At 66.7% G+C, this 54,810-nt stretch carries 56 protein-coding genes (2 of these 56 running past the window's edge); 15 read left to right on the top strand and 41 right to left on the bottom strand.

Features of this window, described 5'->3' with window-relative positions; all coding sequences use genetic code 11:
• From GO606_RS10820 to GO606_RS10805, 4 genes are all read left to right on the top strand, one after another.
• Positions 1-171, top strand: partial view of a hypothetical protein gene (locus GO606_RS10820; RefSeq protein WP_169120531.1) — the 3' portion only. It extends 48 nt beyond the left edge of the window; only the last 171 of its 219 coding nucleotides appear in the window; its start codon lies beyond the left edge, outside the window; its stop codon occupies positions 169-171.
• Positions 172-488: 317 nt separating this feature from the next.
• Positions 489-1,049 (top strand): recombinase family protein, encoded by a 561-nt coding sequence (locus GO606_RS10815; RefSeq protein WP_169120529.1) that lies wholly within the window; start codon positions 489-491, stop codon positions 1,047-1,049.
• 344 nt (positions 1,050-1,393) lie between these two features.
• On the top strand, positions 1,394-1,630 hold the full coding sequence (locus GO606_RS10810) for an AbrB/MazE/SpoVT family DNA-binding domain-containing protein (protein WP_169120527.1): 237 nt from the start codon (positions 1,394-1,396) through the stop codon (positions 1,628-1,630).
• Complete coding sequence (locus GO606_RS10805; RefSeq protein ID WP_169120525.1) at positions 1,624-1,950, top strand: type II toxin-antitoxin system PemK/MazF family toxin; 327 nt, start codon at positions 1,624-1,626, stop codon at positions 1,948-1,950. Before GO606_RS10810 ends, GO606_RS10805 begins: the two co-directional genes overlap by 7 nt.
• A gap of 286 nt (positions 1,951-2,236) precedes the next feature.
• Here GO606_RS10805 and GO606_RS10795 read toward each other — a convergent pair whose 3' ends face one another.
• A complete protein-coding gene (locus GO606_RS10795) occupies positions 2,237-2,467 on the bottom strand; it encodes a FitA-like ribbon-helix-helix domain-containing protein (RefSeq protein WP_169120523.1) in 231 nt (76 codons plus the stop codon).
• Between the two features lie 253 nt (positions 2,468-2,720).
• Here GO606_RS10795 and GO606_RS10790 point away from each other — a divergent pair, with 253 nt between their 5' ends.
• The gene (locus GO606_RS10790; RefSeq protein ID WP_169120950.1) at positions 2,721-3,107 is read left to right on the top strand and encodes a helix-turn-helix domain-containing protein; all 387 of its coding nucleotides are present in this window, start codon (positions 2,721-2,723) and stop codon (positions 3,105-3,107) included.
• Positions 3,029-3,670 carry an IS630 family transposase gene (locus GO606_RS10785; protein WP_169120952.1) on the top strand — a complete coding sequence of 214 codons (642 nt, stop codon included), beginning with the start codon at positions 3,029-3,031 and terminating at the stop codon, positions 3,668-3,670. The genes GO606_RS10790 and GO606_RS10785 overlap by 79 nt, the downstream gene beginning before the upstream one ends.
• Before the next feature lie 13 nt (positions 3,671-3,683).
• Here the strand turns inward: GO606_RS10785 and GO606_RS10780 are convergent, their stop codons facing one another.
• The 8 genes from GO606_RS10780 to GO606_RS10745 form a co-directional block, all read right to left on the bottom strand.
• Positions 3,684-4,283 carry an amidohydrolase family protein gene (locus tag GO606_RS10780; protein WP_169120466.1) on the bottom strand — a complete coding sequence of 200 codons (600 nt, stop codon included), beginning with the start codon at positions 4,281-4,283 and terminating at the stop codon, positions 3,684-3,686.
• Entirely contained in the window at positions 4,277-4,969 is a 693-nt protein-coding gene (locus tag GO606_RS10775; protein ID WP_169120468.1) for a hypothetical protein, read from the bottom strand. The genes GO606_RS10780 and GO606_RS10775 overlap by 7 nt, the downstream gene beginning before the upstream one ends.
• Positions 4,970-5,182: 213 nt before the next feature.
• On the bottom strand, positions 5,183-5,896 hold the full coding sequence (locus GO606_RS10770; RefSeq protein WP_169120470.1) for a hypothetical protein: 714 nt from the start codon (positions 5,894-5,896) through the stop codon (positions 5,183-5,185).
• A gap of 274 nt (positions 5,897-6,170) precedes the next feature.
• A complete protein-coding gene (locus tag GO606_RS10765) occupies positions 6,171-10,070 on the bottom strand; it encodes a DUF3683 domain-containing protein (RefSeq protein ID WP_169120472.1) in 3,900 nt (1,299 codons plus the stop codon).
• 200 nt (positions 10,071-10,270) lie between these two features.
• Positions 10,271-10,690, bottom strand: coding sequence for a YqaA family protein (locus GO606_RS10760; protein ID WP_169120474.1), 420 nt, complete (start codon positions 10,688-10,690; stop codon positions 10,271-10,273).
• Positions 10,691-10,746: 56 nt separating this feature from the next.
• Positions 10,747-11,616, bottom strand: coding sequence for an FHA domain-containing protein (locus GO606_RS10755; protein WP_169120476.1), 870 nt, complete (start codon positions 11,614-11,616; stop codon positions 10,747-10,749).
• Positions 11,617-11,727: 111 nt separating this feature from the next.
• Positions 11,728-12,666 (bottom strand): tRNA 2-thiocytidine(32) synthetase TtcA, encoded by a 939-nt coding sequence (gene ttcA, locus GO606_RS10750; protein ID WP_169119708.1) that lies wholly within the window; start codon positions 12,664-12,666, stop codon positions 11,728-11,730.
• Positions 12,667-12,735: 69 nt separating this feature from the next.
• Positions 12,736-13,482, bottom strand: coding sequence for a pteridine reductase (locus GO606_RS10745; RefSeq protein WP_169119709.1), 747 nt, complete (start codon positions 13,480-13,482; stop codon positions 12,736-12,738).
• Between the two features lie 86 nt (positions 13,483-13,568).
• Between GO606_RS10745 and GO606_RS10740 the strand changes: the two genes are divergently transcribed.
• Complete coding sequence (locus tag GO606_RS10740; RefSeq protein ID WP_169119710.1) at positions 13,569-14,729, top strand: class I SAM-dependent methyltransferase; 1,161 nt, start codon at positions 13,569-13,571, stop codon at positions 14,727-14,729.
• An 11-nt stretch (positions 14,730-14,740) separates the two neighbouring features.
• On the opposite strand, the gene GO606_RS10735 is transcribed toward GO606_RS10740, so the two are convergent.
• Positions 14,741-14,953: a hypothetical protein gene (locus GO606_RS10735; RefSeq protein WP_169119711.1), complete on the bottom strand. Its 213-nt coding sequence runs from the start codon at positions 14,951-14,953 to the stop codon at positions 14,741-14,743.
• Positions 14,954-15,156: 203 nt separating this feature from the next.
• Entirely contained in the window at positions 15,157-15,963 is an 807-nt protein-coding gene (locus GO606_RS10730) for an alpha/beta hydrolase (protein ID WP_169119712.1), read from the bottom strand.
• 196 nt (positions 15,964-16,159) lie between these two features.
• On the opposite strand from GO606_RS10730, the gene GO606_RS10725 reads away from it, so the two are divergent.
• Positions 16,160-16,357 carry a DUF2905 domain-containing protein gene (locus tag GO606_RS10725; protein ID WP_169119713.1) on the top strand — a complete coding sequence of 66 codons (198 nt, stop codon included), beginning with the start codon at positions 16,160-16,162 and terminating at the stop codon, positions 16,355-16,357.
• A 30-nt stretch (positions 16,358-16,387) separates the two neighbouring features.
• On the opposite strand, the gene GO606_RS10720 is transcribed toward GO606_RS10725, so the two are convergent.
• The 4 genes from GO606_RS10720 to GO606_RS10705 are packed head-to-tail and all read right to left on the bottom strand — an operon-like array spanning position 16,388 to position 21,252.
• Complete coding sequence (locus GO606_RS10720; protein WP_169119714.1) at positions 16,388-17,623, bottom strand: multifunctional CCA addition/repair protein; 1,236 nt, start codon at positions 17,621-17,623, stop codon at positions 16,388-16,390.
• Positions 17,623-18,279 (bottom strand): glutathione S-transferase family protein, encoded by a 657-nt coding sequence (locus GO606_RS10715; RefSeq protein WP_169119715.1) that lies wholly within the window; start codon positions 18,277-18,279, stop codon positions 17,623-17,625. Before GO606_RS10715 ends, GO606_RS10720 begins: the two co-directional genes overlap by 1 nt.
• A gap of 39 nt (positions 18,280-18,318) precedes the next feature.
• Entirely contained in the window at positions 18,319-19,284 is a 966-nt protein-coding gene (locus tag GO606_RS10710) for a complex I NDUFA9 subunit family protein (protein ID WP_169119716.1), read from the bottom strand.
• Between the two features lie 33 nt (positions 19,285-19,317).
• Positions 19,318-21,252 (bottom strand): lytic transglycosylase domain-containing protein, encoded by a 1,935-nt coding sequence (locus tag GO606_RS10705; protein WP_169119717.1) that lies wholly within the window; start codon positions 21,250-21,252, stop codon positions 19,318-19,320.
• A 40-nt stretch (positions 21,253-21,292) separates the two neighbouring features.
• Here GO606_RS10705 and GO606_RS10700 point away from each other — a divergent pair, with 40 nt between their 5' ends.
• Positions 21,293-21,904, top strand: a complete 612-nt coding sequence (locus tag GO606_RS10700; protein WP_246979482.1) for a 5-formyltetrahydrofolate cyclo-ligase — start codon at positions 21,293-21,295, stop codon at positions 21,902-21,904.
• A gap of 9 nt (positions 21,905-21,913) precedes the next feature.
• Here GO606_RS10700 and ilvA read toward each other — a convergent pair whose 3' ends face one another.
• The 18 genes from ilvA to GO606_RS10610 all read right to left on the bottom strand — a co-directional run bounded on the left by ilvA (position 21,914) and on the right by GO606_RS10610 (position 38,950).
• Positions 21,914-23,434, bottom strand: coding sequence for a threonine ammonia-lyase, biosynthetic (ilvA, locus tag GO606_RS10695; RefSeq protein ID WP_169119718.1), 1,521 nt, complete (start codon positions 23,432-23,434; stop codon positions 21,914-21,916).
• Between the two features lie 84 nt (positions 23,435-23,518).
• Positions 23,519-24,460, bottom strand: a complete 942-nt coding sequence (hprK, locus tag GO606_RS10690) for an HPr(Ser) kinase/phosphatase (protein WP_169119719.1) — start codon at positions 24,458-24,460, stop codon at positions 23,519-23,521.
• On the bottom strand, positions 24,429-24,914 hold the full coding sequence (gene ptsN, locus GO606_RS10685) for a PTS IIA-like nitrogen regulatory protein PtsN (RefSeq protein WP_169119729.1): 486 nt from the start codon (positions 24,912-24,914) through the stop codon (positions 24,429-24,431). Before ptsN ends, hprK begins: the two co-directional genes overlap by 32 nt.
• A gap of 131 nt (positions 24,915-25,045) precedes the next feature.
• On the bottom strand, positions 25,046-25,369 hold the full coding sequence (gene hpf / locus GO606_RS10680) for a ribosome hibernation-promoting factor, HPF/YfiA family (RefSeq protein ID WP_169119720.1): 324 nt from the start codon (positions 25,367-25,369) through the stop codon (positions 25,046-25,048).
• A 14-nt stretch (positions 25,370-25,383) separates the two neighbouring features.
• Entirely contained in the window at positions 25,384-26,817 is a 1,434-nt protein-coding gene (locus GO606_RS10675) for an RNA polymerase factor sigma-54 (RefSeq protein WP_169119721.1), read from the bottom strand.
• 21 nt (positions 26,818-26,838) lie between these two features.
• Positions 26,839-27,561: an LPS export ABC transporter ATP-binding protein gene (gene lptB, locus GO606_RS10670; protein WP_169119722.1), complete on the bottom strand. Its 723-nt coding sequence runs from the start codon at positions 27,559-27,561 to the stop codon at positions 26,839-26,841.
• Positions 27,548-27,997 (bottom strand): recombination regulator RecX, encoded by a 450-nt coding sequence (recX, locus tag GO606_RS10665; RefSeq protein ID WP_169119723.1) that lies wholly within the window; start codon positions 27,995-27,997, stop codon positions 27,548-27,550. Before recX ends, lptB begins: the two co-directional genes overlap by 14 nt.
• A 10-nt stretch (positions 27,998-28,007) precedes the next feature.
• Positions 28,008-29,048 carry a recombinase RecA gene (recA, locus tag GO606_RS10660; RefSeq protein ID WP_169119724.1) on the bottom strand — a complete coding sequence of 347 codons (1,041 nt, stop codon included), beginning with the start codon at positions 29,046-29,048 and terminating at the stop codon, positions 28,008-28,010.
• A gap of 62 nt (positions 29,049-29,110) precedes the next feature.
• The gene (locus GO606_RS10655; RefSeq protein WP_169119725.1) at positions 29,111-29,611 is read right to left on the bottom strand and encodes a nicotinamide-nucleotide amidohydrolase family protein; all 501 of its coding nucleotides are present in this window, start codon (positions 29,609-29,611) and stop codon (positions 29,111-29,113) included.
• Position 29,612: 1 nt separating this feature from the next.
• Positions 29,613-30,092 (bottom strand): phosphatidylglycerophosphatase A family protein, encoded by a 480-nt coding sequence (locus GO606_RS10650; RefSeq protein ID WP_169119730.1) that lies wholly within the window; start codon positions 30,090-30,092, stop codon positions 29,613-29,615.
• Between the two features lie 57 nt (positions 30,093-30,149).
• Entirely contained in the window at positions 30,150-31,109 is a 960-nt protein-coding gene (thiL, locus tag GO606_RS10645) for a thiamine-phosphate kinase (protein ID WP_169119726.1), read from the bottom strand.
• 130 nt (positions 31,110-31,239) lie between these two features.
• Complete coding sequence (locus GO606_RS10640) at positions 31,240-32,289, bottom strand: TAXI family TRAP transporter solute-binding subunit (RefSeq protein WP_169119727.1); 1,050 nt, start codon at positions 32,287-32,289, stop codon at positions 31,240-31,242.
• Positions 32,290-32,458: 169 nt separating this feature from the next.
• Complete coding sequence (locus GO606_RS10635; RefSeq protein WP_169120921.1) at positions 32,459-33,760, bottom strand: IS1182 family transposase; 1,302 nt, start codon at positions 33,758-33,760, stop codon at positions 32,459-32,461.
• An 87-nt stretch (positions 33,761-33,847) separates the two neighbouring features.
• On the bottom strand, positions 33,848-34,516 hold the full coding sequence (locus GO606_RS10630; RefSeq protein ID WP_169118612.1) for a zinc ribbon domain-containing protein: 669 nt from the start codon (positions 34,514-34,516) through the stop codon (positions 33,848-33,850).
• 88 nt (positions 34,517-34,604) lie between these two features.
• Positions 34,605-35,651, bottom strand: a complete 1,047-nt coding sequence (murB, locus tag GO606_RS10625; protein WP_169118613.1) for a UDP-N-acetylmuramate dehydrogenase — start codon at positions 35,649-35,651, stop codon at positions 34,605-34,607.
• A complete protein-coding gene (locus tag GO606_RS10620) occupies positions 35,641-36,123 on the bottom strand; it encodes a PACE efflux transporter (protein ID WP_169118614.1) in 483 nt (160 codons plus the stop codon). The genes murB and GO606_RS10620 overlap by 11 nt, the downstream gene beginning before the upstream one ends.
• A 68-nt stretch (positions 36,124-36,191) precedes the next feature.
• Positions 36,192-38,558, bottom strand: coding sequence for a DUF6600 domain-containing protein (locus GO606_RS10615; protein WP_169118615.1), 2,367 nt, complete (start codon positions 38,556-38,558; stop codon positions 36,192-36,194).
• Positions 38,559-38,623: 65 nt separating this feature from the next.
• Positions 38,624-38,950 (bottom strand): hypothetical protein, encoded by a 327-nt coding sequence (locus GO606_RS10610; protein WP_169118616.1) that lies wholly within the window; start codon positions 38,948-38,950, stop codon positions 38,624-38,626.
• On the opposite strand from GO606_RS10610, the gene GO606_RS10605 reads away from it, so the two are divergent.
• Complete coding sequence (locus tag GO606_RS10605) at positions 38,937-39,599, top strand: PEP-CTERM sorting domain-containing protein (protein WP_246979480.1); 663 nt, start codon at positions 38,937-38,939, stop codon at positions 39,597-39,599. The genes GO606_RS10610 and GO606_RS10605 overlap by 14 nt on opposite strands.
• Before the next feature lie 69 nt (positions 39,600-39,668).
• Here the strand turns inward: GO606_RS10605 and GO606_RS10600 are convergent, their stop codons facing one another.
• The 7 genes from GO606_RS10600 to GO606_RS10570 all read right to left on the bottom strand — a co-directional run bounded on the left by GO606_RS10600 (position 39,669) and on the right by GO606_RS10570 (position 49,504).
• Positions 39,669-42,749 carry a transglycosylase domain-containing protein gene (locus GO606_RS10600; RefSeq protein WP_169118618.1) on the bottom strand — a complete coding sequence of 1,027 codons (3,081 nt, stop codon included), beginning with the start codon at positions 42,747-42,749 and terminating at the stop codon, positions 39,669-39,671.
• 107 nt (positions 42,750-42,856) lie between these two features.
• On the bottom strand, positions 42,857-43,786 hold the full coding sequence (locus tag GO606_RS10595; RefSeq protein WP_169118619.1) for a branched-chain amino acid ABC transporter permease: 930 nt from the start codon (positions 43,784-43,786) through the stop codon (positions 42,857-42,859).
• A 63-nt stretch (positions 43,787-43,849) separates the two neighbouring features.
• Complete coding sequence (locus tag GO606_RS10590; RefSeq protein WP_169118620.1) at positions 43,850-44,734, bottom strand: branched-chain amino acid ABC transporter permease; 885 nt, start codon at positions 44,732-44,734, stop codon at positions 43,850-43,852.
• A 91-nt stretch (positions 44,735-44,825) separates the two neighbouring features.
• Complete coding sequence (locus GO606_RS10585; RefSeq protein WP_169118621.1) at positions 44,826-46,043, bottom strand: ABC transporter substrate-binding protein; 1,218 nt, start codon at positions 46,041-46,043, stop codon at positions 44,826-44,828.
• 28 nt (positions 46,044-46,071) lie between these two features.
• Positions 46,072-46,803, bottom strand: coding sequence for an ABC transporter ATP-binding protein (locus tag GO606_RS10580; RefSeq protein ID WP_169118622.1), 732 nt, complete (start codon positions 46,801-46,803; stop codon positions 46,072-46,074).
• Positions 46,796-47,551: an ABC transporter ATP-binding protein gene (locus tag GO606_RS10575; protein WP_169118623.1), complete on the bottom strand. Its 756-nt coding sequence runs from the start codon at positions 47,549-47,551 to the stop codon at positions 46,796-46,798. Before GO606_RS10575 ends, GO606_RS10580 begins: the two co-directional genes overlap by 8 nt.
• A gap of 312 nt (positions 47,552-47,863) precedes the next feature.
• Positions 47,864-49,504 carry an acyl-CoA synthetase gene (locus GO606_RS10570; RefSeq protein ID WP_169118624.1) on the bottom strand — a complete coding sequence of 547 codons (1,641 nt, stop codon included), beginning with the start codon at positions 49,502-49,504 and terminating at the stop codon, positions 47,864-47,866.
• A 211-nt stretch (positions 49,505-49,715) separates the two neighbouring features.
• Here GO606_RS10570 and GO606_RS10565 point away from each other — a divergent pair, with 211 nt between their 5' ends.
• The 5 genes from GO606_RS10565 to GO606_RS10545 all read left to right on the top strand — a co-directional run bounded on the left by GO606_RS10565 (position 49,716) and on the right by GO606_RS10545 (position 54,444).
• Complete coding sequence (locus GO606_RS10565; RefSeq protein ID WP_169118625.1) at positions 49,716-51,260, top strand: PAS domain-containing protein; 1,545 nt, start codon at positions 49,716-49,718, stop codon at positions 51,258-51,260.
• A 20-nt stretch (positions 51,261-51,280) separates the two neighbouring features.
• Positions 51,281-52,000, top strand: a complete 720-nt coding sequence (locus GO606_RS10560) for a response regulator transcription factor (protein ID WP_169118626.1) — start codon at positions 51,281-51,283, stop codon at positions 51,998-52,000.
• A 321-nt stretch (positions 52,001-52,321) separates the two neighbouring features.
• Entirely contained in the window at positions 52,322-52,522 is a 201-nt protein-coding gene (locus GO606_RS10555) for a hypothetical protein (RefSeq protein ID WP_053420442.1), read from the top strand.
• Between the two features lie 136 nt (positions 52,523-52,658).
• Complete coding sequence (locus tag GO606_RS10550) at positions 52,659-53,870, top strand: RtcB family protein (RefSeq protein ID WP_425532206.1); 1,212 nt, start codon at positions 52,659-52,661, stop codon at positions 53,868-53,870.
• A 229-nt stretch (positions 53,871-54,099) separates the two neighbouring features.
• Positions 54,100-54,444: a type II toxin-antitoxin system RelE/ParE family toxin gene (locus tag GO606_RS10545; RefSeq protein ID WP_169118627.1), complete on the top strand. Its 345-nt coding sequence runs from the start codon at positions 54,100-54,102 to the stop codon at positions 54,442-54,444.
• A gap of 27 nt (positions 54,445-54,471) precedes the next feature.
• Here the strand turns inward: GO606_RS10545 and tnpA are convergent, their stop codons facing one another.
• Positions 54,472-54,810: the 3' portion of an IS200/IS605 family transposase gene (tnpA, locus tag GO606_RS10540; protein WP_169118628.1), read on the bottom strand. Its footprint extends 75 nt past the window's final position; 339 of the gene's 414 nt are visible here — the last part of the coding sequence; the start codon falls outside the window, past its right edge; the stop codon is at positions 54,472-54,474.

Genomic DNA, 54,810 nt, shown 5'->3' with positions numbered 1-54,810 from the left:
TCGTTTCATTCTACGCGCGGCCTGGCCGATCAGAAGCGGGTCGCCGATGCGCTGGCGCTGCTCGTCGAGCTGGGGCACCTGGAGGCGTGGCAGGAACCGACTCGCGGGCGAGTCAAGACCCTGTACGTGTCGAACCCGAAGGCCTTGCCGCCGGAGCTGCCGACGCACTGAGCCGGAAAATTTTCCCCCATATACGCCGGGGACCGTACTGCCAAAACTGCCAAAAGGGCTTTTGGCAGTTTTGGCAGTGACCCTCCGGGCGGATAGGGGGAGAAATTCGTGGCCTGCCTTGTCCGTGCGTGCGGGGGATGGCCCTGGAAGAAGTGAGCCAAATCCTTCTCCGCTCAGGGTGCCTCTTGTGGCTCAAAAGGTAGGGCTTTTGAGCCATGACGAAAACAGCCCTGCGGGCATGGCTCAAAATTGTTGATTTGATATTTGAGCTAGGTTAATATCTGAGCCATACATTTTAAGCCAGAAGAGAACTCGCCATGTCCTCCATCGTTGCTTACTCCCGCGTCTCGACGGACGATCAAACCTGCGAGAACCAGCGTCGCACCATCGCGGCCCGGTACGCGGTGAGCAAGTGGTTCTCGGATGACGGCGTGTCCGGTTCGGTCGCTGCGTCCCAGCGTCTCGGAATGGCGGCCCTGCTCGCGTACGTGCGCGAGGGTGATGTAGTGGTGGTCGTCGCGATTGACCGCCTCGGGCGCAACACGATCGATGTGCTGAACACGGTGGAGGCGCTGAAGGCGAAGGGCGTGTCCGTCGTTTCCATGCGTGAAGGTTTCGACCTGGCAACTCCCGCCGGAAAGCTCATGCTTACGATGCTGGCTGCGGTCGCGGAGCTGGAGCGGGAGAACCTTAAAGCCCGGCAACTCGCGGGCCTTGAGCGTGCGCGGGCCGAAGGCAAGAACTTGGGCAGGACCAAGGCAATCGATGATGCGGCCGTGTTGGCTTGGCGTGCGGCGAACTCCGCCAGCATCAAGGCGACGGCGGAGCACTTCGGGATTTCAGCGGCCAGCGTGAAGCGGGCATGTGCGAAGGACTGACAGGGAAGGCGGCCGTAGGCTGCCCCTCAGGACGCGCCAGTCCTCCAAGCGGTTCGAGGCTGTGCACCCAAGCGTGCACCCAATCGGGCGATAGAAAGGCAAGCGCCCTGTATTTGCAAGGCATCCAAGGCGTCTTCGACATTCAGGTGCAATTGAATGAGGTTGCGGGTCGCAGCACGTCGCAATAATCGATAAAGCCCGCGCTGTTACGGGCTTTGTGATTTTGTGATTTCCGGTAGCAGCAGCGTTTCGTGTGAATTCCGGAAAAGGATATGTGTTTCTCGTCTTGCGGACTGGACTCGTCTCTGATGTAATAACAAGGTTATTACAAAAAGGAGGGCGCCATGCGCACGACAGTCAGAAAGATCGGCAATTCTCGCGGGGTACTCATCCCGTCGCTGCTACTCGCAGAGTGCAAAATCGGTGATGAAGTCGAGATGCGCCTGGAGGGCGCACGCATCATCATCGAACCGGTTCGAGTGTCGCGTGCCGGATGGTTCGATGGGTATCGCCCCGAGGCCGATACCGATGCGTGGAACGGATTGCCGGTTGAGGCGGATACCGGAGACTGGGAATGGTGAAGGCAGGCGCCAAGGTGCGCCGCGGCGAAGTTTACTGGGTTAACCTTGACCCCACTGTCGGGACCGAGATCCAGAAAACCCGCCCGGCGCTGGTGGTGTCGCCAGATGACATGAACGCGGCCCTGCCACGGGTGATTGTGGCGCCGATCACCAGCAAGGGGCAATCGCTTGGTTGCCGGCCTGAATTGGTGTTCGATGGCAAGCCGGCGCGTATCCTGCTCGATCAGATCCGGTGCGTTGACAAGGCTCGGCTGGCCGGGAAGCTGGGTGAGATCGATACCGCACAATGGCACGATATCCTGCTGCGGATGCTTGATTGAGGCGCCGGTGGCGTCGGCGTCGGATCGGTCACGGGCTCGGGCTTCGGCGGCGCGGGATTCGGATAAGGATCGGGGTTCGGCTCCGGGTACGGACCCGGGTGCGGTTTCGGGTCCGGGTCGGGCTGCGTTCCGGGCGCGGGCACGGTGGATGATCGCTGAACCGGAGCCCGCGCTGAATCTGTGAGGGGCGGGGTCGACATCGTGGACTCTCGTAGCAGTTGAAGAAGCCCGGTCTTGCCTGCAAAACCCGTTCCACGCGTACCGTATCCGGCAGCCAGCGAAGTCTTCATCGAAGATCGCGCGCGTGGCCGCCAACAGCGAGTTCGACACCCCCCAGCGGTTCGATCCTGGCACGAATGGCCTCCACCAGGGTTCTGCCGCGAACGGGCTCGACCGACAGCGCAGCGCGGAGGATGTCACGGGCTTCATCTTCCATCGACCGGCCGTGGATGGCCGCCTGCACCCGCAGCCGCGCCTTGAGCTGCTCGTCGATGTTTCGGATGGTCATGGTCGCCATGCTGGCCTCCATTGATCAATGAAGTCATTTTAAGCAATGACTGCAGACGCTACAACGTGACTTGGGGCGACGCAGGCCAGTACGTCGGACGGAAAATGACCGACCGAACAATTCTGCACAGACCCTGAGTTTCCTTCAGGAATCCATGCGGCGGGGGGATCTCGACCTTCACGCCGCCGAATTCGTCATTACCTTAGAGCGGTTTTGCTTTGCGTAGAAGGAACCAAAGTGCGGCCAGCGTGGTCGTCTGGCAATGGCACCTTACTCAATTGATTTGCGCCAGAAAGTGGTCGATGCGTACGAGCGCGGGGTGGGTTCACAGCGCCAAGTAGCCGAGCTTTTTGGCGTCAGTATCTCGTTTGTCGAGAAGCTTTTCATGCGGCTGCGAAGCACCGGAGCAGTGGCGCCAAAGCCGCACGCCGGCGGAAAGCGATCGCGTCTGGATGAAGCCGCGCGACAGCGTCTGGCGCAGTGGCTGCACACGCAGTCCGATCTGACGCTCAACGAGTTGGCGCAGCGCCTGAAGACCGAATTGGACATTCCTATCGGCTTGCCCCGACTGTGTCGGGTGCTCAAGCAGATGCAACTGTCGCGAAAAAAAAGACGCTCCATGCGACGGAACGTGACGCCGACTCGGTAATTGAAGCGCGCGCGGCTTATCGGGAGGAGGTGGCCCAACATCCCCCGTCACGATTGTGCTTCATCGATGAATCGGGCGTGAACATTGCGATGACTCGTCATTACGGCCGTGCCCTGCGCGGTGAGCGGGTGCCCGACGCGGTGCCGAAAAATCACGGTCGCAATGTCACCCTGCTGGGCGCTGTGTCCTGCCGAGGCATCGACGCTGTCATGACTGTCGAGGGCCCGACCGACGCTGCAGTGTTTCGAGCTTATGTCGACCAGGTGCTGCTGCCGACGCTCGCCCCCGGTGATATCGTCGTCATGGACAACCTGAGCGCGCACAAGGTCAAAGGCATTCGCGAAGCGATCGAGGGCGCCCAGGCCAACCTGCTTTATCTGCCGCCCTATTCCCCGGATTGGTCCCCCATCGAACCGTGCTGGTCGAAACTCAAGACTGCCTTGCGGGCCGCCAAGGCGCGGACGCGCGAAGCACTGGATGAGGCCCTCAAACGGGTCCTCAACACGGTGACCGCCGCCGATGCCCGCGGCTGGTTCGCACACTGCGGTTATGACTTACAGTGATCGGCAATCCGCTCTAATGCACATTACTCGTGGATGGATGCATCTCCTCTCCCTTTGCCGATCCGCGCAACCGATCCTCGACGAATCGGCCGCCCGAGATCACCAGTTCGGGGTACTCGAGGCGCTTGAGGGCGTGCAGCGGGTTGCCCCGCACGGCCACGAGGTCGGCGGGGGCGCCGGGGACGAGTTGCCCGAGAGGAGCCATTCCCAAATGTTCCCCGGCCTTGCCCGTGGCGGCTGACAGGACGGCCTCGGCGCTCAGCTTGCCGTGCGAAGCGTGCATCATGAGTTCCAGTTCGCGGGCGTTGATGCCCCAAGGCAGCTCGGTATGGGCCATGTCGGTGCCGTAGAGCAAAGTCCCGCCGCGTGCGACGAATTCGCGGGTGTTGGCGAGAATGCCGGGGCAGTGGGACTGCGTGTCGAGCGTGCCGACGATCCTCACGCCGGCATCGGCGGCCCGCGCGATCATGTCCTCGGGCAGGGCTTCGCAGGGCATGTGCGCCCATTCGTCGACCGCGGCGTCGAGCGCGAGACGGGCACCGGTGGCGTTGCTGAGGTGCGCCGAGACCTTGCGGCCACGCTCATGCGCCGCCCGGACGATTGCCTTCAGCACGTCGGGCGCGAGCAGCGGCCACGGAGGCGGAACACGGGCTTTGTGCTGGCTCCACGGGCGCCCGGGGAGCCACCGGGTTCGAGGGCGATCTTGATCACGGATGCGCCGGCATCGACAAGGTGGTTCACGACCTTGAGCGCCTGTTCGACGTCTGCGACTTCGACCGCGAGGGCGGCGTCGCCATGGCCGTGGTCCCCACCCCCGGCCCACACCGGCAGCGGATAGCCGTGCGGCGCCGTGAGGATCGGGCCGGCGGTGAGCTGCCGCAGGCTGCCGCTGCCGCCAACCGGCGCCCGCGCCGGGCCGGTGAGGTCGCGCACCGTCGTCGTGCCGTGGCGCAGCACCGTCGCGGGCGGGATGCCCTGGACGGCAACGTGCCCGTGCAGGTCGATGAAGCCGGGAAGCAGGGTCGCGCCGGCGAGTACATGACGGCGTGCGGCCGGCAACGTCGCCGCCGGCCTGACAGCTGTGATAACCGCGCCCCGCACGGCGACGCCATAGCCTTCGCGCATCATGTAGCCGTCGAAAACGCGGTCCGGGATCAGGACGTACTCATCGACGGCGGGCGTTGCGCCGCCGACTCCTTGCTCCGCATCGACGGGGGCGGGAAGTCCGCTGATCAGGGCCAGGGCGGCCAAGGCCCGTGCGGTCCGCGTGAGGACGGCGCGGAAGACTGGGGTGCGCATGATCTCGCCTCCGCAAGGGCGTGTGTTTCCATATATAGTCCATGGCGGCGCGCCGGCCCGTGCGGGAAAACCCGAAAACCAGGGGTCTTGCAATGCAGCATCATCCCTTTCCGGATTATTCGTCAGGGTCGCCGTATCGACGAGAGCGGCAGTGAGCCAGGGCGAAAATCGGCAGGCGGCGGGCAAGGGATGCGGGCGTGGCGGCTTTTCGCACTACGCTTGCTGCGGCGAATTCGAGGGGATTCCCGTCGTCGGGCAGGACGGCCGGCGGCGGTGCAGCGGGATTTTGCGGCCGAACAATCCGATCAGCGCCGGCAGCGTCAACAGCAGGGTGCCGGGTTCCGGCACCGACGCGACAACAGCGGTGATCGTGTAATCGAAGTCGGCGAAGAACGATGTCTGGTATCCGGTCCAGTTCAGCGTCTGACCGTCCCAGGTTCCGCTCGCTCCGCTTGTCTCGAAGGTCACCATTATGAAGCAGCCGGCGAAGGTGTCGGGAAAAGGAACGGAGCAGAACGGGTCTCCCACCAGGGTGGCGAAGGTGCCGTCGTCGTTCAGCAGGCCCAGCACCGTGCCGAACTTCAGGCCGCTCGCCACCGCGTCCGAAGCAATGCCGACCGGCGTGAGGCTCAGCAGGTAGCGGTACGGATCGAGGTCGCCGGAGCTCAGGTATTGCGGGATCACCTCGAGATCGACCTGGCCGCTGATCGCGTAGATTTCGTTGGCCGGCGGGCAGACGGTCTGCCCCGAGGCGTCGGGAAAACAGAAGGACATCTTCGCACTGTAGTGAACCTGGCTTTGCGCCGGATCGATCTGCAGCGTCACGGCGCCGGCAGGATGCGGGGCCGCGGCCAGCAGCAGCGACAGACTCGCCAGCACGCCGCTGATCGCGACGCGCATCTTCGACGGGAACCGGCTTGCCTTCATTTGTCATCTCTCGTGCACGTTATCGGCATATGTCGATTGCCATAAAGCAAGTTCGATTCCGCAGGCTGCAAGCGTTTGATTCGTCAGGGCATCGGCTTTTGGGCTGAGGCGTCCGGCGCGGCGAGTGTCAAGGGCGTCGACAGGCGGAGGAAAATACGCGGAAACACGGGGTCAAGTCGGCGGGAGTGGACGGCGGGCAGGCATGCGGAAGGCGCTGCGCTTTTGGCTACGCCGAAACTTCGTTTTCCGCCCTACCGTCCCGTCCCGCCGAGCCTTACAGCAGCACGCGCTCGATGCCGCCGCTGTTCGCGCGCTGCACGTAGTCCGGCATCCAGTTGTCGCCGAGCAGGTGCTTCGCCATCTCGACGACGATGTAGTCGGCTTCGACGCCGCCGCCGTCGTTGGCGTAGCGGGACAGGCCCTGCAGGCACGACGGGCACGACGTCAGGATCTTCACCGGGGCTGCGCCATCGCGCAGCGCCGCGGCGCCTTTCTCGATCTCTTCCTGCTTGCGGAAGCGCACCTGCGTCGAGATGTCCGGCCGCGCGACCGCGAGCGTGCCGGATTCGCCGCAGCAGCGGTCGTTGAGGTCGACGCGCGTGCCCATCAAGGCGTTTGCGACCTTGATGCCCGAATGCACTTTCATCGGCGTGTGGCACGGCTCGTGGTACATGTACTTCGTGCCGGTGACGCCGTCGAGCTTGACGCCTTTCTCCATCAGGTACTCGTGGATGTCGAGCAGCCGGCAGCCGGGGAAGATCTGCTCGAACTGGTATTTCTGCAGCTGGTCCATGCAGGTGCCGCAGGACACGATCACGGTCTTGATGTCGAGGTAGTTCAGCGTGTTCGCGACGCGGTGGAACAGCACGCGGTTGTCGGTCGTGATCTGCTGGCCCTTGTCGTCCTCGCCGGCCGAGGTCTGCGGGTAGCCGCAGCACAGATACCCCGGCGGCAGCACCGTCGTTGCGCCGACCTGGTACAGCATCGCCTGCGTCGCGAGGCCGACCTGGCTGAACAGGCGCTCGGAGCCGCAGCCGGGAAAATAGAACACCGCTTCCGAGTCGTCGCGCTTCAGGTGCGGGTCGCGGATCACCGGGATGACGTTGGCGTCCTCGATGTCGAGCAGCGCGCGGCTGGTGCGCTTGGGCAGCTTGCCGGGCATCGGCTTGTTGATGAAGTGGATCACCTGCGCGCGCAGCGGCGCCTTGCCGAGCGTCGCCGGCGGTTGCTTGACCTGTTGCTGGACGAGGCCGAGCGACTTGCCGACCTGGTGCGCGAGCCGCTGCGCCTTGTAGCCCCATTCGATCATGCCGGTGCGGATCAGCTTGATCGTCGCCGGGTCCTTCGCCGTCAGGAACGCCATCGCCGCGGCCTTGCCGGGGTTGAAGGACTTCTTGCCCTGCTTCCTCAAGAGGTTGCGCATCTTGATCGACACGTCGCCGAAGTCGATATCGACCGGACAGGGTTTCTCGCACTTGTGGCACACCGTGCAGTGGTCGGCGACGTCCTCGAACTCGGCCCAGTGCGCGAGCGACACGCCGCGCCGCGTCTGCTCCTCGTACAGCATCGCTTCGACGAGCAGCGACGTGCTGAGGATCTTGTTGCGCGGGCTGTACAGGAGGTTCGCGCGCGGCACGTGCGTCGAGCACACCGGCTTGCACTTGCCGCAGCGCAGGCAGTCCTTGATGTCGTGCGCGATGTCGCCGATCTCGGTCTGCTCCATGATCAGCGACTCGTGGCCCATCAGGTTGAAGCTCGGCGTGTAGGCGTTGTCGAGGTTGCCGGTGATCGTGCCCAGCCCACGCATCAGCTTGCCGCGGTTGAAGTGCCCTTGCGGGTCCACGCGGCGCTTGTACTCCCAGAAGTTCGCCATCTCGGCGTCGGTGAGATAGTCGAGCTTGGTGATGCCGATGCCGTGCTCGCCGGAGATCACGCCGTCGAGCGAGCGGGCGAGCGCCATGATGCGGTCGACGGCACGGTTCGCCGTCTGCAGCATCGCGTAGTGGTCGGAGTTGACCGGGATGTTGGTATGCACGTTGCCGTCGCCGGCGTGCATGTGCAGCGCGACGAACACGCGCCCGCGCAGCACTTCCTTGTGCACTTCCTCGATGCGCGCGACGATCGGGCGGAACACCGCGCCGTCGAAGATTTTGTCGAGCCGCGGCTTGAGCTCGGTCTTCCACGACGTGCGCACCGAATAGTCCTGCAGGCGGTGGAAGAGCTTGGGGTTCGCGGCGCGGTTGGTCAGCTCGCCGGCGTGGATGCCGAATTCGTCGAACTGCGCTTCGGCCTGCGCCAGCGGCAGGTCGAGGTTGTCGAGCAGCCACTGCCAGCGGCGCCGCACGCTCGCGATGTAGTCGACCGCGGCCTGGCGGCGGTCGCCGATCAGCTCGTCGCTCGCGAGGTTCGCGTCGCCCTGGTCGAGCGGCAGCTCGCCGGCGAGCAGGCCGGTCAGCGCGTCGCACAGTTCGAGCTTGTTGCGCGTGGACAGCTCGATGTTGATGCGCTCGATGCCGTCGCAGTAGTCGCCCATGCGCGGCAAGGGGATCACGACGTCCTCGTTGACCTTGAACGCGTTGGTGTGGCGCGAGATCGCCGCGGTGCGCGAGCGGTCGAGCCAGAAACGCTTCCTCTGCTCGGGGCTGGCCGCGATGAAGCCTTCGGCGCCGCGCACGTTGCACATGCGCACGACTTCCGACGCGGCGGTCATCACCGCCGCGTCGTCGTGGCCGACGATGTCGCCGATCAGCACCATCTTCGGCCGGCCGTGGCGCTTCGCCTTCGTCGTGTAGCCGACCGCGTTCACGTAGCGCTCGTCGAGGTGCTCGAGGCCGGCGAGCTGCACGCCGAGGCGCTCGCCATCCTTGCCGGGCTTGAACCAGTCGGTGATCTCGACGATCGCCGGCACCGCTTCGCGCACCTGGCCGAAGAACTCCAGGCACACCGTGCGCGTCACCGGCGGCATCTTGTGCAGCACCCAGCGCGCGGCGACGATCAGGCCGTCGGTGCCTTCCTTCTGTACGCCCGGCACGCCGCCGAGGAACTTGTCGGTGACGTCCTTGCCGAGGCCGACCTTGCGGCAGGATGCGCCGGGCAGCGTCAGGATCTCCTCGCCGGTCCGCTTTCTGCCGCTCGGGTCGAACCGGCGCAGGCGGAAGCGGACCGTCTCCTGCTCGTGGATCTTGCCGAAGTTGTGGTCGAGCCGCTCGACTTCGAGCCAGTCGCCGTCGGGCGTGACCATCTTCCACCACGCCAGGTTGTCGAGCGCAGTGCCCCACAGCACGGCCTTCTTGCCGCCGGCGTTCATCGCGATGTTGCCGCCGATGCACGACGCGCTGGCCGAAGTCGGGTCGACGGCGAACACGCGGCCGGCCGCCGCCGCCGCTTCGGCGACGCGCTCGGTGACGACGCCGGCGCCGGTGCGGATCGTCGCGTAGCGCGTGCCTTCGCTGCCATCGGCGCCTGGCAGGGCGAGTTCCTCGACCGGGCCGAGCGCGATCAGCTTTTCGGTGTTGATGACGGCCGAGCGCGCATCGAGCGGCACCGCGCCGCCGGTGTAGCCGGTGCCGCCGCCGCGCGGGATGATCGTCAGGCCGAGCTCGATGCAGCACTTCACGAGCGGCGCCATCTCTTCTTCGGTGTCCGGGTAGAGGACGACGAAGGGGTATTCGACGCGCCAGTCGGTCGCGTCGGTGACGTGCGAGACGCGTGCGTGGCCGTCGAAGCAGATGTTGTCGCGCGCGGTGTGGCGCGTCAGCGTCTTCAGCGTCTTCTTGCGCAGCACCTCGGTGTCGCTGAAGAACTGCGCGAAGCGGTCGACCGCGTCGTGCGCCGACTCGATCAGGCGCGCGACCTTGTCGCTGCGTTCCGGGTCCTGCGCCGCGCTTTCCTCGCGGCGCTTCTCGACTTCGCGCAGCCGGTGGTGCAGCGCCTCGATCAGCGCGCGGCGCCGCTCCGGGTTCCCCAGCAGGTCGTCCTGGAGGTAGGGATTGCGCTGCACGACCCAGATGTCGCCGAGCACTTCGTAGAGCATCCGCGCCGAGCGCCCGGTGACGCGCTCCTCGCGCAGCGCATCGAGCGCGTGCCAGGCGTCGGCGCCGAGCAGGCGGATGACGATCTCGCGGTCGGAGAACGACGTGTAGTTATAAGGAATCTCGCGCAGGCGTTGAGTCATCAGATGTTCCGATACCAGGACGGCGGGGAAGCCGCAAATTGTAGCTTACGGCGGTGCAATACGAACGCCGGTCAAGTCCCTGCGCTGCATAGGGGCTTGATTTTCAAGCAGCTTGTATCGTGGCGTCAATCGGGCTCGAGGGGTCCTGAAGACTTCGGGTGACAGTCCGCGGAGACGCCGGCGTCGTGCACGAGGCGGGTTCACAGGACGGCGAAGGCGACGAGCGCGTAGCGTAGCAGCTTGCCCGCCGCCATCCACAGCAGGCACGGCAGCCACGCGAGGCGCAGCCAGCCCGCCGCGGCGCACAGGGCGTCGCCGATCACCGGCGCCCACGACAGCAGCAGGATCGGCGCGCCGTGATGGCGCACCCAGGCGAGCCGGCCCGTGTCCGCCTTTCCGGGCAGCAGCCGGGCGAGCGCCCAGGTGCTCATGCCGCCGAGCGTGTTGCCGAGCGTCGCGAGCGTCAGCGCGGCGACGAGCTGCCCGGGCCGCAGCGTGAGCACGCCGGCGAGCACGAGCTCCGATCCGCCCGGCAGCAGCGTCGCGGAAAGAAAGCTCGATACGAACAGTGCCGCGAGGCCCGCTTCGGGGCCGGGGTCGAGCAGCGAAAGGAAGCTCATCGGCGGGTGCGGGAACGGACGTAAGAAGGTCGTGAGCGGTTGCCGGGCGCGGCCGCCTAGACGATCTCGAAAAACGCCAGGTCGCGCTCGATGTCGTTCGCCGAGAAGCCGCAGCCGATGCGGCCCGGGCCGATCAGCGCCAGTTCGCCGGCCTTGATGCACTGCTCGGCGCCGCCATTTTCGGCGACGTACGTGCCGTTGGTGCTCTGGTCGATCAGGACGAAACCTTCGCGCCGGCGCTCGATGCGCGCGTGCTGGCGCGAGGTGCGCCGGTCGATGATGACGATGTCGTTGCCGATCTCGCGCCCCAGCAGCACCACCGGGCGGTTCTCCTCGACGAACAGCACGTCCTGCTGGTGATGGATCCTCAGCCGTTGCGAGATTCGCTCCGCAGCCGGGATCGAAGTGATCGTGCCGGAATACCGCACGATCTCGAACACCGGCCAACCCAGGCCGTCGAGCGCCGGGTCCGGCAGCGGCGTGTTGCAGGCGAGATGGCGGACGCCATGCGACAGCTGCATCACGACCGCATTGCTGGCGAGGATGTGGCCGGGTTTCGCGGTATCGGCGAGGCGCATCGCGAGCGCCTCGTCCGCGCTGACCGGCTGGCACGGCGATGCCGCCGCGCCATAGTGCACTCCGACCCGGATCGTCATGCGCAGGCCGCGCAGCGGCGGCAGGCTTTCGACGCGCTCGAGCATTTCGCAGGCGGCGAGGATCGCGGCGTCGCAGCGTTCGAACGTCGCGCATGCGCGTGCCGCTTCGCGGCGCACCCGGGCTCCGGCGTTCGCCTCGACGGCCCGCTCGATGCGGTGCATGCAACGCTCGACCGCGTGGTTGACCTCGTGCGCGCCGAGAGCCTCGACAAGGTGCCGTCTTCCGGGCACTTCGGCAACGAGGACGCAGACGTTCTTCGGCTGGATCATGTGCGGGGGCATGGCGTGGGCGGCCAGTTCCCGGCGCCGGGCGGGCCGGGGCGGCGCGTGTCGCGGGGATGATGGTCAAGGTTCTGCGTGGGGCGGGCGGCGGATCGGCGCCTACTCCCCGTCCGTCGTGCGATCCGCGAGGTGCATGACCGCAGCGGGCGCGGACGGCACGTCGAGGCGGTCGAACGCGATGTCGCCTTCCGCGACGACCGTGTCGCGCGTCAGGTTGCGGAAGTCGAACAGCGAGGCGTCGGCAAGATGCGACGGCACGACCTGGCCGAGCGCGGTTGCGATCGATTCGATGCGCCCCGGATGCTCGCGCGCCCAGCCCTGCAGCATCGTCTTGATCTGCTTTCTCTGCGCGTTTTCCTGTGAGCCACAAAGGTTGCACGGAATGATCGGGAACTCCATCGTGCGCGCGAAGCGCGTGATGTCGGCCTCGGTGCAATATGCAAGCGGGCGGATCACGACGTGTTCGCCGTTGTCGCTGACGAGCTTGGGCGGCATCGCCTTGATCTTGCCGCCGAAGAACAGGTTCAGGAACAGCGTCTCGAGCATGTCGTCGCGGTGGTGGCCGAGCGCGATGCGCGTCGCGCCGAGTTCGCGTGCGACGCGGTAGATGATGCCGCGCCGCAGCCGCGAGCACAGCGAGCAGGTGGTCTTGCCTGCGGGGATCTTGTCCTTGACGATCGAGTAGGTGTCCTCGGTGACGATGCGGTATTCGACGCCGATCGACTCGAAATAGGCCGGCAGCACCTCGGCGGGGAAGCCGGGCTGCTTCTGGTCGAGGTTCATCGCGATGATGCGGAAGTCGACCGGGGCACGTTCGCGCAGCGCGAGCAGGCACGACAGCAGCGTGTACGAATCCTTGCCGCCGGACACGCAGACCATCACCGTGTCGCCGTCGCCAATCATGTTGAAGTCGGCGATCGCCTTGCCGACGCTGCGTTCGAGCTTTTTCTTCAGCCGCAGGAAAGTGTTCGAAAAGCGGCTGTCGGCCGCTTCGGCGGGGGCTGGAGTCGGCGTGGCGGCAGCGGAAAGGGGAGTCACGGTTGAGCGTCCTGCGGGGAAACGAACGAAATTATACCTTTGTGCACTGCGCAAGCGGTCCTGCCGCGTTCAGAGGTGCGCACTGCGACCCCCGTCGACGGCGATGATCTGCCCGGTGACATAAGGGGCGTCGAACAGCAGGAAGCGGACCGTGCGGGCGATGTCGGCCGGTGTTCCGATCCGTCCGAGCAGCGTGTGCCGGACGATCTCGTCGCGCTGTTCGGGCGCAAACTGGCCGTCTTCAGGCCACTCGATCGCGCCGGGCGACACGCCGTTCACTCTCACGTCGGGGGCGAGTTCCAGCGCCAGCGCCCGCGTCAGGCCGAGCAGGCCCGCTTTCGCGGCGCAATACAGCGGGTAGTTGCGCAGGGGGCGCTCGGCGTGGATATCGACGATGTTGATGATCGCGCCGCGCTGGCGCCGCAGCATCGGCGCAGCGGCCTGCGCGAGGAACAGCGGGCCTTTCAGGTTCGAACCGATCAGCTCGGTCCATGCTGCGGCGTCGATATGGCCGAGCGGGGTCGGGAAGAAGCTCGACGCGTTGTTCACGACCGCGTCGAGCCGGTCGTGCGTCGCGAGCAGCGCGTCGATCAAGGCCGCGGGAACGCCGTCGTCCTTGAGGTCGCCCTGGGCCAGCGACGCGGAGCCGGGGCGCAGCCGGTCGAGCTCGTCGGCCAGCGCACGGGCCTCGGCTGCCGAGTTGCGGTAATGCAGCACGACATGCGCGCCGGTGGCGTGCAAGGTGCGCGCGATTTCCGCGCCGACCCGCCGGGCGGCGCCGGTAACCAGGATGACTGGCGAGGCTGCGGTGCTCATCGTGCCGGATTCCTCGGTTCTGGCCACCCGCGCGTGGCCGCTGGAGACAGACGCTAGAATACGCGTTTTCCCGACTGTCGCCGCCCATGTCCCTGCCTCAACCTTCCGCCGATGCGATCGAACAAAGCGCGCGCCTGGTGCGCTCGATCACCGCCTCCATCGCCGCGGCCGGCGGCTGGATTTCCTTTTCGCGCTACATGGAACTGGCGCTGTATTCGCCGGGGCTCGGGTATTACAGCGGCGGGGCGAGGAAATTCGGCCCGGGCGGAGATTTCATCACGGCCCCGGAGCTGACGCCGCTGTTCGGCCAGGCGCTCGCGGCGCAGGTCGAGCAGGTGATGCGCGCCTCCGCCGCGCACGTGATCGAAGCGGGAGCCGGCACTGGACTGCTCGCCGCCGATCTGCTGCTCGAACTCGAGCGGCGGGAGTGCCTGCCCGAGACCTACGGCATCCTGGAACTGTCGGGCGAGCTGCGCGAGCGCCAGTTCGACCTGCTGGCCGAGAAAGCCCCGCGTCTGGCGAGTCGCGTGCGCTGGCTCGACGCGCTGCCGGAGCGCTTCTCCGGTGCGCTGGTCGCGAACGAAGTCCTCGACGTGATGCCGGTGCACCTTGTCGTGTCGCGGCCCGAAGGGCTGTTCGAGCGCGGTGTCGCCGTCGATGCGTCGGGCACGCTGCGCTGGGCGGACTCGCCGGCGAGCGGAGCGGTGGCCGACGCGGCGCGCGCGCTCGACCTGCCGTTGCCCGAAAGCGGCGAATACGTCACCGAGCTGAACCTCGCCGCGCGGGCGTGGGTCGGCGAATGGGCGCAGCGGCTCGAGCGCGGCGCGCTGCTGCTCGTCGATTACGGGTATCCGCGTGCCGAGTATTACCTGCCGTCGCGCTCGAACGGCACGCTGCTGTGCTATTACCGCCACCATGCGCACGCCGACCCTTTCCTCTGGCCGGGGTTGAACGACATCACCGCGTTCGTCGATTTCACGTCGGTGGCCGAGGCCGCGTTCGACGCCGGGCTCGACGTGCTCGGCTACACCAACCAGGCCGCGTTCCTGTTCAACTGCGGGCTGCTCGAATGCCTCGCGCGGCGCGGGCCGGAGACGTCGGCGGACTACATCCGCGCGGCGCGCGCCGCGCAGCGGCTGACGACGCCGCAGGAGATGGGGGAGCTCTTCAAGGTGCTTGCGCTGGGCAAAGGCATCCCCGGCCCCCTGCTCGGGTTCCAGCGCGGCGACAGGGTGCACGCGCTGTAATCCCGCGGCTCCTATTCCTGGTAGCGGTAAACCGCCCGCAGGAAGTCGTCGACGTCGAGCGGCGGTGCCGGCGGATCCCCGGCCACCTCGACGTGTTCGACGGGCTGCAACTGGAGTGCGGGTTCGGGTTGCGGCGGCAGCCAGTTGGCATTGAGCACTTCGTCGCCGTATTCATCGGGATTCCCGATCACATTGCCTGTGCACATTTCCATGATGATCACCATGATGGCTTCCGCGATGTTTCCCGGCTTTCCACTTCCCGGCGGCGGTCTTGCGGACCGGGAGATGCTGGAGGCACCGGGGCGCCGCGATGGTCTGCAGCCGCCCGCTCCGGGTTCGACCCCGGTGGTTACACGGCTGACGGGGTTCCGGAGCGACCCCGCATTTTCATCTTGGCGCCAAATGATTACAGTTTCCAGCACTAAACTCAGACAAGTTGTACCGCGAGCCAGTCAAGGAGCATTTCCGCAACACTTCGCCAGTCGCGCTCGAGCATGACTCCATGCCCCATGCCGGGGATGATCGTCGCATCCAGGCCGTAGAGCGCCGCGGTCATCGCGACCTGCGCCGGCGGGATGAGGTGATCGTGTTCCGCGCCGACGATCAGCATCGGCGGACGATGCATGCGTGTGGGTTGCGGCAGGTTGAAGAGCGTCATGTCCCACACCGCGCGGTGGGATTCGGGCTGGCACAGATGGTAGTAGCGCATCAGCGCATCGTCATCGACCGGCTGGTGGAACAGGGCTTCGCGCAGGCTTTCCGGATCGGGCTGGCTGCCGGCGAGCATCTGGTTCAGGTTGCCCAGGAGGTGCGGCTTGTTGAACATCAGGCCCAGCGCGGAGCCCATCAGCCCTTGCGGCGGGACCGAGCACAGCAGCGCGGCGGCGGGAACGTCGGCCTGTTCGAGATACTTCTGTATCACCATTCCGCCCATCGAGTGCCCGATCAGCGCCGGCGTCCGCGGCAATGCGGCGACGATTTCGGTGACGTCGCGTACGTAGTCGTCGATCGAGAACGAATCGAGCCCCCCGCGCCTGCGGCTGGCGCCATGTCCGGACAGCGACAGTGCATGGCAGTCGAAGCCGGCGGCGGCGAAATAGGGCAGGAAATGTTCATCCCAGCACCATGCGCCGGTGTAGGCGCCGTGGATGAACAGCAGCGGGACCGGCGAAACCGCCTTGCCCGCAGGGACGCGCGAGATCACCTCGAGTTCGCCGAAATGCCGCGCGCTCATTGCGGCACCGCCATGCCGCGCTGCACTGCCGGCCGCGCCGCGCGTGCCTCTGGGGTGATCGAGATCTTGCGGCCGTTGGGTGTGGTCCAGGTGTAAAGCGTGATCATCGGACAAGCTCCGTCGATGGCGGCGCGAGGGCCGCGTTGCGAGACGCACCCCTCGCGGGGTCTAATGCGGGTTTGAGGCGGAGACCGGAATGCTCAAGTGGCTGGTCGTGGTCGCGCTGATCGTCCTCTTGACCGGCCTGCTCAGGCCGGACGTCATGCGCCGCCTGCGCTTCGGCCATCTGCCGGGCGATCTTCATTTTCGCCTGTGGGGCCGTGCCATTCATCTGCCATTTACCAGCACGATACTGCTGAGTGTTCTCGGGTGGGTGCTGCTGCGGGCATTGTGAGTCGCTCCCTGCGAACCGGCGGCCAGCGGGTCACTCTTCCTCTTCCTCTTCCTCTTCCGCGTGCCGAGCCTTGACGGCCGCAACCCGGGCCTCGTGCACGCGTTGCGGGATGCTTGCCTTGTCGGTGCAGCTGCGGGCAATCGTCCCCGCGTCGATCGACCGGACCGCGGTGAGCGCGGCGTGCCAGATCGCGGCCTGCGCATAAGGGCGCTCGGCCATGCCGGGGCGACCGTGGAAATCGCACGCCGCGGCTTCGAGCAACAGGCCGAAACGCTCCGGGCGGCGCAGCGCGTCAGTGCGTTCGAGCAGCTTCACGATCGTCTCCGGGCGCAATGCCCGTGCCTGATGCAGGATGCCGTGCTCGCGCGCCAGCAGCACGGCGAGGTCGCGGCAATCGAGCGGCACCTTCAGGCGCTCCGACACGGCCCGGGCGCGATCGGCGCTCTTCGCCTCGTGGCCGTAGTGGTGCGGCAATAGGTGCACGGGCGTGTCGGCCTTGCCCAGGTCGTGCAGCAGGCAGGCCCAGCGGACGGCGAGCGGCTGCGCGGTGGCCGCGGCGTGGTCGACGACCGCCATCACGTGGATGCCGGTGTCGACTTCCGGGTGGTGCTGCGGCGGTTGCGGCACCCCGAACAGGTGATCGACTTCGGGCAGGATGCGCGCGAGCGCGCCGCACTCGCGCAGCACGGCAAACATCCGCGAGGGCCGGGTTTCCATCAGGCCGCGCGCGAGCTCCTGCCATACGCGTTCCGCGACCAGGTGGTCGACCTCGCCGTTGTCGACCATCGTGCGCATCAGCGCGAGCGTCTCGGGCGCGACGGAAAACGCGTCGAAGCGCGCGGCAAAGCGTGCGACGCGCAGCACGCGCACCGGATCTTCGGCGAACGCCTCGCTGACATGACGGAACACGCGGTTTTCGAGGTCCCGGCGACCGCCGTACGGGTCGATCAGCGTGCCGTCCTCGTCCTGCGCGATCGCGTTGATCGTCAGGTCGCGGCGGCACAGGTCCTCTTCGAGCGTGACGTCCGGGGACGCGTGCACAGTGAAACCGGTATAGCCGCGGCCGCTCTTGCGCTCGGTACGGGCGAGGGCATATTCCTCGCCGGTGCGAGGATGGAGGAATACCGGGAAATCCTTGCCGACGGCGCGAAAGCCGCGCGCGAGCATCTCATCCGCGCTCGCGCCGACGACCACCCAGTCATGGTCCTGCACCGGCAGGCCGAGCAGGCGGTCGCGCACCGCGCCGCCGACGACATAAACACGCATCAGCCGTAAAGATCTTCGGACGGGATCGATTCGCTTTCGGCCTTCGCCGCCGTTTCCCATTCCTGCATCAGCGGGTGCGCGAGCATCGCGTCGAGATATTCGCCCGCGGCCGCGGCCGGTCGCACGCCGTAGGTCTTGAAGCGGAAGCAGACCGGCGCGTACATCGCATCGGCTGCGGAGAATGCGCCGAACAGATATGGCCCGGCTGGGTTCGCCTGCGTGCCGAAACGCTCGCGGCAGTCGTTCCAGATTGCCTCGATGCGGGCGATGTTGGCATCGACCGCCGCGTTGCGCCCCTGGCCGGTGTAGTCCTTGCGGATGTTCATCGTCATGTGCTGGCGCAGGTCGGTGAAGCCGGAATGCATTTCGGCGCTGACCGAGCGGGCGATCGCGCGCGTCGCCGTGTCGGCCGGCCACAGTCCCGGCGCCTTTTCGGCGAGATATTCGCAGATCGCGAGTGAATCCCAGATCGCCAGGCCATGGTCGATCAGGCACGGCACTTTTCCGGACGGCGAATGCGACAGGATGCGCTCGCGGCTGCCGGGGATGAACAGCGCGATGCGGATCTCCTCGAACTGCCGGCCGCTGGCCCGCGCCGCGAGCCACGCACGCAGCGACCAGGACGAGTAGTTCTTGTTGCCGATGATCAGTTTCATGCGCGAAGTCTCCGTCGGGTGGGGGAATCGTCCGGCCCTTCAGCCGTGGGGCCGGCCGGAGTGGCTACGCATCGAATAGTAGCGGGCGCGTTGCGAGCTGTCGCCGATATATGCCGGCACGACGGCCTCCAGCGGCGTCGGGGTCATGCCGAACGGCAGGGGCGCGCCGCTCGCGACGTTGTCGACGCGCATCGAGCGCAGGTTGTCGCGGCTCATCAGCGGGTTCGGCAACCATTCCATCAGTGCCGCCTGCATCATCGCGAGCCCCTCGGGCAGCGGGATGATCGGACGTGGCGCACCGGCCAGGTCGCTGATGTATTCGACCAGCTCGCGCAGCGTATAGACGCGCGGCCCCGCGAGTTCGAACGTCTCGCCGGTGGCGGCCGGATCGCGCAGGCAGTGGCAGATAACCGCAGCGACGTCTTCGACGTACACGGGCTGGAATCGCGCGCGTGCGCCGCCCAGCGGCAAAACCGGAAATCGCCTCGCCAGCCTGGCGAAGAGGTTCGTGAAGTGGTCGCCGCGGCCGAACATCATCGCAGGACGCAGCACCGTCCAGGCCGGGGCGTCGCCGCCGGCGCGTACCGCCGCTTCGCCGGCGGCTTTCGAGCGCAGGTATTCCGACGGACCGTCGGGCGAGGCGCCGAGCGCGCTCACATGCACGAGATGGGGAACTTGCGCAGCGTGGCACGCGGCGACGATCTTTTGCGGCAATTCGACATGCGCGCGCGCGAAATCCCGGCCGTACGGGGAGCCTGACCGGGAATGCAGGATCCCGACGAGGTTGATGACCGCATCGGCGCCGGCGACCAGCCGCGCGAGCGTCGCCGGGTCATGCACATCCGCCTCGACGACCTCGACGGTCGGCAGCAGCAGCAGATGACGCGCGCGGCTCTCGTGGCGAGTCGGAACGACGACCTCGACGGCGGCTTCGGCAAGCCGGTTGGCCACGGCGCTGCCGACGAAGCCGGAGCCGCCGATGAGCACGACGCGTTCGATTTTCATGTTGAGGCTCCCGTGCAGGCAATGATGCGATGGTCACTGGTCCTCGGCGGGGCGGGGAGCGATCGTGCCGAGCCGCTGCTTCAGCGACTGGGGCCGGCCTTCGAGCATCGCCGCATAGATGACCGCGTTGGACATCACCTTCTTGACATAGTCGCGCGTCTCGTCGAAAGGAATCGTTTCGGCATAGATCGCGCCTTCGAGCGAACGCTGGTCGCGCCAGCGCCGGGCCCGGCTCGGCCCTGCATTGTAGCCGGCCGAGGCGAGCACCGGATGATTGTCGAGTCCGTCGAGGATCAGGCGCATGTAGCTTGTGCCCAGCAGGACGTTGGTGTTGGGGTCGGTGAGCATGCTGGCGTGGTAGCCGGGCAGGCCGATCTTGCCGGCGACCCATTTGCCGGTCGCGGGCATCACCTGCATCAGACCCTGCGCGCCGGAACTCGAGCGCGCCGGCGCGATGAAGCGGCTTTCCTGGCGCATCAGCCCGTATACCCAGCCGATGTCGAGCCCCCGCTCGCGCACCTGCGGCTCGATGAGCGGACGATACGGCGTGATGTAGCGCAGGTCGAAATTGGCGCGTGCATCGGTGCGTTCGGCAGTGTTGATGGCGCGGTCGAAGAGCTCGTGATTCAGCGCGAGGCGCGCGGCGGCGACGAGGAAACCTTCATCCTGGCCGCGCAGCGCCCAGTTCCATTCGCGCGCCGCTTCGGTGCGCAGGTCGAGCCGATACAGCGCGAGGGCGCGCTGCAGGCCGGGATCGGCTGCGGCCCGTGCAGTGTCGTTCGCCGTCACCGCCCCGTTGCCGGGGGGCGCGGAAAAAAGCTCGCCGCCTTCTTCCGCCGCGAGCAGGCCGTAAAAATGCGGTTCGCCGGCGATGCGCCGGTACAGCGCCGCAGCCTCGTCCGCGCGGCCGAGGGCAGCCCGTGCGCGGCCCAGCCAGTAGATCCACTCCGGGCGGGCCTGCTCGGTTGCCGGCAGCGCCTCGATCGAGGATTCCACCATGTGCCAGTCCTCGACGCGCAGCGCCGCGCGCACCCGCCACGCGCGCTGCTCGCTGCTCATCGCCACGTCGCCGGCCGCGCGGTACCACTCGGAGGCCTGCGGCAGGCGCGCGAGCGCGCCGTAATGGCCGAGGATCGCGTGGACGTAGGCCCGTTCTTCGTGATCGAGCCGGTCGCTGATGCGCTGGAAGCGGACTTGGGCGGCGCGCGGGTCGTCCTGGCGGGCGAGGTTGACCAGCGCCGTCAAGGCCAGCTCGCGGCCGGGCCGGGTCGCGGCGAAGTTCGCGGGCAGGCGGTCGAGGTACGCTTCGGGGGACTTCACCGCGTGGTCGAGACTGGCGAGCCTGGGCATTTCGCGCGCGGGCAGCCAGGCGAGCGTGCTGCGCGCCGCGGCGAAGCTGCGTGTCTCGATCTGCCGGCGGAATCGCCACCACAGCTCGTCCGCGCCGACCGCTCCGCCGGTCGCGAGCGCGCGCAGGACCGGCTCGCAGGCGCCGTGGCTGTCGGTCAATTCCATCCACTGTGCGCGAGTCTCGGCCAGCACTGCGGTGTCGCCGAGGTTGAGCCGGGCAGTGCGGTAATGGCAGCGCAGCTCGGCGTCCGGTTCGCGCAGGTCGGCGTAAAGGCGCAGGAATCCTGACCAGTCCTCGTCGCGCACCGTCCGGCGCAGCCAGTCGGCGCGCAGGCGTTCGGCAAGCAGGCTGTCGGGGTCCTGCAGCAGGAACTCGGTCAGCTCGATGATCGGCGCCGGGTCGGGGCGCGCGAGCTTGTTCGACAGCAACCAGTACCTGATGTACGGATCGAGCGGGTGCGACGCGCGTTGCGCATCGAGCTGCTCCAGCGCGCCCCGGTCGCCGGTGCGCAGCGCCTCCCGCGCCGCCAGGATCCGTTCATCCCCCGGGTCGCCGTGCACCACCGCGCTCAGGGTCGCCAACGCCAGGGCCACGCCCGCCCACAATCCCTTGATCATCCCTTACCATCCTGTTTTTGATTCGATTCACCTTAGCACAGTGACGACCCCCGTTTCCCCTGCCGACGACGACGCGGGCCGCATCCGACGGGTGCTGCGCGAGCGCGCGTGCGCCGAGCGCCTGGCGCTGCCGGACGAGCGCCGTGCGACGCTCACGGAGCAGCTCGAAGCGCATCTGGACAGCTTGCTCGCGCGGCTCGCCCCGCACGCGCTGGCGTTCTGCTGGCCATATCGCGCCGAACCCGACCTGCGGGCATGGATGTGCCGCTGGCTCGCCGGCGGACCCTCGCGCGTCGCGGCGCTGCCGGTGGTGCTGGCAAAGGCAACGCCGATGGTGTTCCGCAGGTGGACGCCGGGCATGGAAATGGTCTTCGACCGCCACGGCATTCCGCATCCGCCCGACGGCGAGGCGATCGTGCCGGACGCGGTGCTGGTGCCGTGCAACGCGTTCGACGCCGCCGGCTACCGGCTCGGCTACGGCGGCGGCTATTTCGATCGCACGCTGGCGCTGCTCGGCCCGGTCGTGGTCGCGGTCGGTGTCGGCTTCGAGCTGGGGCGTGCGCAAACAGTGTATCCCCAGCGTCATGACCGCCCGATGCAGTGGATCGTGACCGAAGCCGGGGCTTTCCCGGCGCGGCCGCCTGCCGCCTGACGCGAGGCTTCAGCCGAGGAACATGCGGTACGCGGGGTTCCCGGACTCGTCGGCGTATTCATAGCCGAGCCGGTCGAGGAACGCGCCGAAGGCCGTCTTGTCGCCGGGAGGCACCTGCATGCCGACCAGCACGCGGCCGAAATCCGAGCCGTGGTTGCGGTAGTGGAACAGGCTGATGTTCCAGTCCGAGTGCAGGTTGGTGAGGAAATTCATCAGCGCGCCGGGGCGCTCCGGGAATTCGAAGCGGTACACGAGCTCGTGATCGACGTGCGGCGCGCGGCCGCCGACCATGTAGCGGATGTGGCTCTTCGCCATTTCGTCGTCGCTGAGGTCGACGGCCGGCAGCTCGTGGCGCCCGAGCATCTCGATGAGGCGGGAAGCCTCGGCGCGGTTGTGCACCGACACGCCGACGAAGATGTGCGCCTGCTCCGGGTCGGCGTAGCGATAGTTGAACTCGGTGATGTGGCGGTCGCCGACCAGGCTGCAGAATTTGCGGAACGAGCCGGGGCGTTCCGGGATCGTCACCGCGAACACCGCTTCGCGTTGCTCGCCGACTTCGGCGCGTTCGGCGACGAAACGCAAGCGGTCGAAGTTCATGTTCGCGCCGGATGCCACCGCCACCAGGCACTTGCCGTGCAGGTTGTGGCGCTTCGCGTATTCCTTGGCGCCGGCGATCGCGAGCGCCCCGGACGGTTCGAGGATCGAGCGCGTGTCCTCGAAGACGTCTTTCAGCGCGGCGCAGATCGCGTCGTTGTCGACCAGGATCATCTCGTCCACATACTGCCGGCACAGGCGGAAAGTCTCCTCGCCGACCTGCTTGACCGCAGTGCCGTCGGCGAACAGGCCGACCTGGTCGAGCACGACCCGTTCGCCCGCGGCAAGCGAGCGTGTCATCGCGTCGGCGTCCACCGTCTCGACGCCGACGATCCGGATTTCGGGCCGCAGCCGCTTCACGTAAGCCGCAACGCCGGCGATCAGCCCGCCGCCGCCGACGGCGCAGAAGACCGCGTGGATCGGATCGGGGTGCGCGCGCAGGATCTCCATGCCGATCGTGCCCTGCCCGGCGATGACGTCCGGGTCGTCATAGGGATGGACGAAAGTGAGCTTGTCCGCCTTTTCCAGTTCCAGCGAGTGGGCGTAGGCGTCGGAGTAGGAATCGCCGGCGAGCACCACTTCGCCGCCCCGCGCCCTGACCGCGTCGACCTTGATCTGCGGGGTCGAGGTCGGCATCACGATCACGGCGCGCACGCCGAGCTTCTGCGCCGACAGCGCGACGCCTTGCGCGTGATTGCCGGCCGAGGCGCAGATCACTCCCCGCTTGAGTGCCTGCGGCGGCAGGTGCGCCATTTTGTTGTAGGCGCCGCGCAGCTTGAAGCTGAACACCGGCTGCATGTCCTCGCGCTTGAGGTAGATGCGGTTGTGGATGCGTGCGGACAGGTTCGGGGCGAGATCGAGCGGGGTTTCCTCCGCGACGTCATAGACGCGGGCGTTGAGGATTCTTTCCAGATAGTCCGGTATTGCGGCAGTCATCGACGGTCCCTGAGCGGGAGAAGCAAAGGCAACGAGCGTAGCAGCCGGTGCGGCACGGCGGCAAGCGGGATCAGTCCGGCAGGATCAGTCCCGGTCCGGCTCGCCTTCGAGCATGCGTTGCTGCCGGTCGATGAACTCCTGCGTCGAATCGATCCCGCGCAGTTGCAGGATCGTCGAGCGCACGGCCGCCTCGAGCAGCACCGCGATGTTGCGCCCGGCCGCAACCGGCAGGATCGCGCGGATGATCGGCACGCCCAGCACCTCCTGGGTTTCGCGGTGCATCGGCAGCCGGGAAGGATCGGTCTGGCCGGGCAGGCGCCGCTCGAGATGGACCACGAGGCGCAGGCGCATTTTCCGGCGGCACGCGGTCTCGCCGAAGATGGTGCGGATATTGAGGATGCCCAAACCGCGCACCTCGATGAAATCCTTCAGCATTTCGGGGCAGCGGCCTTCGAGCACGGTCGGCGCGATGCGCGAGAACTCGACGATGTCGTCGGCGACCAGGCCGTGCCCGCGCGAGATCAGCTCCAGCGCGAGTTCGGACTTCCCGGCGCCGGAATTGCCGGTGATGAACACGCCCAGTCCGAGCACGTCCATGAACACGCCGTGCAGCGAGGTCTTTTCGGCGAGCTCGCGCGACAGGTACAAACGGAGCTGATCGATGACGCTGGCGGCCGGATGAGGCGTGGTGAACAGCGCGATGTCGGCGTTCTCGCAGATCGTGCGCAGGATCGGGGGGATTTCACATTTGTCGGCAACGATGATCGCCGGCGGGCGTGCGTTGATGATCTCGGTGACATGATGGCCGACTTTTTCGCGCGACTGACGCTGCGCCCAGGCCAGCTCCGCGGCCCCGAGGACCTGCAGCCGGGCGGGGTGGATCAGGTTCAGGTGCCCGATCAGGTCTGCCGGCCAGATGCGGTCTTCGGTGACCGAGATCGTGCGGTCGAGCTGTCCGCTGACGTGCGTCAGCGCCAGCCTCTCGCGCTGGGCTTCATACAGCAGCGCGACGTTCGTCTGTCGCATGGGGCCCCCAGGAGGCGAACAGGGAATGGATCGTGGCGGCATCGGGCGCATTGAGCAGGCGCTCGCGGAAGTCGCGGTCGCTGAACATCTGCGCGAGTTCGGAGAGCAACTGCAGGTGGCGCTCGTTCGCCTGCTCCGGCACCAGCAGCACGAACAGCATATTGACTGGCCGCCCGTCCGGCGCATCGAACTGCACCGGCGTTGCGAGACGCAGAAACGCCCCCGCCGCATCCTTCAGGCCCTTGATGCGGCCGTGGGGAATCGCGATCCCCTGGCCGAGCCCGGTGGAACCGAGGCGTTCGCGTGAAAACAGGCTGTCGAATACCACGCTGCGGGCGATGCCGTGGTTGTTCTCGAACAGCAGGCCAGCCTGTTCAAAGACGCGCTTCTTGCTGCTCGCGTCGAGGTCGATGACCACGTTTGAAGGTGGCAGGAGTTCGGCAATGAGGCTCATGCTGCTCATGACGCGCGCGGCGCCCCAGGGGTGCCGCGCGCGCGGGAAAAGTCGTGGGGGGTGTCGCAGGCGTGGGACGGATGCCCACGAATTATAGACACACCCTGGAGCGGGAAGAGAGAGGGACTCGATCAGAGTTCCGTGCTTTGATGCTTCAGCGCGTCGTGGTTGTGGTCAAACGCTTTCTGCTTGTACTTCATGACCTGCCGGTCGAGCTTGTCGATCATCGCGTCGATCGCCGCATACAGGTCGACGTCGTCGCTTTCGACGTAGATGTCCTTGCCGCGCACGTGCAGGGTCACTTCCGCCTTCTGCTTGAGCTTCTCCACCGACAGAATCACGCCGACGCTCGTCACGTTGTCGAAATGGCGGATCACGCGGTCGAGCTTGTTCGAGACATATTCGCGGATCGCGGGGCTGACTTCGACGTGATGTCCGGTGATGTTGAGATTCATGATCATTCCTCTTTTCAGATCGTCTTGCGCAGGCTGACCGGCGGGATATTGAGTGATTCGCGGTATTTTGCAATGGTGCGCCGCGCCACCACGATACCCTGCTGGCCCAACAATTCGGCAATCTTTGCGTCGGACAAAGGTTTCTTTCTGTCTTCGGCCTCGACCAACTGGCGGATCAGCGCGCGAATCGCCGTTGAGGATGCCGCTCCACCGGTATCGGTGGCGACGTGACTGCCGAAAAAATACTTGAGTTCGAACACGCCCCGTGGGGTCGCCATGAATTTCTGTGTCGTGACCCGCGACACGGTGGATTCGTGCAGTTCCAGCTGGTCCGCGATTTCCCGCAGTGTCAGCGGGCGCATCGCGACCTCGCCATAATCGAAGAACTGCCGCTGCTGGTCAACGATCGCCTGGGAGACGCGCAGGATCGTGTCGAAACGCTGCTGCACGTTCTTGATCAGCCAGCGCGCTTCCTGCAACTGGCTCGTCAAGGCCCCGCCCGAACCGCGGTTCTGCTGCAGGATGCTGGCGTACAGCGAGTTGATGCGCAGTTTCGGCATCGCTTCGGGGTTCAGCGTGACGACCCAGCGCCCGCGCTGCTTGCGCACGACGACGTCGGGCATGATGTAGCGCGTTTCCTGCACCGAATGCTGCGAGCCCGGGTGCGGGTCGAGACTGCAGATCAGCAGGTGCGCGCAGCGCAGCGCATCGTCGTCGCAGCCGAGCAGGCGTTTGAGGCGGACGAAATTGCGTTCGGCGAGCAGTTCGAGGTGATGATCGACGATCTTCAGCGCGAGCTCGCGCGTCGGGCTCGGCCGCATCGCGCGCAGCTGCAGGCTGAGACATTCCTGCGGCGTGCGCGCCGCGACGCCTGCGGGGTCGAGGTTCTGCACATGGTGCAGCGCGATCGACAGATCGTCGAGGTCGTATTCGAGTTCCGGCGGCAGCAGCGGCAGCAGCTCTTCGAGCGACTGGTTCAGATAACCGTCGTCATCGAGCGCCTCGATGATGAAGCGCACCAGCGCGCGGTCGCGATCGGACAGCGGCGACAGGCTGACCTGCTGGTCGAGGTGATCGCGCAGGCTGGTCTCGGCGGCCTGGAACTCCTGGTAGTCGCTGTCGTCCTCGTCGTCGCGGTTCGACGAGCCGCTTCCGGCGCTCGACCATTCACCGGCTTCGTCGAGGTTCGCCGGTCCCGCTTCGGCGTGCTGTTCGTTCGCGGCGGGAGGATTTTCGCTCTCGCCGCCGGCTGCTGCCGCGGTGGCGGGCGGAGGGGCAAAATCGCTGCCGTCGCCGTCCTCGCGTTCGAGCATCGGGTTCTCGAGCAGGAAGCGTTCGAGTTCCTGGTTCAGTTCGAGCGTCGATAGCTGCAGCAGCTTGATCGACTGCTGCAGCTGCGGCGTCAGCGTGAGGTGCTGGGAGAGTTTGAGCTGGAGGGTCGGCTTCATCGTGAGGCGGCTCGATCTGGCTCAGAGGCGGAAATGTTCGCCGAGATAGACCTGGCGGACTTTTTCGTTGGCGACGATTTCGCCGGGCCGCCCGCTGGCGAGCACGCGGCCTTCGCTGATGATGTAGGCGCGATCGCAGATGCCGAGCGTCTCGCGCACGTTGTGGTCGGTGATCAGCACCCCGATGCCGCGGTCCTTGAGAAAACGGATGATCTTCTGGATGTCGAGCACCGCAATCGGGTCGACGCCGGCGAACGGCTCGTCGAGCAGGATCAGGCGCGGGTCGGTGGCGAGCGCGCGGGCGATTTCGCAACGCCGCCGCTCGCCGCCGGACAGCGAGATCGCGGTGTTGTCGCGCAGGTGCGCGATGCCGAGCTCGTCGAGCAGTTGTTCGAGTCGCGCGGTGATCTTTTCTTCGGTGAGCGCCTGCAGTTCGAGCACCGCGCGGATGTTCTCGGCGACGGTGAGCTTGCGGAAGACGCTCATTTCCTGCGGCAGGTAGGACAGCCCGAGACGCGCGCGAGCGTGGATCGGCAGGTGCGTGAGAAGCGCCTCGTCGAGCGTGATGTCGCCGCCGTCCGCCCGCACCAGCCCGACGATCATGTAGAAACAGGTGGTCTTGCCGGCGCCGTTCGGCCCGAGCAGTCCGACGACTTCGCCGCTGCCGACTTCGAAGCCGACGTCGTGGACGACCGTGCGCGCCTTGTAGCGCTTCTGCAGCCCGGCAACCTTAAGCAGACTCATCGGGCGTCTCGTTCAGTACCTTGCGGATCACGTCGCCGCCGAACCCCCGGCTCTGCAGGAAGCGCGCCTGCTTCGCCCATTCACGGGCATCGGCCGGGGCGATGCCGAACTTGCCCGTCCAGACCTGGCGGGCGCGGCCGAGCTCGTCGTCGCCGCCTTCGGCCGCCAGCGCCGCATCGACAGTGTCGCGCGCGACCCCGCGCTGCGCCAGGTCGTGGCGCAGGCGGGCGGTGCCGAAGCGGGCGGCCTTGCCGCGCACCCAGGCTTCGGCGAAGCGCCGGTCGGAGAGCAGTTCCAGTTCGTGCATGCGGTTCAGGACGTCGTCGATTTCCTCGGCGGTGCCGTAAGGCGCCAGCTTGCGGGCGAGTTCGGCGCGGGAATGGTCGCGCCGCGCCAGATGGCGCACCGCCCGTTCCCGCAAGCTGATTTCAGCCATCGTGCGCCGCTCAGGGCTCGACGGGGGCAACCCCGGCCGGTGCACCCTCGACTGCCATCGCGTTCAGGCCGACCAGCGCGCGGACCTTGTTTTCGATCTCGCGCGCGAGGGCCGGGTTCGCGCGCAGGAATTCGCGCGAATTGTCCTTGCCCTGGCCGATCTTCTCGCCCTTGTACGCATACCACGCGCCGGACTTGTCGACGATCTTGTGCTGCACGCCGAGGTCGATGATCTCGCCTTCGCGCGAAATGCCTTCGCCATAGAGGATGTCGAAATGCGCTTCCTTGAACGGCGGCGCGACCTTGTTCTTGACGACCTTGCAGCGCGTCTCCGAGCCGACCACTTCGTCGCCTTTCTTGATCGCGCCGGTGCGGCGGATGTCGAGCCGCACCGAGGCGTAGAACTTCAGCGCGTTGCCGCCGGTCGTGGTCTCCGGGCTGCCGAACATCACGCCGATCTTCATGCGGATCTGGTTGATGAAGATCACCAGCGTGTTGGTGCGTTTGATGTTGGCGGTGAGCTTCCTGAGCGCCTGGCTCATCAGGCGGGCCTGCAGGCCGGGCAGCTGGTCGCCCATCTCGCCTTCGATCTCGGCCTTCGGCGTCAGCGCCGCGACTGAGTCGATGACGACGATGTCGACGCCGCCCGAGCGCACCAGCATGTCGGCAATCTCGAGCGCCTGCTCGCCGGTGTCCGGCTGCGAGATCAGCAGGTCGGTAATGTTCACGCCAAGCTTTTCTGCGTAGCCGACGTCGAGCGCATGCTCGGCGTCGATGAAGGCCGCGGTGCCGCCGAGCTTCTGCATTTCGGCGATGACTTGCAGCGTCAGCGTCGTCTTGCCGGAGGATTCCGGGCCGTAGATCTCGACCACCCGGCCGCGCGGCAGGCCGCCCAGACCGAGCGCGATGTCGAGGCCGAGCGAGCCGGTCGACACCGTCTGGATGTCACGTTCGATGGTGCCGTCGCCCATCCGCATGATCGAGCCTTTGCCGAATTGCTTCTCGATCTGCGAGAGCGCGGCGGCGAGGGCCTTGGCCTTGTTGTCGTCCATGTCCTGTCCTTTCAAACTTTGCGAATTATGGCACAGAGATTGCTGGTACGCAGGGCGCTGCTTCAGCGGCCCACCGGTAAATCATATGTCATTATCCCGCGCAGTGCCCGGATCACCGCTTGGCGCCGCACCGCCTCGCGGTCGCCGGAAAAATGCCGCGTTTCGCTGCTGATCCCGGCCTCGCGCCGACCCCACGCGAAACACACCATGCCGACCGGCTTGGCCGCGGTGCCGCCGCCCGGGCCGGCGACGCCGGACACCGCCAGCGCGAGATCGGCGCGGCTGCGTGCAAGCGTACCGGCAACCATCTCGCGCACGGTTTCCTCGCTGACCGCGCCGAAGTCCGCCAGCGTCGCCGCCCTCACCCCGAGGAGATCCTGCTTGGCCTCGTTGGAGTACGTCACGAAGCCGCAGTCGAACCACGTCGAACTGCCGGCAGTTGCCGTGACCACTTCGGCGATCCAGCCGCCGGTGCACGATTCGGCACTTGCAAGGCGCATGCCCCGTGCACCGAGCCACGTGCCGGTTTCCGCCGACAGTGCAGCCAGTTCCCTGTCCATCATCTCATCCAAAAAAACGCACCAGCAGAGCCAGCGCGAGAATGGCGTAGCCGGCCGCGATCACGTCGTCGAGCATCACGCCCAAGCCACCCTTGATGCGACTGTCCACCCACCGGATTGGTTGCGGCTTGACGATATCGAAAAAGCGGAACAGCACGAACGCGAGGCTCTGCCAGAGCAGGCTCGCCGGGGTGAAGAATAGTACCAGCCAGAAAGCGACGATCTCGTCCCAGACGATCGCCCCGTGGTCGGGCACGCCGAGGGCCCGGCCGGTGCGGTCAGCGGCGATCAGGCCGGCGACGAAGAAACTCGCCAGCAGCGCGAGGAACACGAAGTCAGAGATCGGTGCCCGCAGCAGCGGGTACAGCAGCCAGGCGACGAGCGTGCCGGCAGTGCCGGGAGCGCGCGGCGCGAGCCCCGCGCCGAAGCCCAGGGAGATGAAATGGGCCGGATGGCTCAGGAGCAGGCGGTACGAGGGGGGCATCATCGTGGGCCCTTGTCGCGCAGGGGAAGGTGACAGCATCGGGAGCGTCAATGAAAATCAGGCGAAATGATCGTAGCTGCGGCACGCCGGCGGGCGTTCGCTGCCGTCGGCGTGCCGCAGCAGCAAGCGGCCGGTGTCGCCGGTGATTGTGCCGATGCGTGTGAACGGCAGATCCAGCCGCCGGGCGAGCGCGCCGAGGTGCTCGCGCTGCGCCGCGGCGGCGGTGAATAGCAGCTCGTAGTCGTCGCCGCCGCCGAGCACGCAGCGCTGCGCGAATTCGACGTCGGCGCCGACCGCGAGCAGCGCGCCGAGCGGCAGCGCGGCGAGGTCGAGGACCGCGCCGGTGCCGGAAGCCTCGAGGATGTGCGCGAGATCGCCGACCAGCCCGTCGGAGACGTCCAGCATCGCGTGGGCGACACCGTGCAGCGCGAGGCCGGCCGCGACGCGCGGTTGGGGGCGATGCAGCGCGTCGATGCATGGCGCGACGGCGTCGGCATCGAGGGCCGTCTCGCCGCGCAGGAAAGCGAGGCCGAGCGCACCGCGGCCGGGTTCGCCGGTGATCCAGATGTCGTCGCCCGGGCGGGCGCCGGCGCGCGTGATCGCCGTGCCTGTTGGCACTTCACCGATGATCGTCACACACAGGTTCAGCGGGCCGCGCGTCGTGTCGCCGCCCGCGAGGTCGACGCCGAAGCGCCCGGCGCACGCGAACAGGCCCCGCGCGAACGCCTCGATCCACGCTTCGTCGGCGGCTGGCAGGGCGAGCGCGAGCAGCGCCCAGCGCGGTTCGGCTCCCATCGCCGCGAGATCCGAGATGTTGACGGCCAGCGCTTTCCAGCCCAGCGCCTCGGGGTCCGCGTCGGCGAAGAAATGCGTGCCGGCGACCAGCATGTCGGTCGAGGTCGCGAGCTGCATGCCCGGCCGCGGCGTGAACAGCGCCGCGTCATCGCCGACGGCGAGCTCAGTGTGACGGGCGGGGCGGGTGAAGTGGCGGCGGATCAGGTCGAATTCGGAAGGCATCGCGGTACGGCGCAGGCAGGACAGGAGCGACTCATCGGTCGAAAAGCTTAACCCGGCCGCCCCTGGCTGCCTGAACTATTTTCCGCGGCTCCGGGATTTCCTCCGCGAGTTCTCCACCGCGGGCCGTCGCTCACTCGCACAGGCCCAGAATCTTTTCCTGCTGCGAGCACTGCCTCCGCTTCACGGCCTGCGACGCCGCCGTCATCGCCGGGCATGCGCGCAGGTGTCGCTCCATCGGCGGAAAGTAGGACCAGCCCTTGCCCAGCGCCGGCAGCGAAAGCTCGACTTCATTCCACTTCGGATGGCCTTCGGTGCGCAGCCGCGGGAAATTGTGGCACAGCGATTCGGCGAATTTGGTCAGGTAACGGATCGTCTCGGGGCGATTGTAATCGTAGGTCACGAGGAACGCCTTGACGGCGAGGCCGGGGACGTCCTCGGTCAGCACGTTGGGATAGTTCGCGGCGCGTACGGTCGCCGGGAAATACGTGCGCAGCGCGGCCCGGGCCGTGCTGTGGTTGGGATCGAGCTTGAGCAGCTTGATGAACTGCCGCGCCTCGGGTTTCATGTCGGTCAGGAGCTTCGCCGGCTGCCCGGCGACGACGACGACGACATCGAGCGTTTTTTCGGTCAACAGCTTGACGAGCGCGTCCTCGTTCGAAAGGTAGCTGGTGTTTTCCTCGGCGATCGGTTTGCCGAACATCAGCCGGTACAGCGTCGTCGCCGACAGCGCGGTGCCGCTGCCTACCGGGCCGACGTTGATTTTCGCGTCCTTTATTTCGTGGATGAATTCGGCCGGGGTGTCGGCCCGCGTGATGAAGTAGATCTCCTCGTTGTACAGCGGCATGATCACGCGCAGCGGATGCAGCATGCGGGCCGCGGCGACGTTGCCCTCCTGCGCCTGATCGAGGAACGCCTGATAGACGTCCGACTGCACCATCGCGAACTTCACGCCGGGCTCGTAGCGCAGGCGTCGCACGTTTTCGGCCGAGCCGGCCGACGGCAGCACCTCGAGCGCGATGTTCGCTTCCGGCGCGACGAACTTCGCGATGTCGCGGCCGATCTGGATGTAGGTGCCGCGCTCCGAGGCGGTCACGATCTTGAACTCCGCCGCCGCCGATGCTGCCGGAGGCTGGAGGGCCAGGAAGGTGCATGCCACGATGCCGATCGCCGATACCCGCATTTTGGTTCCCCTTTTTGCCTGAATGCTCAGAGTTTGTGAATCTTTCGTTCGCAGGACCGATTAGACGCGCGAGCGGGGTTAACGCCGTTTTGCTGGGCGCGATAGGGTTTTTGCACCGTTTGTGCTGCTATCGACGGTTCATTTGACGTTTTTCCCCATTTTTCGCCCCTTAAACCCCGATTCCGGGAACGGCAGACGCACCTATCCCTACCCCGAGCAATTCCGGTGCGAGGCTGACCATGCGCATCAGGTTGTGCGCCAAAGCAAAGATCAGCATCACACACTTGACCTTCGCCAGACCCCGCACCCGGAACTGCTGCAGGCCGCGGTTGCGGCTGTGCGCATTGACGCATTCGGCCGTTGCCGCTCGCCGCTTGTAAATGACCTTCGCCTCGTCCGTGCCCATCCGTTGCCGCCAGGCCGCCACCGCTTCGCTGTCGCCGGCCTTCGCCTGGTGAGGATCGACCGCCTTGTTCTTGGGTTGCGGCACCGGCCCATAGACGACGGTGCTTTGGCTCGCCTGCTCGATCTGCTCGTGTCCGACGTAGCCGCCATCGACCAGCCAGGCTTCGGGCAGCCGACCGCAGCGCGCGGTGACCTGCTCGATCATCGGCACCATCTGCCCTTGGTCGCTGCCGACGGTGGCCACCTCGACCCCCACGATCACCAGCGAGTCGGCGTCGCTCGCCAGTTGCGGGTTGTACGCCGGCCGAAAGCCGCCGTCGCCCATCTTCATCACCGTCGCTTCGGCATCGGTCATCGACGCGCGCGCCTGGTCGGGGTTTTTGCCTTGCCGCTGCTTGATCGCTTCGATCTCGGGCAGCCGCGCCAGCGCCTTCTCAAGACGCGCTTCACGCTCTTTCGCCGCCCGTAGCCGGGCCGCTTCCCGCGCCCGTTCGGCCTCTCCCGGGTCCGCCTCCACCTCGGCTTTGAGCCGCGCGACTTCGGCACGCGCCGCCTCCAGGTAGCCTTCGAGCTTCTCCTTGCGGCGAAACGAGCCCGCCCCGGCGCTGGCGCGCACACGCATCCCGTCCTGCGCCACCTGTTTGAGCTTGACTACCCCGGCCGCCATCAGGCTGGCGATGCTCACACTCAACAACTCGTCCAGCCCTTCGCCCTGATCCTTGCGAAAGTCCGAAAGGGTGTGGTGATTGACCTGAACCCCGCCGCACAACCAGCGGTAGGCGTCATGCGATTCGATCAGCCGTGACACCGCCCGCGCGCTGCCCACCCCGTCGAGCGTGGCGTACAACCACAGCGCCAGCAAAATCTCCGGCGCGATTGCCGAGCGGCCCACCCCGCCATCGACCGCACGAATCCCGGCGTAGAACCGTGACAGGTCTTGCCGCTCGACGTACGCCCACACCAGGCGCGCCCGATGCCCCTCCGGCAGCAGTGACTCCAGGTCACTCGCCCGAAACTCCATCTGCCCCCGGTTGGGCAGCAGCACCCGTGCTCGCGTCTTCGTCATCGGCGCAAATCCAGACCTCGTAGCAAGACCTAATTATACCAAAGGCATATAACTGGCCGGGGATTTTTCACAGCCTCTCAGTTGCACTCAGTTGCATAGTCCGAGTGCGGCGACTGCAGGAGTGCAGGGATAGGGCGGCGCTCGGGCGTTGTCGGCGGGTGCCGAAGGTTCTGTCCTGGCCGCGGGCGGCGCCGGCTCTGCCGCGAGCGCTTCCTCGTTCGTCGCTGATCCCGGCGCGAGCGGGGGAGGCGCGATCGACACCGCGCCGGCGTCGGCCGGCGCGGAAGAGGGCGGGACGGCCCGGAGCGTGGCGTCGACCGGGGCGGTGGAAGGCAAGGCGGCGTCCGGTGCCACGCTCGTCGACTCGCCGCCGGTCGAGTAGATGCGGTAAAGAATCGCGGCGCCGATGACGAAAATGACCACCGCCAGCGCTCTCGTCCAGGGGCTGGACAGGCGTTCGCCGGGATCGTCGGCCGGCTTCATGCTGCGCGACGCTTGCGGCCGGGCAGGTTGGTGCGGGAAACCCGGGTTCATCGCGGTATCGGCGGTTTCGTCGCCGGTCGCCCCGGGCCGCATGCTCGCCTCGTCGCCGGTCGCGAATGAAGCCCCGCACTTGTAGCAGGCGGTCGCCGAAGCGTGATCGATGGCGCCGCAATGCTTGCACAACTGCAGGTTCAGCAGGGAACCGCAGGCATTGCAGAACTTCGCGGTCGCCGGGTTCTCGTGGCTACAGAATGAGCATTGGAGCGTATCCATAGGGCGCAGAGTATGGAAGAGACTCGGTTACATTCAAGAGCCCATTACATTCGGATACTCAATCCCGGCTTGCCGGGAACGCCGTGTTTCAGACGAAGACGGGCTCGGGTTCGAGATCCACGCCGAAGCGCCGCGAAACGTCGTCCTGGATCGCCTGCGCAATGCGCCGGACGTCCGCGCCGGTCGCCCCGCCGCGGTTGACGAGCACCAGTGCCTGCCTTTCATACACGCCGACCGGGCCCAGGTCGCGCCCCTTCCAGCCGCAGCGGTCGATCAGCCAGCCGGCGGCGAGCTTCACGCTGCCGTCGGGCTGCAGGTAGTGCGGCAGCCCGGGGTGGCGGGCGACGAGACGTTCGAGCGTCGCCGCGTCGACGACCGGGTTCTTGAAGAAGCTGCCGGCATTGCCGAGCGCTGCCGGGTCGGGCAGCTTGCGCCGGCGGATCGCGATCACGGCGTCGGAAATGTCGAGCGGACGCGGCGCGACGCTCCCGCGCGCGGCGAGTTCGTCCGCGACGTCCGCGTAGCGGGTGACCGGCAGCCAGCGCTTGGGCAGGCGGAAAGTGACCGACGTGACGAGCGCGCGGCCCGCCAGGTCGTGCTTGAAAATGCTGTCGCGATAACCGAAGCGGCAGTCGGCGGCATTCAGCCGGAAGCTCGCGCCGGTTTCGAGCGACACGGCGGCGAGCGACGCGAAGCGTTCGGCGATTTCGAGCCCGTACGCGCCGATGTTCTGGATCGGGGCCGCGCCGACGGTGCCGGGAATGAGCGACAGGTTCTCCAGCCCCGGCCAGCCTTGCGCGAGCGTCCAGCGCACGAAGTCGTGCCAGTTTTCTCCGGCGCCGGCCTCGACGTACCACGCGTCGTCGTCGTCGCCGACGAGCCGGCGTCCGCCGATCGCGACTTTCAGTACGAGCCCGTGGAAATCGCCGCTCAATACCAGGTTGCTGCCGCCGCCGAGCACGAGCCGCGGCGCCTCTGCCCAGTCGGGTTGCGCGAGCAGCGCGGCGAGTTGCGCCGGATGCTCGATGAGCGCGAGGCGCTCGGCGCGCGCCGGGAGCCCGAAAGTGTTGAGAGCCTGCAGGTCGGCGTGGGTTTCGAGCGCCGGCAGCGGCACAGCGCCGCGGTTACCGGGCACTGGAAAGCGATCCGCAGCGCTGCGGTTCGATCGGGAACGCGCGGTCGTACCCGAGGTTGAACGCGAAGGCGTACAGCACGTAGGCGGTCGCGAGCCCGAGGTCCGCGACCAGCGCCTCGATCCAGCCCATGCCAGTCCAGGCCGTGATGATCGGCAGGCTCATCAGCAGCAGTCCGCCTTCGAAGCCGATCGCATGCGCGATGCGCAGCGGGAGCGGCCGGCGATCGGCCGTCCGTCCGGCGAGCTTCGCCTCGATGCCGTCAAAGCAGGTGTTGTACGCGGCATTCCACGCCGCCGCGAGCAGCGCGATCAGCGCCAGCAGGCCGATCGAATCGGACAGCGGCACGCCGCTCGCCCAGGCGAAAGGCGGAGTGACCAGCGCCAGCCCGCCCAACTCGAACAGCACGACTTGGCGGATCCGGTCGCGGACGGAGCGCAGCGGAGGTCGGAGTCCGGCGGGGTGAGGTGACATGGGCGACGACATTCGTGGAGCCGGCAAAGATAGAGCCTTGCCGCAGCGAGCGCAACGGGGCAGGTCCATCAATTGCCGGGCCTGCCCTCGTCGCCCGGGTGTCGCCGCTCGCCGCGCGGCGCGTCGCCTTCATTCCCCGTCGCCCGTCGTTCCATCTGCCTGCGCTGCTCGCTCTGCTGCCGCTCCTGCATCTCGCGCTGTCGTTCCAGTTGCCGCTGCTGTCGCTGCAACGGGTCCTGTTGCTGGCGCAGCTGGCGCTCGCGCTCTTGTGACTGGCGCTGCCGCAGTTCCTCCTGCCGCTCCATGGCCTGGCTGCGCTGCTGTTCCTGGTTCCGTTGCTGCTGCATCCGCTGCTGGCGTTGCTGTTCCAGTTCCCGTTGCTGCTGTTGCTGCTGTTGCATGCGCTCCTGCTGCTGCTGGAGCTCCTGCGATTGGCGCTGTCGGAGTTCCTCCTGCCGCGTCATGGCCTGACGACGCTGCTGTTCCTGTTGCTGTTGTATCCCCTGTTGGCGCTGCTGATCCAGTTCCCGTTGCTGCCGTTGCATCCGCTCCTGCTCCTGCTGCTGCCGCTGGAGCTGTTCCTGCTGCTCGCGCTGCTGCGACTGGCGCTGCCGGAGTTCCGCCTGGCGCTCCATTGTCTGACGGCGCTGCTGTTCCTGCTGCTCCAGCGCGCGCTGGTGCTGCGACTGTTCGCGCGCGCGTTCCTGTTGCTGCTGTTCCTCGTCCCGTTGCTGCTGCATCCGCTGCTGGCGCTGCTGTTCCTGTTCCTGCTGGCGCTGTTGCAGCTCCCGTGCGTTCTGCTGTGGCGCGCGTTGCGGCATGGCCGGGATCGGGTCACGGGGCCGTGCTTCCGGGGCGGAAGGGAGCCGACGCTCGCGTTCCCGTTCCCGTTCGCGCTCGACCCGCTGCCCGTCGTCCGTTCCGGCGGGTTCCTGTTCCCTGCCGTCGATGCGGCGCCCGGGGGGCGCTTCGCGGCCGCGTCCGTCGTCGGGCATGTCGCGCAATCGCCGTTCTTCCGGGCCCCACGCGCGCTCCCGCTGCCGGCGCTCTTCGACCGCTTCGCGCAGGCGGGCGCTGCGCCGCGCCTGCTCGTCGCGCAGCCGCTCCTCGTCCCGCGGCCGCGTCGCGCGTTCGACCCGATCATGCTCGACGACAAGACGCGGGTCGAGCGGCGGGACGGGAGTTGCCGCGCGCGGTGGGCGCCCTTTGCGCTCGTCGTCGCGCAGCGCATGACGAAAGACCGGGCGGGAATGCCTGACGACTTCGCCGGGCACGAGCGTCACCGCTTCGCGCCGGTCGCGATGCACATAGTGGGCGTGCCGCGGTTCCCGCGTCGCCCGATCGATATGGACGACGTTGGTGACATGGGTGATGTTGATCCGGCGCACGTAGGTCGTGCTGTGGCGGTAGCTCGGAACGTAGACTTCGCGCGGCCCGAGGGGGAACCAGCCGATATGCGGCAGCGAGCCGGATGAGAGGCTGATGCTCACGCCCGGCAGGCCCATCCACACGACGAGCGCAGGCGCGTACACGGGCCGCGGAACGTAGGCGCCCGGCACCCAGCCCCATGTTCCGCCGATCATCACCCAGCGACCGTAATGGAACGGGGCGAAGCCCCACGGCGCCTCGTCGACCCAGGTCCAGCCCCACGGCTGGACCAGCACCCAGCGCCCCGAACGATAAGGGGCCCAACCGGACGGCACGCTGCGCGGGTACCACACCGGTCCGTAATCGTCGACTGTTCGCCAGTCGCCGTATTCATACAGGTCCTCGGCGCCGGTCATCTCGGGCGACACGTGGCGCGGCTCGCCGAGCCGGTCGTCGCGCTCGTCGCGGGCCAGTGTCCAGTCGGAGAAATCGTCCCGCTCCGGGTCGCTCCAGCGCACTTCGGTGCGGTCGGAAAACAGCACGCGCGCGCGCCGCCCTTCGGTCACGACGACGTCGCTGTCCTCCGAGCGGAAATCGAGCTCGCCGCCGCGGTAGTTCGTCAGGACTGTCGCGGCGTCCTCGTAATCGACGCGGTATTGACCCGGCTTGTCGGCGACGACGAGGCCGTCGCGGGTCTCGATCTCGACCGCCGACGCCGCTTCGCGGCTGCGAATCCGGATCGCGACGCTGCCGCGTTCGAGCTCGATGCGGATACGCTCGTCATCAAGCTGGCGAATGTCGATGGACGTCGAGCCGTCGAGGCGCAGCACGCTCGACCCGATGCGGACTTCGGCGCGGCTGCCCGCTTCAGTGCTGAGCGCATCGCCCGAAGTCAGCGGCCAGTTCACGCTGGCGCTTTCCCACCGCCGGCTGTCGGCCGGGCGCAGTGAGACTTCGCCGTCGATCAGCGCCAGGCGCCCGACCCGGCCGGGCGGGTCGGCCCACGCGCTACCCGCCAGAAGCAGGACCAGCGGCAGCGCGAAGAGGAAGCGAAGAGCGCGGAACATCTGGTTGTGTCTCCCGGAAAACCCCTGGAAGGGGGTGAGTGGCAGGTCGGTCGACGAGGCCGCGATCACTGCCGACGGGCGTGACGTGCCGGGCCTCGTACCGGATTCAACGTATGGGCGGGGCGGGCGATGACGATGCGCAGAATTGTTTGCAATTCAGTGGAAGGATCGCCGGCCGGGCGTGATTCACGAATACGCGAAACCATGGTTACGATTTGTCGAAAATATTTACACTTTTCTTTCCGGCGCTTAGAGGCTGAATTGTAAATATTTGTCAAGAAAGGCAAACCAGATTCAGGTGCGGAAAGTGCTTTGGAAATCCGGCAGGGAGGCCTGCATATATTCCATCCGAAAAATGCAAGGAAAATAACAATGACAATGCGAACGTACATCAGGATTTCCGGAATCGCCCTGGCGGCGATCGTGCCTTCCGTGGCCAATGCGCTGGTGCTGACCGACCTGGAAAGCCTCGGCAGCTACGCCGGCCTGGCCACCGTCACGATCAGCCGCAGCGGGCCCACCGCACCGGCGACCCACCCGGGCACGGCCGGCGCCACGAGCGGGAATACGACCTTTGCGATGGGCTGGACGGGAGGCGGCGCTGCTCACGCCTATCCGCTCGCGGCGGTCTCCGGGGGGCCATTCTTTGCAGTCGATTTCGGGGCGATGCTCGCAACGAGCGCGCCGTCGAGTTTCGGAGTGCACATCTTCAACCTCGGGCTCGACCCGGTCGACGTGGATCCCGGCGACCTGGACCTCACCGGGCCGTCGATCGGCGACGTCGCGAACGCCCTTGCGCTCGCGGAGGATGCCGAGGATCGCGCGAGTTGGGTGGACAGCGTGACGCGGGGAATCTTCCGGGCGACCTATCACCTGTTCCTGTTCGAGGCTTCCGCCGCGGACGCCCTGCCGGAGGATCCCTCGCAAGTGGAGCCGAACGCGGTACCGGAGCCGGGTGTGCTGGCGCTGCTCGGAATCGGCCTCGCCGGCCTGGCGGCGGGCCTCCGCACAAGAAGAGCCCGACCGGGGCCGGCCGCCTGAAACACCTTCACGCGGCGTTCCCCGGATGAGCCGGGCTGGAACATCCGGGGCGGCTGCGACGCGTCCGATTCATGGCGCCGGCGAGGTGGGCGGCGCGCCGCTCTGCATCGTCTCCACGGGGCGCGCTCCGTGCAGGTACGGCAGCAGGATCGGCGCCATCGACTTCAGGATCTGCACTGGCAGCCCCGACGTGAAGCGGTACGCCGCAGCGTCGGGACCCATGACATAGGCGGTCAGCGTGCCGAAATGCCGCGGGCCGAGATGGAAGACGAAGGTCGCGGTGCGGTTCAGCGCGATCCCGCCGCGCCCGCGGGAGGTAACGATGCGGTTGTCGCCGGTGCCGGTCTTGCCGCCGACCGCGAGCAGCGTGCCGTCCGGCAGCGCGAACGCGCCTGCCAGCCGCCGCGCCGTGCCGCCTTCGACGACTTCCGACAGCGCGCTGCGCAGCGCCGCCGCGACCTCCGGCGCCATCACGCGTTCGCCTTCGGCGGGGCGCAGCACGAGGACCGTTTCATACGGAGTTCCGGCGGCGAAGTGCAGCCGCTCGACGCGCGCGGTGCGCTGGCGAACGCCGTCATTGACGATGATCCCCATCAGCTCGGCGAGCGCCGCCGGACGGTCGCCGGCGCTGCCCAGGGCGGTCGCCAGCGACGGCACGAGGTGATTGAACGGGTAGCCGAGGAGCGCCCAGCGGCGGTGGATCTCGAGGAAGGCCTCGACTTCGAGGATCGTGTAGATCCGCTGGTCCTGTGCGCTTTTCGCCCGGGTACGGAACAGCCAGCGGTACACGGCCTGGCGTTCTTCGCTGCTCGCTTCGACGGCGTCGCTGAAGCCCGCTTCGGGATGCGCCATCAGGTAGCTGGCGAGCCACAATTCGAGCGGGTGCACGCGGGCGATGTAGCCCTGGTCGGGCAGGTCGAAGGTGCCCGGGGCGTAACGCCTGTAAAGGCTTGCGAGGCGTGCGTCGCCGAGCTCGGAATTGGGCAGGCGACCGCGCATGAACGCGGCGAAGCGCTTGGCATCCGCGTCGGGGTTCAGATAGCGGAACGCCGCGGCGAGGCGGTCGGCGGTGGGGCGCAGCCCATCGAGCAGCATCGCCTGGATCTCGTCCGCGTCCTGGCCCTGGTATTTGCGCCAGAAGCGGCGCAGGAATACCTGGCCCTCGCGGTCGGCGAAGCGCGACAGATATTCGCCGCGGCGCGGGTCGCTGTCGTCTTCGAGCAGCTTGGCGGTGCTGCCGGGCACCTGGTACATCGTGTGACGAACGATGTCGCGCATCAGGCGCACGAAGGGCAGGTTGATCGATGCCTGCAGCGCCTCGCGAACCGTCACCGTGCGGCCGTTGTCCTCGCGGCGGAAGTTGTTGAAGGTGTGCAGCCCGCCGCCGGTGAAAAACGATTCGCCGGGGCTGGCCGAATAGCGGCGCTCGAGAGCCGCCTGCAGCATCGTCGGCAGGTCGCGGTTCCCGGCCTCGATCAGATAGTCGAGCGCCCAGCGCGTGAGCGTGTCGTGCCGGTCGACCGTCGTCTCGCGCAATACCTGCACCGGCTGGTTGGCGTAGCGCTGGTGCAGTTCGGCAACGAGCTCGAGATAGGTCGCGAGCACGCGCAGCTTGGCCGTCGAGCCGAGTTCGAGCTTGCTGCCCTCGTTGATGTCGAGCGGCTGGTCGGTGGTGTCCGTCTGCACTCGCACGCGGTTGCCGTCCGGGGTGCGCTCGAACAGCGTGAAGCTGTAGTTCACCGTCGGCACCTGGCCGGGCGTGAGCAGGCGCTCGCCGATCAGGCCCGTCTGGCGCGCGAAGTCGACGTCGCGCAGCAGCTCGAGGTAGTCGCTGACTTCTTGCTGGAGCTTCTGGTCGAGGGTGGCAGAAGCCTTGAGGTCGATCCGGTCGAGGTCGTAGAGTGATACGTCGAGCATCCCGGCAAGGCGCGTACGGATCAGGGTCGCGCCCTTGTCCGCCTCGACCGGGGCGCGCGCCCGGGCGCGGTGCGGATCGCGGAACGCGAGCCGGGCGGCGAGCGCGGCGTCGCGCAGCCCGGGGCCGATGACGCGCGCCTCGGCGAGGATGCGCAGGTGGGCGTCGGTGAGTCGCGCGAGGTCGTCGCGGCCGAGCCCGAGGTAGTGTGACGGGCGGCGGTGGGCGATCATCAGCGCGAGCACCTGGCGCAGCGCGAGCCCTTGTTCCTCGAGGACCGCGCCTTCGGCCTCGGCCGCGGCGAGAAGCCGGTTGGTGTGCGCGAAGTCGGCGCCGAACCAGACCCACAGCCCGTCGCCGAGCCCGTGGACTTCGCCGTACAGCGGCGCGGCGGACAGCGGCACGGTGTTCAGGTAGTGGAGCACGAGGTCGCGCCGCACGGGGAGGGTTTCGCACCCTTCACGGTAGGCACGCACCGTCGCCGATACCATCTGGCGCAGCTTTTCCTGCGGTGAATGCGTGATGCCGTCGGGCGAGTGACGGTATTTTTCGATCTGCGTCGCAAGCGTGCTGCCGCCCGGAGTGTTCAGGTCTTCATCGATGATTTTCATGAGCTGCGCCATGGCGGCGCGGCCAAAGCGCACCCAGTCTATGGCCGGGTTCAGGTAGGGACGTGTCGGGTCGAGCAGATTGCGGTTCTCGATGAAAAGCAGGCTTTGCACGACGCGGACGGGTATCTGCTCAAACGCGGGATAGCTGCGCACGGGGTATGACGAACGGTATACGGATCCGCCGTGCGCGCCTTCGATCTCGAGGCCGGCGCGGGTTTTCTCGCGATACGGCGGGAAATAGCCGCGTTCGGTGAAATCCACCAGCTCCGGCGAGAACCGCGCCTGGCTCACGATCGTCATGTCGCGCGCCTGCAGCCGCTCGATGAACCGGGGCAGCTTCGCGTAGCCGAGGCGAAGGTCGAACGGGCCGTGCGCGGGAAAGCGGACCGAGTCGCTGGGCCCGGCTTCGACGTGGTACCGGAGGTTCTCGGCGTAGTGCGAGATTTCGCGCGCCTGGAACCAGGAACTGCGCACTTCGAAGACCAGGAAGGCCGCTGACGCGATCAGCGCGAGGAGCAGGAGGACGAGAAACAGGCGCGCAGCGATTTTCAGCCACGGGCGCCGGAGCGCTTTCTTCGGGATCGTTTCGGACACGTTTCCGCCCGATTGTTGTAATGCGCGCATTATCGGGCACTTCTATGACAGCGGACGCCGGGTGCGGTCAATACAACATCTGCGTGGCGAAAACCTCGTCCGCCGCCAGCGCGGGCGACCGTTCGCCGCGCTGCTCGCTACATCCGGATCCCCGAGCGCCTGATCAGCACCGCCAGCTCGCCGACGATGCCGCGGCGGAACGCGAGCACGCAGATGACGAAGATCACGCCGGTCAGCACGCTGACCCACTGTCCCAGTTCGGCACCGTAGTTTTGCAGACCGACGACGACCGTCGCGCCGACGATCGGGCCGAACACGGTGCCCATGCCGCCGAGCAGGGTCATCAGCACGATCTCGCCCGACATGTGCCAATGCACGTCGGTCAGCGAGGCGAGCTGGAACACCAGCGTCTTGGTCGCGCCGGCAAGGCCCGACAGCGCCGCGGACAGCACGAAGGCGAGCAGCTTGTAGCGGTCGACGTCATAGCCGAGCGAGATCGCGCGCGGCTCGTTCTCGCGGATCGCCTTCAGCACTTGGCCGAACGGCGAGTGGATCGCGCGGTCGATGACCCAGAACCCGCCGAGGAACACCGCGAGCACGAAGTAATACATGTTCATCGTGTCCGCGAGATCGACGAGCCCGAACAGGCGCCCGCGCGGCACGCCCTGCAGGCCGTCCTCGCCGCCGGTGAAGGGGAACTGCAGCGCGAGGAAATACACCAGCTGCGCGAGCGCGAGCGTCACCATCGCGAAATAGATGCCGGAGCGGCGGATCGCGAGGCTGCCGAAGACAAAGCCGAGCACCGCGGCCGTTGCGGTCCCGGCGAGCAGGCCGAGTTCGGGCGACAGCCCGAGTTCCTTCATCGCGTAACCGCAGGTGTAGCCTGCCCAGCCGAGGAACGCGGCGTGGCCGAACGACAGCAGCCCGGTGTAGCCGAGCAGCAGGTTGAACGCGCAGGCGAACAGCGCGAAGCACAGGATCTTCATCACCAGCACCGGGTAGACGAGGAACGGCGCGACGAGCCCGAGAACGATCAGGACGATCCAGCCGATGTGTTTGCCTTTCATTGCGCCGATCCTGGTCTGGATGATGGAATGACGGGGGACGACAAAGGGCCGTGCGCCTGCGGCCTAACGCTCGCGCCCGAACAGGCCGGCCGGACGTAGCAGCAGCACGATTCCCATGATGACGAAGATCACGACCGCGGAAGCTTCCGGGTAAAACACGCGCGTCAGGCCTTCGATGAGCCCGAGGCCGAGGCCGGTGACGATCGAGCCCATGATCGAGCCCATGCCGCCGATGACGACGACGGCGAACACGACGATGATCAGGTTCGAGCCCATCACCGGGTTCACCTGGAACACCGGCGCCGCGAGCACGCCGGCAAACGCCGCGAGCGCGACGCCGAAGCCGTAGGTCAGCGTGATCATCAGCGGCACGTTGATGCCGAAGGCCTGCAGCAGCTGGGGGTTCTCGGTGCCGGCACGCAGGTACGAGCCGAGCTTGGTGCGCTCGATGATGTACCAGCTGCCGAAGCACACGACGAGCGACACCGCGATGACCCACGCGCGGTATTTCGGCAGGAACATGAAGCCGAGGTTGAAGCCGCCGGACAGCAGTTCGGGCACCGGATAGCTTTCGCCGGAAATGCCGAAGCGGTAGCGGAAAAGGCCTTCGATGATCAGCGCGAGGCCGAAGGTCAGCAGCAGCCCGTACAGGTGGTCGAGCCGGTACAGATGCTTGAGCATCGTGCGCTCGATGATCATGCCGAAGAGGCCGACGACCACCGGCACCGCGACGAGCGCGACCCAGTAGTTGATGCCGAGGTAGGTCAGGCCGATCCACGCGACGAACGCGCCCATCATGTACAGCGCGCCGTGCGAGAAATTGATGATGTTGAGCAGACCGAAAATGATCGCCAGCCCGAGGCTCAGGATCGCGTAGAACGAGCCGTTGATGAGCCCGATCAGCAGTTGCCCCATCAGGGCCTGGATCGGAATGCCGAAAATGTCCATAGCGGGCGGCCTGGTTGCGGCGCCGCGCGTCCGGCCCTGACGGGCGCGCGATGCGCGCCGCAGGCTGGACGCCGGAAGCCGGGTCGGAAGGCTATTTCTTCATCAGCGGGCAGGTGCTTTCCGCGGCCGGGATGTACGCCTCGGCGCCCGGGATGACCTGGCGGATGTGGTAATAGTCCCACGGATACTTCGACTCCGACGGCTTCTTCACCTGCGCCAGGTACATGTCATGGACCATGCGGCCGTCGGCACGGACCTGGCCGTTCTTCGCGAAGAAGTCATTGACCGGCGTCGCGCGCATCTTCGCCATCACCGCTTTCGCCTCGTCGGTGCCCGCGCTCTTGACCGCCTTCAGGTAGTGATAGACGGCCGAATAGTCGCCCGCCTGCACCATCGTCGGCATGCGCTTCATCTTGTCGAAGTAGCGTTTCGACCAGGCGCGCGTCTCGTCGTTGCGGTCCCAGTAGAAGCCGGTCGTCAGGTACATCCCGGCGGTCGCGTCGAGCCCGAGGCTATGCACGTCCGATATGAACATCAGCAGTCCGGCGAGCGACTGCTTCGGCGTGATGCCGAACTCGCGCGCCTGCTTGATCGAATTGATCGTGTCGTTGCCGGCGTTGGCCAGGCCGATGACCTGCGCGCCGGAAGCCTGCGCGCTCAGGAGGAAGGACGAGAAATCGCTGCCGGGGAAGGGGTGACGCACGCTGCCGAGCACCTTGCCGCCGCTCTTCTTCACGACGTCGGCGGTGTTCTTTTCGAGCGAGTGGCCGAACGCGTAGTCGGCGGTGATGAAGTACCAGGTCTTGCCGCCTTGCTGCACGACCGCCTTCGCGGTGCCGACCGGCAGCGAATAGGTGTCGTACGCCCAATGCACGGTGGTGTCGTTGCACTGCTCGTTGGTGATCGGCGTCGAGCCCGCGCCGGTCACGAGCGAGATGCGGTTCTTCTCGTTCGCGACCTTCATTACGGCGAGCGCCGTCGAGGTCGTGACGAGGTCGACGATCGCGTCGACCTGCGCGGTGTCGATCCACTCGCGCGCCTTGTTCGCCGAGATGTCGGCCTTGTTCTGGTGGTCGGCGGAGACCATCTCGACCTTGAAGTCCGGTTTCTCGTTCGCGATGAAGTCCTCGATCGCCATCCGCGTCGCCTCGACCGCACCGGGGCCGGCGAGGTCGGAATACGTGCCGGACATGTCGGTCAGCACGCCGAGCTTGACGACGCCGTCGCTGATCGTCGCCGACTGCGCGAGCATCGGGTGCGCGGCCAGCGCTGCCGCGGCGATCGCTGATGCCAGAATCCTGGGTTTCATTGTTCTCCTCCTTGTTGGTCCACCGTGCTCACACGCCCAGCAGTTTTTGTAGCAGCTGCATCTTCGAATCGAGTTCATCCTTTGTCACCGTCGCGACGATGCGGCCGTGTTCGATGACGTAATGCCGGTCGGCGAGCGGCGCGGCGAAGCGGAAATTCTGCTCGACCAGGATGATCGTGAGCCCCTTTTCTTTCAGGCTCGTGATGACGCGGCCGAGCGTCTGCACGATCACCGGCGCGAGGCCTTCGGTGATCTCGTCGAGCAGCAGCAGCCGCGCACCGGTGCGCAGGATGCGCGCCATCGCCAGCATCTGCTGTTCGCCGCCCGAGAGCCTGCTGCCCGGGCTGTGACGGCGCTCGCGCAGGTTCGGGAACATCTCGTAGATCTCGTCGAGCGACATGCCGCTGCTGTTCACCGCGGGCGGCAGCAGCAGGTTCTCCTCGGCGGACAGGCTCGCGTAGATGCCGCGCTCCTCGGGGCAATAGCCGACGCCGAGGTGGGCGATGCGGTGGGTCGGCAGGTCGATAACCTGACGGCCGTTGATCATGATCGAGCCGCTGCGCCGGCCGGTCAGCCCGAGGATGGCTTTCAGCGTCGTCGTGCGCCCCGCTCCGTTGCGCCCGAGCAGCGTCACGAGTTCGCCGCGGTTCACGCTGAAATCGATGCCGTGCAGGATGTGCGATTCGCCGTAGAACGCATGCAGGTCGCTGACCCGCAGCATCTCGACGTCGGGGTTGTGGCGGGCGCTGGCGTCAGGCATGTTCGGACCCCATGTAGGCTTCGAGCACGCGCGGGTCCCGCGACACCTGCTCGTACGGTCCTTCGGCGAGCACTGCGCCCCGCTGCAGCACCGTGATCGTGTCGCAGATGTGCGAGACGACGCTGAGGTTGTGTTCGACCATCAGCACGGTGCGGTTCGCCGACACGCGCTTGATGAGGTCCGCGACGCGACCGACATCCTCGTGGCCCATGCCCTGCGTCGGTTCGTCGAGCAGCATCATCTCGGGTTCGAGCGCGAGCGTGGTCGCGATTTCAAGCGCGCGCTTGCGCCCGTAAGGCAGTTCGACAGTGGTGGCGTCGGCAAACGACTGCAGGTCGACCGCTTCGAGCAGTTCCATTGCGCGCCCGTTCAGGACGTCGAGGCTTTTCTCCGAGCGCCAGAAATGGAACGTCGTGCCGAGCTTGCGCTGCAGCGCGACGCGCACGTTGTCGCGCACACTCAGGTGCGGGAACACCGCCGAGATCTGGAACGATCGCACGATCCCGCGCCGCGCGATCTGCGCCGATTTTTCGTGCGTGATGTCCTGCCCGTTGTAGTGGATCGTGCCGCGGGTCGGCGTGAGGAACTTCGTCAGGAGGTTGAAGACGGTCGTCTTGCCCGCTCCGTTCGGCCCGATCAATGCGTGGATCGAGCCGCGCCGCACCTGGAGATTGACCTTGTCGACGGCGACGAAACCCTTGAATTCCTTCGTCAGGTCACGTGTTTGAAGAATGAAGTCCGTGCTCATCGCGTCTGACAGATCCTGCCTCACTGGTGGGAAGCTGAACTGTGCCGGCGAGCCCGCGCCGACGCCAAACCGCCTCATCGCAGGCAGGACGAAAGGTCCGCCGACGATGAATCTTGATGCTCAAGGTATATGGGAATTCAATTCGGGCGGGACTAAGCTAACACCGGGGTGGGGGGGCGTCAACGCGACGAGGATAGGGGTGAACCCGCATCGCCGGGCGGAAAAGCGCCATGCCAACGAAATGCGCCGGGCAGCTATCCCGCCCCGGGCCCGCGGAAAGGGTTCCCGGCCCGGTTTCTCCGCAAGCTGCGATCAGTCGATCGCCGAGGCCGATCTGGCCTGCTCGCGCAGCACGAATTTCTGGATCTTGCCGGTCGAGGTCTTCGGCAGCACGCAGAACTCGATATGCTTGGGCACCTTGTAGCGCGCGAGGTGCTCGCGGCAGTGGGCGATGATGTCGTCGACGGTGACCGCCGCGCCGTCCTTGACTTCGATGTATGCCGCGGGCACTTCGCCCCATTTCTCGTCGGGTTTCGCGACGACCGCGGCCGTCATCACGGCGGGATGGCGGTACAGCGCTTCCTCGACTTCGAGGGACGAGATGTTCTCGCCGCCCGAGATGATGACGTCCTTGGAGCGGTCCTTGATCTTGACGTAGCCGTCCGGGTGCATCACCGCGAGGTCGCCGGTGTGGAACCAGCCTCCGGCGAAGGCTTCGTCGCTCGCCTTCTCGTTCTTCAGGTAGCCTTTCATGACGAGGTTGCCGCGGAACATGATCTCGCCCATCGTCTCGCCGTCGGCCGGCACCGGCTCCATCGTTTCGGGGTCGAGCACGGCGATCGCTTCCTGCATGTGGTAACGCACGCCCTGGCGGCCGTTGCGCTCGGCGCGGCGGTCGATCGGCAGTTCGTCCCACGACGGGTGCTTGGCGCATACCGACGCCGGGCCATAGGTTTCGGTCAGCCCGTAGACGTGCGTGATGTCGAAACCGATGCGCTCCATGCCCTCGATGATCGCGGCCGGCGGCGCAGCGCCGGCGATCAGTGCCGACACCGTGTGCGTGATGCCGTCGCGCATGCCCGCCGGCGCGTTGATCAGCATGCCGTGCACGATCGGCGCGCCGCAGAAATGGCTCACCTTGTGCGTGCGGATCAGCTCGTAGATCAGCGCGACATCGATTTTGCGCAGGCACACGTTGATGCCGGCGTTGGCGGCCATCGTCCACGGGAAGCACCAGCCGTTGCAGTGGAACATCGGCAGCGTCCACAGATACACCGCGTGCTGCGGCATGCCCCAGCTGATGATGTTCGACGCCGCGTTGAGGTACGCGCCGCGATGGTGATAGACGACGCCTTTCGGGTTGCCGGTGGTGCCGGACGTGTAGTTCAGCGCGATCGCATCCCATTCGTCGGGCGGCAGGCTCCACGCGAACTCGGCGTCGCCGGCGGCGAGGAATTCTTCGTACTCGATCGCGCCGAGGCGGTCGGTGCCCGGGTATTCGGCGTCGAGCGCATCGATGACGAGCGGCTTCGGCCCGTCGAGCCGCTCCAGCGCGGGCCCGACGAGTGACGCGAACTCGGGGTCGGTGATCAGCACTTTCGCTTCGCCGTGCGCGAGCATGAAGGCGATGGCTTCCGGGTCGAGGCGGGTGTTGAGGGTGTTGAGCACGGCGCCGATCATCGGCACGCCGAAGTGCGCTTCGAACATCGCCGGGACGTTCGGCAGCATCACCGCGACCGTATCGCCGCGGCCGATGCCGTGCTGCACCAGCGCGCTCGCGAGACGGCGGCAGCGCGCATAGGTTTCCTGCCACGTGAAGCGGCGGGCGCCGTGGATTACCGCGGTGCGCTGCGGGTACACCTGGGCCGAGCGTTCGATGAAGCTCAGCGGCGACAGCGGGACGTAGTTCGCGGCGTTCTTTGCCAGACCTTGGGCATACGGGCTATTCGACAATTCTTTCTCCTGGGGCGATCGTTCCGACGGGCCCACGCGAGCGGCGAACGTGAGCGTGCACGATCAAGCATCGCAACAAACCTTGTCGCAAATTGCGCGCAAATGTACTCAATCTTGTCGTCGCTCCGGCGGCGCCGGGACGGGCGCTAGAATCGGGCCGAACAGCCATGAAGCGCTGCGCGGCAAGCGGCGGTGCGCAACGGGAAAAAGTATGGACATCGACGACAGGCCTTCGGCGCAGACCGGGGACCCGACTGGCGAGAACCGGCGCCTGCGCGACATCATGGATGCAATTCCGGCGCATATCGCCTATTTCGACGACAGCTGGACGTATCGCTACGCGAACAAGGCGTACGCGGCGTGGTTCGGACGGGAAAGCGACCAAGTGGTCGGGCACCGCATCGTGGATGTCGTGCCCGCGGAGGTTTTCGACGCGGTGCGCGAGCCGCTCGGCCGGGCGCTGGGCGGCGAGCGGCTCACCTATGAATACACGATGAGCGACGCGGCAGGGCGCACGCTATACGCGCGCAGCACACTGGTGCCCGACATCGGCGCCGCCGGCGAAGTGCTCGGCTGCTACGTGCACGCGGTCGACATCACCGAGCAGCGCCGGACGCAGCACGCGCTCGCGCAAGCGCAGAAAATGGAGGCGATCGGCCAGCTCAGCGGCGGGCTCGCGCACGATTTCAACAACATGCTGACCGTCGTCATGGGCAATCTCGCGGGCCTGCGGGAAGCGCACCCGGACGACGCCGCGATCGAGGAATTCGTCGCCCCGGCGATGCAGGCCGCGCAGGGCGGCGCGCAGTTGATCGAGCGGCTGCTGGCCTTCTCGCGCCAGCAGCCGCTCGCGCCGCGGCCGGTCGAAGTCAACGAGCTGATCCTGGGCATGGCGAAGCTGATCCGGCGCTCGCTGCCCGAAACCATCGCGCTGCACACGGCGAGCCGCAATGCCGAACTGGTCGCGATGACCGACGCGCACCAGCTCGAGAGCGCGCTGCTCAACCTTGCCCTCAACGCCCGCGACGCGATGCCCGAAGGCGGGGAGCTGCGCATCGAGTCCGCCGTCGAGACGCTCGATGCGGCTGCCGCGGCGGAGCTCGATATTCCCCCGGGCGACTACGTGCAGGTGACGGTCCGCGATAGCGGCACCGGGATGGATGCGACGACGCTCGCGCACGTGTTCGAACCTTTCTTCACGACCAAGCGTTTCGGCATGGGCAGCGGGCTGGGCCTGCCGATGGTGTATGGCTTCGCCCGCCAGTCGGGCGGGGCGGTACGCATCCGCAGCCGCCAGGCCTGCGGCACCATGGTCGCGCTGTTGCTGCCGCGCACCGTCGCGAGTCCTGCCGCAGCCGGCGAAGCGGGCCGCGCCGCGGCGCCCGCGACGCATCTTGCGGGGCAGCTGGTGCTGCTCGTCGAGGACGACCCGGAGGTACGCACCGTCGTGCGCAAGCAGCTCGCCGCGCTCGGCTGCTCGGTGCTGGAAGCCGAAAACGGCCAGGAAGCGGCCGACATCGTCGAGAACGTCGCGGCGATCTCGCTCGTGCTGTCGGACGTCGTGATGCCCGGCGGACTCGACGGGTGCGGGCTGACGCGCTTCATTCGCCGCTTTCGTCCCGGCCTCCCGGTGATCCTGATGAGCGGCTACGTCGACCAGGCCGATGCGATCACCCAGGATCTCGGCGTCCCGCTGCTCGCCAAGCCTTTCAGCAAGGAGAGACTGTCGGCTATGCTGGACGCAATCTGTCGCTGACCGAATTGCGGAGTCGTGCCGTGCCGAACAAGCCGAAGGAAACGATCCACGTCGTCGAGGACGACCCTGCGGTCGCCCGGCTGATGGCCCAGACGCTCGAGAAATTCGGCTTCGAGGCGCAATTTTTCGCGACCGGCGCGGATTTCCTGCGGCGGCTGGATTCCGACCCTCCGCGCCTGTGCGTTCTCGATCTCGGCCTGCCCGACATGGACGGCCTCGACATCCTCAGCCACGTCCGCTCCCGCCATGGCTTCGGCCTGCTGATCGTCACCGGCCGCGGCGACACTCATGACCGCGTGACGGGGCTGGAACTGGGGGCCGACGACTACATGGTCAAGCCGTTCGAGCCGCGCGAATTCATCGCCCGGGTGCGCAGCATCCTGCGGCGCTATCGCGAACCGGCCGCGGCTGACGCGCCAGCGAAGGGCGTGCGCATCGCCGAATTCGCCGGCTGGCGCTTCGAACCCGGCAACAACGCCCTCACTTCTCCCGATGGCGAAACCGAGACGCTGAGCATGGCCGAAGCCCGGCTGCTGGGCGCGTTGCTCCAGCGTCCCAACCAGATCCTCACTCGCGAGCAGCTCCTCGGCGGGCGCGACGTCGCGGCGCTCGACCGCAGCATCGACCTGCGCATCTCGCGGCTGCGCAAGCGACTCGAAGAAAACCCGCTTCATCCCAGGCTGATCAAGACCGTGTACGGCGCCGGTTACCTGTTCTCGGCGAACGTGGAGTGGCTGTAAACACCGCCGGCCGTGCGCCTGGCCGCGTCGCGTTTACCGCCCGTGGGCGCGTGTAACGACATGTACGCGCCGGAACCCGCCTCTTTGCGTCCCGTCGAATTCGGACTGATCCCAGCAAGGAGTTCGCGATGGACACCGAACCGGCTCGACCTGAGACTCATCCCGGCGACCAGGCACCTCCCGGAACTCCCGGAACCGGCGAGAACACCTGCCGCGCCTGCAAGGGAACAGGAGTTGTCGACGGCAAACCCTGCGTCGAGTGTGGCGGCACCGGCGTAGTCATTGAAGGAATCGGGGGAGCATAGACAGGAGGAAGCAGACATGGCCGAACCTCACACGCGCAAGTCGGACACAGCCGACAATCCCCAGTCCTCCGCGGCGAACCCTCCCAAGCCCGGCACGCAGGGTGAGGATGCCCGGAGCGACAAGGAAAAGCAGCGCGAAAATCAGCAGCGCATGGGCGTGACACCCGAGCACAAGACCGAAGACATGGAGAAGAAGCACCGCGGCACGTTCCCGTGAGCGAGTTCGTGGCGCATCGGGCGCGGCGGGCATGCGGGTTCTCTCCGGGGACGTGCCGCGGGTGCGGCAGCTGGCGGAGCCGGCCTGTGCGCCGCACGGTGGAGCGCGCCTGAGCAGGATTCGACAGGAGGGTGTCATGCCGATCAAACAAGTGCTGACCGGCCAGCGTGTTCCCGTGAAGATCTGGACCGATGACGTCGACGAGAAGTCGAAGGCCCAACTCGCGAACCTCGCGCAGATGCCCTTCATTCATCATCATGTCGCCGCGATGCCCGATGCCCACGTCGGAATCGGTGCGACCATCGGTTCGGTCATCGCCACCCACAAGGCGATCATCCCTGCTGCGGTCGGTGTCGATATCGGCTGCGGCATGGTCGCCGCAAGGCTTTCGCTGACCGCCAACGATATTGACGACAGGTCGCTCAGGGCCGTTTTCGAGCAGATCAGTCATGACGTTCCGGTCGGCCGCGCGCAACACTGCGACGATACCGTGCGGGCGGAGGCGGTGCGGCCTTTCGAGGCGCGGCTCAAGGCGCTCACCGAACGCCATCCGCAGCTTCTCAAGGCATTCGGCAAAGTCTCGAAATGGACACACCAGATGGGGACGCTGGGCGGCGGCAATCACTTCATAGAGATATGTCTCGACGAGGCGGATCGCGTTTGGGTCATGCTCCATTCCGGCAGCCGGGGTATCGGCAATGCCATGGCCGACTACTTCATCCAGCTCGCGCGCAAGGACATGGAACGCTGGATGATCCAGCTTCCGGATCGCGATCTGGCGTACTTCCCCGAAGGCAGCGAGCACTTCGACGATTACGTCGAGGCAGTGCAGTGGGCGCAGGACTATGCGCGACAGAACCGCCAGTGCATGCTGGATCTGGTGCTCTCCGCGCTGGCCCGGCATTGGCCGCCGTTCGTGGTGACCAGCGAGGTGGTCAATTGCCACCACAACTACGTCGCGCAGGAGCATCACTTCGGGGCGAACGTCTGGGTGACGCGCAAGGGGGCGATTCGCGCGCGCGAGGGCGACCTGGGCATCGTTCCGGGCAGCATGGGTGCGCGCAGCTACATCGTGCGCGGCAAGGGCAACGCGGAAAGCTTCTGTTCGAGCGCCCGGCGCCGGGCGCCGGATGAGCCGCACCGCGGCAGAGAAGCAATTCACCGAGGCGGATCTCGTGCGGCAGACGGCCGGCGTGGTCTGCCGCAAGGACAAGGGCGTCATCGACGAAATTCCCGGCGCCTACAAGGACATCGACGCGGTAATGGCCAACCAGAGCGACCTCACGGATGTGCTGCATACGCTGAAGCAGGTGGTGTGCGTCAAAGGCTAGACCGGCTCGCGGGTTGAGCCCGGAGTATGTCCGGATACTCCAGGAAACCGTACGTCGGCTACCTGACCGCGCTCTCAGGCACCACCACGCCGCGACTGATGTAGTCCCCCCGAGGACGAGGCAAGCGTTTTTCGTTCCCGGGCGTATCTCTTGATGCTGTAGCGGAGAGTGAGATCCGGCAGCCGGCCGGCAACGTGGTTGCCTTGCCCAGCGCCTGAACTGTTCCAATGGATTACACTCCAACCCATGCAAACCGTTGCCGAGTTGCCCGAGTACATCCGCACCGCCGACAAATTGCTGAGCGCCGAAGAGCGGCAAGACATCATCCGCTATCTGGCCGAGCACCCGAAGGACGGCGATCTGATGGAAGGCACGGGAGGCGTGCGCAAATTGCGCTGGCGGCGCGGTGGGCAAGGCAAGAGCGGGGGAGTTCGCGTCATCTACTACTTCCACGACGACGCCATGCCGCTGTACCTGCTGACGCTGTTCGCCAAGGGCGACCGCGCCAACCTGAGCAAGGCGGAGCGCAACGAACTGGCGGGATTGACCCGGTGCGCGGCAAACCCCGGCCTTCAGGCCGGGGAAGGATAGCGCGGGCGGCGTAGCCGTCCCTGGGTTTCAGTGTGGGCTCTGCTGTTGTTCGATGTACTGGCGCACGATGGAAATCGGCGCCCCGCCGCAGGACGAGGCGAAGTAGGAAGGCGACCACAGCACGCCTTTCCAGTAGCGTTTCTCGATGTCGGGCCGCTCCTTGCGCAGCAAGCGGCTGGACACGCCCTTGAGGCTGTTGACGAGGTGGGAGACGGCCACCTTCGGCGGATATTCCACCAACAGGTGAACATGATCGTCCTCGCCATCCATCTCGATCAGTTGCACCTCGAAGTCAGCGCAGACCTTGGCGAAGATCGTGCGCAGCCGATTGATGGCGTCGCCATCGAACACTCTGCGGCGGTATTT

It is taken from the genome of Aromatoleum anaerobium, from assembly GCF_012910705.2.
Taxonomy (GTDB): domain Bacteria; phylum Pseudomonadota; class Gammaproteobacteria; order Burkholderiales; family Rhodocyclaceae; genus Aromatoleum; species Aromatoleum anaerobium.
The sequence above is the reverse complement of the archived record's forward strand: the minus strand, read 5'-3'. Positions and strand labels throughout refer to the sequence as shown.

Coding starts and splice junctions, on each gene's coding strand:
- GO606_RS10815 (WP_169120529.1), top strand. CDS start 489: ATGTCCTCCATCGTTGCTTACTCCCGCGTCTCGACGGACGATCAAACC.
- GO606_RS10810 (WP_169120527.1), top strand. CDS start 1,394: ATGCGCACGACAGTCAGAAAGATCGGCAATTCTCGCGGGGTACTCATC.
- GO606_RS10805 (WP_169120525.1), top strand. CDS start 1,624: ATGGTGAAGGCAGGCGCCAAGGTGCGCCGCGGCGAAGTTTACTGGGTT.
- GO606_RS10795 (WP_169120523.1), bottom strand. CDS start 2,467: ATGGCGACCATGACCATCCGAAACATCGACGAGCAGCTCAAGGCGCGG.
- GO606_RS10790 (WP_169120950.1), top strand. CDS start 2,721: ATGGCACCTTACTCAATTGATTTGCGCCAGAAAGTGGTCGATGCGTAC.
- GO606_RS10775 (WP_169120468.1), bottom strand. CDS start 4,969: ATGCGCACCCCAGTCTTCCGCGCCGTCCTCACGCGGACCGCACGGGCC.
- GO606_RS10770 (WP_169120470.1), bottom strand. CDS start 5,896: ATGAAGGCAAGCCGGTTCCCGTCGAAGATGCGCGTCGCGATCAGCGGC.
- GO606_RS10765 (WP_169120472.1), bottom strand. CDS start 10,070: ATGACTCAACGCCTGCGCGAGATTCCTTATAACTACACGTCGTTCTCC.
- GO606_RS10760 (WP_169120474.1), bottom strand. CDS start 10,690: ATGAGCTTCCTTTCGCTGCTCGACCCCGGCCCCGAAGCGGGCCTCGCG.
- GO606_RS10755 (WP_169120476.1), bottom strand. CDS start 11,616: ATGATCCAGCCGAAGAACGTCTGCGTCCTCGTTGCCGAAGTGCCCGGA.
- GO606_RS10745 (WP_169119709.1), bottom strand. CDS start 13,482: ATGAGCACCGCAGCCTCGCCAGTCATCCTGGTTACCGGCGCCGCCCGG.
- GO606_RS10740 (WP_169119710.1), top strand. CDS start 13,569: ATGTCCCTGCCTCAACCTTCCGCCGATGCGATCGAACAAAGCGCGCGC.
- GO606_RS10735 (WP_169119711.1), bottom strand. CDS start 14,953: ATGGTGATCATCATGGAAATGTGCACAGGCAATGTGATCGGGAATCCC.
- GO606_RS10730 (WP_169119712.1), bottom strand. CDS start 15,963: ATGAGCGCGCGGCATTTCGGCGAACTCGAGGTGATCTCGCGCGTCCCT.
- GO606_RS10725 (WP_169119713.1), top strand. CDS start 16,160: ATGCTCAAGTGGCTGGTCGTGGTCGCGCTGATCGTCCTCTTGACCGGC.
- GO606_RS10720 (WP_169119714.1), bottom strand. CDS start 17,623: ATGCGTGTTTATGTCGTCGGCGGCGCGGTGCGCGACCGCCTGCTCGGC.
- GO606_RS10715 (WP_169119715.1), bottom strand. CDS start 18,279: ATGAAACTGATCATCGGCAACAAGAACTACTCGTCCTGGTCGCTGCGT.
- GO606_RS10710 (WP_169119716.1), bottom strand. CDS start 19,284: ATGAAAATCGAACGCGTCGTGCTCATCGGCGGCTCCGGCTTCGTCGGC.
- GO606_RS10705 (WP_169119717.1), bottom strand. CDS start 21,252: ATGATCAAGGGATTGTGGGCGGGCGTGGCCCTGGCGTTGGCGACCCTG.
- ilvA (WP_169119718.1), bottom strand. CDS start 23,434: ATGACTGCCGCAATACCGGACTATCTGGAAAGAATCCTCAACGCCCGC.
- hprK (WP_169119719.1), bottom strand. CDS start 24,460: ATGCGACAGACGAACGTCGCGCTGCTGTATGAAGCCCAGCGCGAGAGG.
- ptsN (WP_169119729.1), bottom strand. CDS start 24,914: ATGAGCCTCATTGCCGAACTCCTGCCACCTTCAAACGTGGTCATCGAC.
- hpf (WP_169119720.1), bottom strand. CDS start 25,369: ATGAATCTCAACATCACCGGACATCACGTCGAAGTCAGCCCCGCGATC.
- GO606_RS10675 (WP_169119721.1), bottom strand. CDS start 26,817: ATGAAGCCGACCCTCCAGCTCAAACTCTCCCAGCACCTCACGCTGACG.
- lptB (WP_169119722.1), bottom strand. CDS start 27,561: ATGAGTCTGCTTAAGGTTGCCGGGCTGCAGAAGCGCTACAAGGCGCGC.
- recX (WP_169119723.1), bottom strand. CDS start 27,997: ATGGCTGAAATCAGCTTGCGGGAACGGGCGGTGCGCCATCTGGCGCGG.
- recA (WP_169119724.1), bottom strand. CDS start 29,048: ATGGACGACAACAAGGCCAAGGCCCTCGCCGCCGCGCTCTCGCAGATC.
- GO606_RS10655 (WP_169119725.1), bottom strand. CDS start 29,611: ATGATGGACAGGGAACTGGCTGCACTGTCGGCGGAAACCGGCACGTGG.
- GO606_RS10650 (WP_169119730.1), bottom strand. CDS start 30,092: ATGCCCCCCTCGTACCGCCTGCTCCTGAGCCATCCGGCCCATTTCATC.
- thiL (WP_169119726.1), bottom strand. CDS start 31,109: ATGCCTTCCGAATTCGACCTGATCCGCCGCCACTTCACCCGCCCCGCC.
- GO606_RS10640 (WP_169119727.1), bottom strand. CDS start 32,289: ATGCGGGTATCGGCGATCGGCATCGTGGCATGCACCTTCCTGGCCCTC.
- GO606_RS10635 (WP_169120921.1), bottom strand. CDS start 33,760: ATGACGAAGACGCGAGCACGGGTGCTGCTGCCCAACCGGGGGCAGATG.
- GO606_RS10630 (WP_169118612.1), bottom strand. CDS start 34,516: ATGGATACGCTCCAATGCTCATTCTGTAGCCACGAGAACCCGGCGACC.
- GO606_RS10620 (WP_169118614.1), bottom strand. CDS start 36,123: ATGTCACCTCACCCCGCCGGACTCCGACCTCCGCTGCGCTCCGTCCGC.
- GO606_RS10615 (WP_169118615.1), bottom strand. CDS start 38,558: ATGTTCCGCGCTCTTCGCTTCCTCTTCGCGCTGCCGCTGGTCCTGCTT.
- GO606_RS10605 (WP_246979480.1), top strand. CDS start 38,937: ATGCGAACGTACATCAGGATTTCCGGAATCGCCCTGGCGGCGATCGTG.
- GO606_RS10610 (WP_169118616.1), bottom strand. CDS start 38,950: ATGTACGTTCGCATTGTCATTGTTATTTTCCTTGCATTTTTCGGATGG.
- GO606_RS10600 (WP_169118618.1), bottom strand. CDS start 42,749: ATGCGCGCATTACAACAATCGGGCGGAAACGTGTCCGAAACGATCCCG.
- GO606_RS10595 (WP_169118619.1), bottom strand. CDS start 43,786: ATGAAAGGCAAACACATCGGCTGGATCGTCCTGATCGTTCTCGGGCTC.
- GO606_RS10590 (WP_169118620.1), bottom strand. CDS start 44,734: ATGGACATTTTCGGCATTCCGATCCAGGCCCTGATGGGGCAACTGCTG.
- GO606_RS10585 (WP_169118621.1), bottom strand. CDS start 46,043: ATGAAACCCAGGATTCTGGCATCAGCGATCGCCGCGGCAGCGCTGGCC.
- GO606_RS10580 (WP_169118622.1), bottom strand. CDS start 46,803: ATGCCTGACGCCAGCGCCCGCCACAACCCCGACGTCGAGATGCTGCGG.
- GO606_RS10575 (WP_169118623.1), bottom strand. CDS start 47,551: ATGAGCACGGACTTCATTCTTCAAACACGTGACCTGACGAAGGAATTC.
- GO606_RS10565 (WP_169118625.1), top strand. CDS start 49,716: ATGGACATCGACGACAGGCCTTCGGCGCAGACCGGGGACCCGACTGGC.
- GO606_RS10555 (WP_053420442.1), top strand. CDS start 52,322: ATGGCCGAACCTCACACGCGCAAGTCGGACACAGCCGACAATCCCCAG.
- GO606_RS10550 (WP_425532206.1), top strand. CDS start 52,659: ATGCCGATCAAACAAGTGCTGACCGGCCAGCGTGTTCCCGTGAAGATC.
- GO606_RS10545 (WP_169118627.1), top strand. CDS start 54,100: ATGCAAACCGTTGCCGAGTTGCCCGAGTACATCCGCACCGCCGACAAA.